Raw genomic sequence first — 57,671 nt, forward strand, 5'->3', positions numbered from 1 at the left:
GCGCCAGGCGCCCGGATGCGTCATGCCGAAATGGCGCGAAGCACGCGGTTGACAAAACTATAGAGACACGTCCCAAATTAGCTACCCTGTCGGGTTGCTGCTGCTAGGCGAGGGCGGCCATGATGGCGCGGGCTACGCCGTCGTGGTCGTTGTCGAACTCGGTGATGGCGGCGGCTGCCTCGCGGTCCTCGGGCTCGGCGTTGATCATGGCCATGCCATGGCCCGCTGCCTGCAGCATGGGGATGTCGTTGATGTTGTCGCCGAAGGCCCAGGCGTCGGCGAGACGCTCGCCCAGGTGCTCGCATAGCCACGTGAGGGCCGTTCCCTTGGTGGCACCCTCGCCCATGATCTCGATATTCATGGCGTACGAACGCGTGACCTCAATGCCTCCGAGCGTGTCGAGCTCGGCCGCGATGGCGTCGCGATCGGCCGGGTCGTGCCAGTACATGGCGATGCGTTCGAGTGTCTCGACCTCGTCGATCTTGCTGTCGATATCCATGTCGATCGGTGTTCGTGTGCGCTTGAGCGAAGCCGCGATGTGGGGGTCGCCGCCGCAGAATTCGTCCAGGCGCGTGTAGAGCGAGCGGGGGAGGAAGCACTGGCCGTCGGCGAAGATATCGAAGGTGACGTCATGGCCGGCGGCAATGCTATGGACGCGGTGGGCGATGGCGCGGTCGAGCGGTCGGCTCAAAATGCACGTAGCACGTGAAGTATCGGTGGGCGTACCGTCGTCGGGCTGCCAGACGCTGGCACCGTTGGCGCAGACGGCATAGTGCACGGCGGGGTGGGCGAGGATGGGCTCAAAGACGCCCGACAGCGGACGTCCCGTGCAGGGCACAAACTCAATACCGCGGCGCGCAAGCTCGTCGAGCATCGCCCAGGTGGCGTCGCTCATCTGCTTATCACTCGTCAGCAGTGTTCCATCCATATCGGAAAACACAATCATTCGTTGCGATCCTTTCTACTGGCATAAAAAGCGTGGCCGAGGGCGGTGATGCCCTGGCCACGTTCGGGTTCTATAACGGTCCGCGTCTTAGCGATTGGCGAGCGGCTTGTACTCCAGCGGATCGATCACCGGACGGTATGCCGGGCGGATGATGCGATGCGCGCAGAAGAGCTCTTCCATGCGGTGCGCCGACCAGCCGGCCATGCGGGCGACGGCGAACAGCGGCGTAAAGAGCGTCTCGGGCACGCCGAGCATCTTGTAGATAAAGCCCGTGTACAGGTCGATGTTGGCGCAGATGGGCTTGGTCATGCCGTGATCGCGCATCACCTGCGGGGCCAGACGCTCGATGCGCTCGATGAGCGCGAACTCCTCGCCCAGGTCCTTCTTGGCGGCAAGCGTGCGCGCGTAACGGCGGCACACCTCGGCGCGCGGGTCGCTCAGCGTGTAGACGGCGTGGCCCATACCGTAGATGAGGCCCGTGCCGTCGAAGGCCTGCTTGTCGAGGATCTTGCCCAGGTAGGCTGCGACCTCGTCCTCGTCCTCCCAATTGGAAACATGCGCACGGATGTCCTCGTGCATGGACACGACCTTGGCGTTGGCGCCGCCGTGGCGCGGGCCCTTGAGCGAGCCGATGGCCGCGGCGTAGGCGGAATACGGGTCGGTGGCCGAAGACGACAGCACGCGGCAAGCGAAGGTGGAGTTGTTGCCGCCGCCGTGCTCGGCATGCAGCATGAGCATAACGTCGAGCAGCATCGCCTCATCGCGGGTGAACGCCATGCCGCCGCGCAGGACCTGTAGGATGGTCTCGGCGGTGGAGAGACCGGGCGTGGGGTGCGGCACGTGAACCTCGGAGCCGCGAAGCTTGGCGACCGAGGCCATGTGTGCGAAGGCGGCAATGCGCGGGAGACGTGCGAGCATGGAAATGGCGACGTCGATTTCGTGCTCGGGCGTGATCACGTCTGGTTCGGCATCGAAGGCGTAGAGCAGCAGTACGGCGCGCTGGAGCACGTTCATGATGCTCGACGACACCGTGGTCATGGGGAACTCTTTGACGTACTCGTCGCTCAGATGTCTAAAGGCACCTAGGCGCTCGCAGAAGCCGTCGAGCTCTTCCTTGTTGGGCAGCGAACCCGTGATAAGCAGATAGGCGACTTCTTCGTAGCCGTAGCGATTCTCGGCCTGGGCATTGTTGACCAGATCCTCGATGCTGTAGCCGCGAAGTGTGAGCTTGCCCTGATCGGGGACTACCTTTCCGTCGACCTTGTTGTAGCCATGCACATCCGAGATACGAGTGAGGCCCGCGACCACGCCCGAGCCGTCGGCATTGCGCAGGCCGCGCTTGACATTGTGCTCGACAAACAGGCCCTCGTCATAAGGGTCGGTCGGTAGGCCGTGGTAGAGGCTTTCGCTCTCAGACGAAATCTGGCGGCTTGCTTCGTAATCCAGAACCAGTCGGCTCAAGTGGTCATCGAAGCGGTAATAGATTTTCTTGGCGTCGTAGGCCATGCGCGCTCCTCTCCGGTCCGCTTGGGGGCCGCGCGCTTGGACGATATGACGTCAAGCTGCCCCGAGCGGCTTGTTCGCTACAGGCGGTACATAAAGTTGAAGACGTCCTCGCGCTGGATGGACACGTTGACGCCCGAAAGCTCGCCGGCCTCGGCCAGGGCCTTCTGCAGCTCGGCGAAGTCGAGCTTGGACTCGGCGGTATCGGCCAGCATGGTCATGGTGAAGATGTCCTCGATAATGGACTGCGTGATGTCGCGGATGTCGACGTTGGCCTCGCCCAGAACGCGGGTGACGCCGGCGACGATGCCGGGGCGGTTCTTGCCAAGGACGGTGATGACGATACGGGAGGACGAGATCTCGGCCATGGGAAACCCTTTCGCGTGATTGCGGCGCGCGCGGGGCGCTCCGCTACGGTACAGTGTTCATCATTGTACCTGTCTGGCGCCAAAAGGGGTGTGCTTACTGCGGCGTTACACGTCTGCAACATGGGTGAAGGTTCGATGGGGTGCGTGCTCGCTGCGGTTGGGCATGTCGCATTGCACAAAGACCGTGAACCTTTTGTGGGACGCGCGGCGCCGTGGTACCATAGCCGAGTTTGTTGTCTTGGTCGGAAACCAAGACGCCTTATGCGCTGATCGGTAACCAGCGCCTGACTAATAAGGAGTCCTACCATGAAGCAGGGTATCCATCCCCAGTATGTCGAGTGCACGGTGACGTGCTCCTGCGGCAACACCTTCAAGACGCACGCTACCGTGTCCGAGATGAAGGTCGAGCTTTGCAACGAGTGCCACCCGTTCTACACCGGCCAGCAGAAGTTCGTCGACACCGGTGGACGCGTCCAGCGCTTCGCCGACAAGTTCGGTGGCGCCGCTGCCGCCCAGCTCAAGAAGGCCGAGGAGGCCAAGGCTGCCAAGGCCGCCAAGGCTGCTGAGGCCGAGGCTGCTCGCAAGGCCGCCGCTGAGGCTAAGGCTGCCGAGAAGGCTAAGCGTGCCGCTAAGTTCGCCGAGGAGGCTGCCAAGCAGGCCGCCGAGGCTCCCGCAGAGGCTCCCGTCGAGGAGGCCGCTGCTGAGGCCGAGACCACCGAGGCTGCTGAGTAAATAACTCGCCGCGGAATCGCTCGCATTCATGGCATAAGGGCCGTGCATCCGTTTGGGTGCGCGGCCCTTTTCTTTTTATTGGTGCAAGCCAACCTGTCCCCATTGCACCAGATTGGTGCGAAGGGGGCAGGTTGGCTTGCACCAAATGGCAGAGAGACAGCGTTTGCCCAGATAAAACCTGCCAAAATAAACCAGTCCCTTTTTGGCAGGTTGGTCGTAGTTATTACGTGGCGGTCGAGGTCGACCGTATAGGCCGCGCCTCGTTTGGCTAAAGTACATTTATCTGTGTTTAACTCGCCCAAGGCTGCATGGCGTGGGCGATGGCCAAAAAGGAAAACCACATGGGATTCATGTCAAAGCTGCTGTCCTTTGGATCCGATAAGGACCTTAAGCGCTACTACAAGATCGTCGACCAGATCAACGGTCTTGAGCCCCAGTTTGAGAAGATGACCGAGGAAGAGCTCCGCGCCCAGACCGATAAGTTCCGCGAGCGTTACGCCAACGGCGAGTCGCTCGACGACATGCTCCCCGAGGCCTTTGCCACCGTGCGTGAGGCTTCCAAGCGCATCACGGGCATGCGTCACTTTGACGTACAGCTCATCGGCGCCATGGCGCTGCACGAGGGGCATATCGCCGAGATGAAGACCGGCGAAGGCAAGACCCTTGTCTCCACTTTGGCCGGCTACCTCAACGCTATCGCCGGCAAGGGCGTGCATGTCGTTACCGTCAACGATTATCTGGCAAAGCGCGACTCCGAGTGGATGGGCCGCATCTACAAGTACCTGGGAATGACCGTCGGTCTGCTCCAGAACAACATGCCGCTCGAACTCAAGCGTCCGGCCTACCAGGCAGACGTCACCTACGGCACCAACTCCGAGTTCGGTTTCGACTACCTGCGCGACAACATGGTCACCCGCCCCGAGCAGCGCGTGCAGCGCGGCCACCATTACGCCATCGTCGACGAGGTCGACTCCATCTTGATTGACGAGGCGCGTACCCCGCTCATCATCTCGGGCGCCGGCACCAAGTCCGCCAGCACCTACAAGGACTTTGCGCGTGCCGTGCGCGGCCTGGAGCGCGGTGAGGACGTCTCGCACGACATGCTCACCGCCACCGAGGACGTCGAGCCCACGGGCGACTACGTCATGGACGAGGCCAAGCACACCATCGCCGCCACCGAGCGCGGCCTTAAGAAGATCGAGCGCCGCCTGGGTATCGATGACATCTATGCCGATCTCTCCGGCCAGCTGGTCAACCACCTGCAGCAGGCGCTGAAGGCCCAGTACATGTTCCACCGCGACAAGCAGTACGTGGTCACCAACGGTGAGGTCAAGATCGTCGACGAGTTTACCGGTCGCATCATGGAAGGCCGCCGCTACTCCGAGGGCCTGCATCAGGCCATCGAGGCCAAAGAGGGCGTGCTCGTGCGCGAGGAGAACCAGACCCTTGCCACCATCACCCTGCAGAACTACTTCCGCCTGTATGACAAGCTCTCCGGCATGACCGGTACGGCACTCACCGAGGACGCCGAGTTCCGCGAGATCTACAAGCTGCCCGTCGAGGTCATCCCCTCCAACAAGCCCGTTCAGCGTGTTGACCACGAGGATCTGGTGTACCGCACCATCCAGGCCAAGTACAACGCCGTTGCCGACGACGTCGAGCGACGTCACGCCAAGGGCCAGCCGGTCCTGGTGGGCACCGTCTCCATCGAAAGCTCCGAGAAGCTGTCGGCCGCCCTTACCAAGCGCGGCATCGCGCACGAGGTCCTCAACGCTAAGCATCACGAGCGCGAGGCTCATATCGTTGCCCAGGCCGGACGCTACGGCGCCGTGACCATCGCTACTAACATGGCCGGTCGTGGTACCGACATTCTGCTGGGTGGCAACCCCGACGAGCTGGTGCGCGAGCGCCTTGAGTACGAGGGCCTGACCATGGAGGACGTGACGCCCGAGCAGCTCGAGCAGTTTAACGCCGAGGCCAAGGAGACCTGCAAGGCCGAGCGCGAGCGCGTGCTTGCCGCCGGCGGCCTGACCGTCATCGGCACCGAGCGCCATGAGTCCCGTCGTATCGACAACCAGCTGCGCGGCCGCTCCGGTCGTCAGGGCGATCCGGGCGAGACTCAGTTCTACCTGTCGCTCGAGGACGACCTCATGCGCCTGTTCGGCGGCGACAAGATGGACCGCGTCTCCAAGATGATGGTCACGGCCGACATGGGCGACGACATGCCCATCCAGCACAAGATCATCTCCAAGGCCGTCGAGAGCGCCCAGCATAAGGTCGAGAGCATCAACTTCTCCATGCGTAAGAGCGTCCTTGAGTACGATGACGTTATGAACAAGCAGCGCCAGGTCATCTACGCCGAGCGCAACAAGATTCTGGACGGCAAGGATCTGACCGACCACATCACCGAGGTCATGCACGACACCGTGTACCGCTGCGTGCAGGAGTTCTGCACCAAGGACAGCCACGATGGTGAGCGCGATCTTGAGGGCTTGCGCAAGTGGGTCGTGGAGCTGACCGGCCATATCGATACGCCCAAGTTCCCCGACGAGGATTACGAGGCCCTGGCCGCCGATGTCCTGGCCTACGTCGAGAAGTGCTACAACATGAAGGCCGAGCGCCTGGGTGAGGACCTCATGCGCGAGCTCAACACCCAGGTCATGCTGCGCGTCATCGATACCCGCTGGATGAACTACCTGCAGGAGATGGACTACCTCAAGACCGGTATCGGACTGCGCGGCTTTGGTCAGCGCGACCCGCTGGTCGAGTACAAGACTGAGGCTTATGGTGCCTTCCAGATGCTCGTCGACACCATGTACGAGGATTACCTGCGCACCGTCCTGCGCATCGAGATCAAGGCCGCCCCGCAGGCCGTGGAGCACAAGGAGGACCCCGCGCTCGAGGGTGCGCGCTTCTCCGGCCCCGCCGATGTCGATGGCGACAACGGCAACTCGGTGCTGCGCAAGCAGGCACAGGTTCAGGCTCGTACGGCTGTCCAGGGAGGCCCGGCTGCTGTCAACAACGGCGGCAAGGTGACCACCTACCGCAAGGACGAGAGCGACGACCCGTACGTCAACGTTGGCCGCAATGACCTTTGCCCCTGCGGCAGCGGCAAGAAGTTCAAGTACTGCCACGGCAGGAATCGTTAATGGCCGAGGCTTTAGAGGTAACGCCCGCCGAGCTGGACGCGTTTGCGGACCGGCTCGGCGAGGTCGAGTCGTATCTTCATTTGGACGAGAAGCGCACGCGTGTGACCGAGCTCGAGGCCAAAAGCGCTGCCCCCGGCTTTTGGGATGACGCCGACGCCGCTCGCACCACCATGGAGGAGATCGCTCGCGCCAAGGAAGATATCGCTGCCGTGGATACCGCGCGCGGCGAGTTATCTGACGCCCGCGCGGCGCTGGAGCTTGCCGAGGAGATGGGCGACGACCCCGATGCCGCCGCATTGCGCGAGGAGGCTGCCACGACGGCAGAACGCCTGGCCCGCGCTATCGACGAGCTCGAGCTTTCGAGCTGGTTTACCGGTAAGTTCGATCACGGCGACGCGATTGTGACCATCAAGCCCGGACAGGGCGGCCTGGAGGCACAGGACTGGACCTTCATGCTCTTTAAGATGTACATGAAGTACTGCCAGCGTCGCGGCTGGAAGGTCACGATTAACGACTGCCCCGCTGCCGAGGTCATCGGCATTGATCGCGCGACCTTTACCGTCGAGGGCAAGGACGCGTTTGGCATGCTGCGTGCCGAGGCCGGTGTGCACCGCTTGGTGCGCATTAGCCCCACCGACGACAAGAAGCGCCGCCAGACCACGTTTGCCGGCGTCGAGGTCATCCCCGTGCTGCCTGACGATATCGACATCGAGATCAATCCCGACGATATCCGCGTGGACGTGTATCACGCGAGCGGCCCGGGCGGCCAGGGCGTCAACACCACCGACTCCGCCGTACGCGTGACGCATTTTCCCAGCGGCATCGTTGTCACGTGCCAAAACGAGCGCAGCCAGATTCAAAACAAGGCCGCGTGCATGCAGATTCTCAAGGCCCGTCTGTACGAGATCGAGCTCGAGAAGCGTGCCGAGGCGCTTGACGAGATTCGCGGACCCAAGACCACGATCGGTTTTGGTAACCAGATTCGCAGCTACGTGCTCTACCCGTATCAGATGGTCAAGGACCTGCGTACGGGCGTGGAGACCAGCAACGTCGAGGCCGTTCTCGACGATGGCGATCTTGATCCGTTTGTGATCGGCTACCATCGCTGGGCAACCGGCAACGCCGATGCGGAAGGCTCGGACGCCTAGGCACATGGTTGGCTCCGGGTCGATGCAAACACTTCGCAGGGGTGGTATTTGCTCGATGAATCGGTAGAATCGAATACAGCAAGAAGTTCAAAGCGCACTCGTTTGGGTGCGCTTTTTTGAGGGAGGCAGCATGGCATATCGTCTGGACATCAAGCGCATTCTTTCGCTGAACTTCTTTCACGATCTGCCCAAGATTATGCTGGGCTGCGCTCTGGCCGCTATCGCGACGGACCTGTTTTTGATCCCCAACGGTCTTGCTGCCGGCGGCGTTACGGGTCTCGCCACGATTATCCAGGCGGTCGGCGCCTCGCATGGCATATCGCTTCCCGTTGGTATCCAGACCATCGTGATGAATGCCTTGCTGCTGCTGGTCGTTATGCGCGAGGGCGGCATGTTCTACGTGGTCCAGACGGCGACGGGCTTTGTGCTGCTGGGCTTCTTCACCGACCTGTTTGCTCCGTTTGTGGCGCCGCTGGCACATGCCGATCTGATGCTGCCCGCTATGTGGGGCGGCATTATCACGGGCATCGGCTATGGCATGGTGCTGCGCGCCGGTGCCAACACTGGCGGCTCCGACACGATCGGCCAGATCATCTCGCGCAATACGTCACTACCGGTGGGCTCCACCGTCATGGCGATCGACGTTGCCGTGTGCGCGCTGTCGGCCCCGGTCTTCTCGGTCGAAAACGCGCTGTATGCGGGCCTTTCGATGGTCATTAGCGGCTACGTGATTGATGCCGTGGTCGACGGCGGCAACAGGCGCCGTATGGTGCTCATCATCTCGGACAAGTTTCCCGATATTGCGGCCGACATCATGTATGGCCTGGGTCGCGGCTGCACCAAGTTTAAGGCGACCGGCATGTACTCGGGTGCCGAGAAGCCGGTGATCATGGTAATCGTGAGTCGTCGCGAGCTCAACACGCTCAAGACCATTGTGCGCGAGCGCGACCCGCGCGCCATCGTGACCGTGGCCGACGTTACGGAAACCTTCGGCGAGGGTTTCAAGGACATTAACGCGTAGGGTCGACTGCGTTCCATCCAAAAGACGTTCACATTGGTAAACCGTTTCATCAGCGATTCTGCCTGCTCAAGTGTTCAAATAATGATAAATACTCTGGTAAAGCTTCCAGTTTCCAGCATAATGAATGACGTACGTGCATCGCGGCTGGGTTGGGACGACCTTCTGTGCCGTGCGCATTTTGTCTAATGAGGATGAAAGGAAGGCACAATGAGCGACGAAGAGCTCAAAAAGGTTGCCAACGAGGTAAGGAAGGGCATCGTCACCGGCGTGCACGCTGCCAAGTCCGGCCATCCGGGCGGTTCGCTCGGCGCTGCCGACATCATGACCTATCTGTACTTTGAGGAAATGAACGTCGACCCGGCCGATCCCCGCAAGGCCGACCGCGATCGCTTTGTGCTTTCCAAGGGCCACTGCGCACCTGGTCTGTACGCCGTGCTCGCCGAGCGCGGGTTCTTCCCCAAGGAGGATCTCGAGACGTTGCGCCACATCGGCAGCCATCTGCAGGGTCATCCCAACATGAACGACACCCCGGGTGTCGACATGTCCACCGGTTCGCTCGGCCAGGGCATCTCCGCCGCCGTCGGGATGGCGCTCGCCGCCAAGCACTGGGGCGACGACTATCGTACCTACGCCCTGCTGGGCGACGGCGAGAGCGAGGAGGGCCAGGTCTGGGAGGCAGCCATGTTTGCCGGCAACCAGCAGCTCGACAACCTCTGCGTAATCGTCGACCACAACGGCCTGCAGATCGATGGCCCCGTCGAGGAGGTCAACGACCCCATGCCGCTCGCCGACAAGTTCCGCGCCTTCAAGTTCCACGTGGTGGAGCTGGCTGACGGCAACGATTTCGACCAGATCCGCGCCGCCTTCGCCGAGGCTCGTGCAACCAAGGGCCAGCCGACCGCGATTATCGCCGAGACCACGAAGGGCAAGGGCGTGTCTTTCATGGAGAACCAGGTGGGCTGGCACGGCAAGGCCCCCAACGATGAACAGTTTGAGCAGGCCATGGCAGAGCTCACGGCCGCCGGAGAGGAGCTCTAGGATGACAGACGTCAAGAAAATCGCCACGCGCGTAAGCTACGGCGAGGCCCTCGTCGAGCTCGCCAACGAGCACGACGACTTTGTGGTCCTCGACGCCGACCTGGCCGCCGCCACGCAGACCGGCAAGTTTAAGGCCGCCTGCCCCGATCGTTTCTTTGATGTGGGCATTGCCGAGAGCAACCTGATGGGTGTCGCCGCCGGTATCGCAACCACCGGCCGCGTCGCCTTCGCGAGCACCTTTGCCATGTTTGCCGCCGGCCGCGCCTTTGAGCAGGTCCGCAACTCTATCGGCTACCCGCACCTCAACGTTAAGATCGGCGCCACGCATGCCGGTATCTCGGTGGGCGAGGACGGCGCTACGCACCAGTGCTGCGAGGATATCGCCCTGATGCGTGTCATCCCCGGCATGACCGTGATCGTTCCCGCCGACGACGTCGAGGCTCGTGCCGTGACGCGTGCCGCCTACGAGTGCGACGGCCCCGTCTACATGCGCTTTGCCCGCCTGGCCTCGCCGGTCATCAACGACCCCGAGACCTACAAGTTCGAGGTTGGCAAGGGCATCGTCATGCGCGAGGGTGCCGACGTCACCATCATCGCCTGCGGCCTGATGGTCGGCGAGGCTCTCGAGGCCGCCGAGCAGCTCGCTGCCGAGGGTATCGATGCCGAGGTCATCAACATGCACACCATCAAGCCCATCGATGCCGACCTGATCGTCAAGAGCGCCACCAAGACCGGCCACGTCGTGACCGTCGAGGAACACTCCGTGATCGGCGGCCTGGGCAGTGCCGTCGCTGACGTCCTGTGCGAGCAGTGCCCGACGCCGTTAAAGAAGATCGGCGTCAATGACACCTTCGGCGAGTCCGGCCCTGGTGCCGAGCTCCTGCACAAGTACGGCCTGGACGCCGCCAACATCGTGGCGACCACCAAGGAGTTCTTGGCGTAAGGCGGTCTGCTTTGGCCTTAACTTGAGAGCCGCTTCCGCATTGGGCAATGAACAAGCCGGGGCGCCTTCCATATGGAGGGCACTCCGGCTTTGTGTTTGGAGACGGCAGGGAAAGAAGCTAGAGAGGTTTTACGGTCGGGGCCAGGGCGCAGTTGCGCAACATTCAGCCCTAAACCCTAACAGCCAGAGGCGAATCGGAGAGGATTTCGCCCTGAAATGCGATGGCATGCATCCACTCGAAGGCTCGCTGATTCACGCATCCTTGGCGGCAACGGCCCTCCTTGACATCATCAGGCAACCTGATGGCGTTTGAACGTCCTTATCGCGAGAGCAATGCCCGTCGCGAAAAGCAGGAGGTAGAAAGCGGCGAGGAACACGGGCAGCTCGACCACGACAGGGCCTATGGCATACGAGACCATGCCGAAGAGGTTGAGGGGGTTCAGTGCGTCGTAGGGGAACAGGTAGATGATGCGGTTCGCGATGCTGCTCGTCATCGTCGGCACGAAGATCGGAATCAAGATGAGAGCGACGCCGACTGCGAGGATTCCCATGGGGCTGTCTATCTTGGCTGACAGTGCGAGCACTATCCCAAGGAGGGCGAGGGTTGCGAGATACCCGACGAGGCAGCATATGAGGGCGGCGGCTGACAGGCTTATGCCGTAGGTGCATGTGATGTTGTAGATCTGGATGGGTAGACCTGCGCCGTCGGCTCCGTAGAAGACGAGCGTTATTGCCAGGAAGACGAGTGTGAAGACCCAGTATATGGCGCTTGCCGCGATCATAGAGGCCGCCGCCTTCGCGCGCCCGAGCCTTGATTTGCCGAACTTGGTGGACAGCAGGATGGCGTCGGTTTTGGCCCGGTACTCCCCGTTGAACACCGATGCGCACGTTATCACGACTGCGAGCATCGCGAATATGAGGAACTGGGCGAGGTTGAGGAAGTCCTCCCATCCTCCTGCGTATCCGTACTCGATGGGCGTTTGCATGCCTTGCGCCCTCTCGCTCCAGAACGCCCTCTCATCGTCGTTGTACGAGAGGGCCCCGTTCGCGTCGAGCCCGGAGGCTATCTTCGAGCGGACTCGCCCGTAGAGGTCGACGGTGCCAGTCGTGTCGATAGCGGCTGCCGCGGACACGGGCATCTGGTAGCCTTGCATCCAAGGGCTTGTCAGCAGCGCCATGAGGGCGCCGTTCTTCGCGCTGAACTCCCAGTACTCGTTCGCCTTCTCCCCGTAGGGCTTCCTGTCCGTCCTGTACTCTTCCTTGACCTCGCCGTCCGGACCGACGAACTCCTTGAACTCGCGGAGCGCCTCGGTGGCCTCCTCGTCGGTGATGGGGCCTGCGAGCGCTTCCGTGTTTGCCTTTATCTGGGCGATGGCGGCAGTGCCTTCGAATTCGGTGCCCATCTCCTTGGGGTCGAGGGCGTACTGGGACGTTATGTTGAAGAAGGCTATGACCGCGACCAGCGCCAGGACGGCCGCTATGGAAACCTGCGAGACGCGCCTTGAGAGCATCTTCTTGAGCTCGTATCTGATGAGGCTACTCACGGCGCGCTCCTTTCCTGCGTGCGATTGCGTCCCGTCCCGCTTCCGCTTTCGTCCGCGAAACCGGCAGGCCCCCGGACTGCTCCTGGAAGAGGTAGAGGTAGACGTCCTCCAGCGTCGGCTCCACGGCGCGCGCGCTCGGATGCGGGCGCTGCTGCGCCACCACGCGAACAATGGCAGAGCCGTCCTGGGCGTAGTGGATGTTGCCCACCGTGAGCGATGCCGACATGGCGTCTGCCTCCCTCGGGGCGACAGTGCACTCCCAGACGCATCCCCTGATGTCCCCTGTGATCTCGTCGACCGTGCCCGTCGTGATGATGCCGCCAGCGCGCATCACGAGGATCTCGTCGGCGATGTACTCCACATCAGAGACGATGTGCGTGGAAAGGATGACGATCTTGTCTTGGGCGAGAGAGGATATGAGGTTGCGGAAGCGGACGCGCTCCTTGGGGTCGAGCCCTGCGGTGGGCTCGTCGAGCACGAGGACAGACGGGTCGTTGAGCACCGCCTGGGCGATGCCGAGCCGCTGCTTCATGCCGCCGGAGAAGGTCTTGACCTTCCGCTTTGCGGCCTCTGCGAGACCGACAACTCCCAGGAGTTCGCGCGTACGCACTTTCGCCTGCTGCGCGGTGAGCCCCTTGAGCGATGCCAGGTACATCATGAAATCGCAGGCCGTGAAGTCCGGGTAGTAGCCGAAGTCCTGGGGCAGGTACCCGAGGCGCGCCCGATAGCCGTCGCCAAGCTGGTCTATGGGGGTGCCCCCGAACAACACGCTTCCCGATGTCGGCCTCATGACGTCGCATATCATGCGCATGAGCGTGGTCTTGCCTGCGCCGTTGGCCCCGAGTAGGCCGTAGACGCCGGGCGTGAAGCTGAAGCTCACGCGGTCGACGGCGATATGGCTGCCGAACTGCTTGGTGAGCCTGTCAAGCCTGAGTTCCATGTTCGTTCCTTGTCCTTCGTTCGATGTTGCAGGCATGCAGGAGGGGAGCTAGAGCGCCGCCTTTGACGGGCGTGGCGAGAGGCCGCCTGAGACGCAGCGTATGAGCCTTGACGCCTCCAGGGCGGCGAGCGCCATGGAGGCCATGAGCGCCGTGACCCATACGGCGAGAGACGCGCCCTCGTACCAGAGGGGGAACGCCGTGCTCAGCAGCCAGAGCGCTACGAGTACGGACATCGCAGGGGCGACGCTGGCGACGAGCGAGTTGCCCGGCAGACGGCGCGCCGCATAGAAGCAGGCGGCACACGAGCAGAAGAACGGCGTGCATGCGTACAGCAGTACGCGAAGCGCGTCGATCCCCGCGAGCGTTGGCACTGCCGCAACGGAGAGCGTAATCCAAAGCACGTCGGCAAGGCCGAAAAGCAAAAGCCTGCTCGCCAACACTTGCACGCAGCTGAACCGGCACGAGTACTCCATCTCGCAGACGCGGGTCTCGAAGCTCTTGAATACCGATGGTGCCGCTATGGCAACCGAGAGGGCCGATGCCGCCATGACGACGACGGGACTTCCCGAGCGCGGGCCGATCACGCCGACGAGAACGAGCATGCATGCCAGAAGCGCGATCTGGAGCATCCATGCCCAGGGACGCACGAACCGGACCTGGCTCACGACGAACCGCCAGAGCGGGATGTAATCCGCCTCCCTCGCGCCTCCGCAGGCGCGAGCCGCCTCTGCTTCCACGAGCAGCAAGGTGCGCTTGCGCGCCGAGGCATCGGGGGATGCCGCGTCGGCGGCGTAGTAGCTCCTCAGCGCATCCTTTAGCTTCGAGTCATCCATTGCCTTCTCCCATCAGTTCCTTGAGCCTGCTGAGCGCGCGCCGCTCGATTCGATAGAGAGCGAACCTCGACTTCCCCGTCACGGCGGAGATATCGGACATAGGCAGGTCCTGGTCGTAGCGAAGCTCGATGACCTCGCGCTCCTCTTCCGTAAGGCGGGCGAGGGCACCCGCCATGGTCAGCCGTCCGTCCATGTCTGCATGCCGCACGTCAGGAATTGTCTGCACATCGTCCTCGTCCAAGGCACCAACCGGTCTCTGACCTCGGTAGAAGTCGGCACAGACATTGCGCGCGCAGGCGTAGAGATACGCAAGGGGCTTTCCATGCTCGGCGTATAGCGCATCGCTCCGCACGAGCCGAAGGAACACCTCCTGCGTCACGTCTTGGGCATCCTCTTTCGAGGGGAGCCTTCGCGCGCAGTAGCGGTATACCTTGTCGTAGTGCTCCTCTGCGAAGCGCCCTACCAAAGAGTCGTTCTCGCGGCCTGGCGCGTCCGCCCTGCCGTTGCTGCCGTATGGAAAGCTATGCATTCTCTTCCCTCACCTCCTATAGGGCATAACGTGGTTTGGCGCCGGGATGTGCGCGGAATTTTGAAATTTACATCCCATTTTGTATCCATGCGGCAGCCCTGTGAGTGGCGGGCATTTCACTGAATTCCAGCATGTCAGGGATGATGGCTGGGATATTAATGGGGTTAGGGTGCATCCAGAGCTTATTGCATCGGGCGGCTTGAGCGTTTTCGGAGAAGAGATTGGGCGGTTTATGCGAGAGTATTTAAGAGGTGGCACCGCTCATTAGAAAACCCTAACGTCAGACGAGTATCAGTCTGAGTGGTCTAGGTACAGAATTAAATTGATCTCAAAAGTCAATATTGACCTCAGAGATCAATTGCAATATCCTTCTATCAAAGGAGGTGGCGATGGATATCGAATATGCAAGCAAGTCGCTGGAGAAGAGCCTCAAGGATCAGAGGGCGATAACGAGGAACTACGGCAAGATAGCCAAGAACCTCATTCATCGTCTTTCCGATCTGCGGGTTGCGAATGACCTTTCGCAGATTACCCATCTGCCGCCGCCGCGCAGGCACAAGCTGACCGGCAACTTTGAGGGCTGTTGGGGAATCGACCTCAGCAAGAACATGAGACTGGTCATCCGTCCCGTCGGGGAGTTTGACCCGGATGACCTTACGACGATCACCAGCGTCTGCATCGTGGATATTCAGGACTACCACTGAGCTAGGAGAGGAGAAGATAGCTATGAGTGATTTCATCGTCGCGCCCGGCGAGATCATCAAGGAATACCTTGATGCGCGCGGTTTGACCCAAAAGGAAGTTTCGAAGCGTACCGGCGTGAGCGAGCGCCACCTCTCCCAGCTTCTGAACGGGAAGACCAGGCTTACCGAGGACATGGCGCTGAAGCTTGAGAAGGTCATGCCCGACGTTCCCGCGAGTTTTTGGCTTAACTATGAGGTCAAGTATCAGGAGTACCTTGCCCGCGAACGCGAGGAGGCGCATCTGGAGGAGCTTGACCTTAAGGAGATCGCCAAGAGGTTTCATTTCAAGGAGGTCTTTCCGCGAACGAGCATGTCTTTGGTTGAGCAAGCTGCGGCTATGCTGAAGATTCTGGGCGTTTCGGATTTTGACCGCTACATGACTGCAATTCCCGGCGGGATGGAGTTCATGCAGGATGGTGGCAATTCGGAGGCTGTTGCCGTTTGGCTCGGGCTCTGCAAAGAGGAGATTGAGACTCAGAATAAGGATTTAAGCGATACTCAATACTCTAGAGAGCTGCTTGAGTCGTCGCTTGGTCGTTTGAAGAAGATTGCCCTGAATCCAGATGTAAACGGTTCTATCAAGAGCGCACGCAAGCTTCTGAACAGGTGTGGAGTTTACCTAGTTGAGCATGAAGCTATCTCGAACGCTAAAGTACGTGGCGTGTTGACAACCTACTTGGGTCATCCTGCTATTTTCATCAGCAAGCGATACAAGACTCATGATCATGTCTGGTTTACGGTCGTGCATGAGCTTGCACACCTCTTGTTTCATTACGACCCCAAGCAGCAAATCGTGTCGATGGAAGAACTTGCAAGCGAAGAGCATAAGGACGAAGAGGCCAATGCGTTCGCAAGGCGTTTCTTCGTAGACCTGGACGAGTATGAGAGCTTTGTTGCAGCCGGTCATTTTACTGAGGGAAGAATCAGGGAATTCTCGTCCAGCCAGAGGGTGGATCCGGGTATTACGGTCGGCTTTCTTCAGCATGATGGATGCATCGGGTTTGACGCTTTCTCTAATCTTAAGTCCGCTTGTTAGTAGGTGACGCCCCATGTATGTCCTCACACTAAAGAATCGCCTAAATGAGTTCAGGGCCGTACAAAGGCTGCGGGAGCTCGGACTTTTAGACGAAGGGCTTCTGCCTTTGGTCGAGGTGGTTAAGAAGGACGTTGCCTTTGATAAGCTGGTCGATCCCTCAACGGGTGAGTACGTCAAGGTCAACAAGCCATATAAAAGTGGAAAGCGCAAAGGTCAGCCCCGTATGTGCACGGTAGATGATCTTGAGACTGAGCGCGATGTCACCTTGGATAACATTAGTGATGCCTTTGCCGGTAAAAAGGTGTTGGTCGACTTCTTCCGCTGCTATATGCCCAAATACAAAGGCGCCGACCCCTCAAAATGCAAGCTTGTTCTTAAAATGAGCAACGACTTGGCGTTTTACGAGGAGGCGGTTAAGCGGCTTGCCGACTATCGAGATCTCATCCCGGTCATCTCGGTGATTGACGAGCTGTCCAACCTCTCACCAAAATCCTTGGAAGCTTTGATTTTGGAGCTAAGGAAGACTTCTTCAAATAAACCAGTCGCCATCCGGATATCGACATATGAGGGGTACGAGCACATCTTGTCTGACCTTTTGGGGCCGGATGACTACTTGATTTACGACATCAACGAGACCCCGCCCGCTTCTCGTATCGAAGAGTTTGACGAGTTGGCTGACCTTCATATTGCGGCGCACTCTGTCCTACTGTGTTCGCCGCGCAAACGCGATGACGGGAACAAGGTGTACGAAGATGGCTGTTTCATCGACAATAGCCACATTCGTGACTTTTCCGAATATGGTTTCGAAGGCGTCGGCGACTATGCCGGGCTTCGTGATTCCTTACCGCCCCGTCCGGGCGCGGGGGCCACTGGACGTGCTCTTGCCCTTTTTTATGACGGTTCATCAAATGCCTTCAAAAGGTATATCAATCCAGACGTGAAGAAAGGCCAATCCGGCTACGACGATGTCGTAAAACAGATACTTGCAGACAGGGGCGAGCTGGAAAGACGTGCTGGCGAATGCGCCGTACTGTCTGAAATAGCTGATCATGCCGCAGCCGGAAACTATGGCGGTTGGCAGACTTGGATTGTGTACACCGTTGTTCGCTACGTGCAGCAGCTCTACCTCGCCCACGGTAACAGCTACAACCTCTAGTACACAATCTCCGGCTCTAGTCTGTTGCGGTAGAACCATTCGTAGTCAATACCGAAGACCTGCGGCTTTACTTTGCAGAAGTGCTCCCAGTAGGCACCGTAGCGTTGCTTGAGATAGGCCTTAAACAGCCGATTGATTTTGGCTTGGCTGTTCTCGGCAAGACACTCTTGAATGATGGCGGGCTTTGACGTGCCCCCGCCGTCGATGCCGAAGGTCTCGCAGAGGGCGCGCTTGGGCATGACCGCGAGCTGCTTTTCGGAGTCCAGGTTGGTGCTTTTGATGGCTTTGCGCTGTGCCTTGAAGTGATAGGAGCCGTCCCTTGCGTCCTGGCTGTAGGAGTAAATCCCACAGGCCTCGGGGACGTAGCTTGGCAGTTCTTGCCAACGCTTGTCGGACGTCACGACGTAGACGGTCTCGAACACGTCGAAGTAGTCGCTCAACTGGCCCTCGAGACGATCGAACGTGTCGAGGTCGGTCTTGATCTCGTAGGCGGCGCTGTGGCCGTTGACCTTACACATGTCCACGCGGCTGTTGCCGATGGGAAGCTCGAAGATGGAGATGTTCGCGGGGCTCAGCGGAAAGAGGACCCTATCGATGAAATTGGCCTTGATGGTGGCTTCGTTCGGGTAATAACCCATCACCAAGTCGTTGACGGTCCTTCGGGCCGCGTATTTGGAGTCGAGCGCGGGGGCGAAGTCGCCGAGGACGTCTTGGATGATGGAGATGAGCTTGGATTCGGAGAGAACAGTCGAGTATGAATCGTAGAGCCGCTTTGCAGTCTCCCTCAACTCTATGTCATCAAGTAGCATGGTCTCCATCGTTACCTCCGATGGGAATTTTACCATGATGGCCCAAAAACGCTTCTTAAGTTCGGTGTGTGTAACCCAGTGGGACGTATTTCTTCGGGCACTGCCGCCTTGCGGCTCCGATGCGCGGTTGACTTTTTGACGCCCGCCTAGGCTGCTCTTGATGAGTAACCAGGCGGGCATCTTGTTGTGCTTGCCGTACGAGCGGAAAGGCGGTTCTCGTGAAGGAGGGATCGAATGGCGGGCAAGCGGACGAGGCGCAGCAGCAAGAGGCGGGCTCGGAAGACGCGCAGGAGCAAGGGGAAGTGACGGCCCTGGGCGGAGCCGGCGACGACTACCAGGCGATGCTTGCGAAGCGGGACGAGCGGATCGCGGAGTTTGAGGCACAGGTGGCCGATGCCTCCGCTTCCAAGGAGGCTGCCGAGGCGCTTCGCGGTGAGATCGAGGCGGTGAAGACCGCCGCTACGGACGAGCGCGTGGAGTACGAGCTGCGCCTCGTGGGCGCTCGCAGCGTAACGGCGGCCAAGGCTCTGCTCGCGGATCACGGCGGCGACGTGGTGGCGCTCAAGGTGTCGCGCCATGTGGGCGACGGCGTGGAGAGCGGGCCAACGCAGGCGGCCCGCGCCGTGCTGGCGGAGCTTAGCGGCGCGGGGATCGCATTCTGCGAGGTGGCGTGATGCCGGGGCGGCGCCGATGCGGCGGTCGCTTCTGCCGGACGCGATGAGCGTGCGGGTGCCGTTGGAGGACGGGTTCATACGGCTCGGCGCGGGTCGTAAGGCGCGTGCGTCCCATGTAATGGGGGAAACCGCAGCCAGCGATGCTTGGTGTGTGGCGGATATGCGAGGGGGTGGCAGGCGGAAAGGGAGCTTATTCACTTTCCCAAACCGCTCTGGTCATTTGAACGAGGCGCGATCTCTTTGAGCTTCTTGGGAGTCGGGGGCGCAGGTTCAGTGCGACAGAGCTGATATGTGCTCACGTTCCGCGCAAAGTTGCCGGATTGTCGATATGAGGAGAATGCCAGACGGGCTTATCGAGGAAACCGGCCTGCTATACGTCGGCGTCACTCGCGCTCGAAAGGCGGTATATGCCTCCGCCTCGATGCAACGCAGGACAAAGTTGGGGGACTATCAGGCCACCTGTCCCTCTTGTCTAATGCCTATTCCGGGTATTGCGCCTGTGAGCTGGGCGGTGATGGATACGGAGAGCTGACTTCTGGTGCTACGAGACGTGTCCGCTATGGCCGTATGGCCGTGAGAGCCGATCGGCCGCCCTGTCTATGACCTCGCTGAGCATGGCCAGACCGTTCTTCAGCTCGCTCTGCTTGGAGAAGTAGTCCCTGTGCGCCATGAATCGTCTGCGCAGGGCTCGGAGCTGCCCGGCGCAGACGATTCATGGCCGTTCCCTTGTTGTCGCGATGCCGGAATCTCCCATATCGGCTCCACAAGATAAGAAAAATGCGGCTGAAGGTACAGGTACCCGCAGCCGCTAAAAGCCCTAGGGCTTTTCACAATGATTGAAGTATGCCCGATTGAGGCGGACGGGGGAAGCGCTTGGAAAGCGCGGACCATCCATCAGAGGAGTTCGGATGAAGTTGATATTCATGGCGGCCGACGGGAATCCAAGGTGCGCCATGCTTCTTATGTGCAGCAAAGGCAATGCTGCTAAAATACAAAGCGCTCATGTAGTTTAAACGCACGACGATAAGGAGCACCAGTGGGTAACCACTTCCGTACCTCCGGTGCGGGCGATGATGCCCCCAAGACGCAGACAGGCGTCCAGGGCAGTCGTTTCGCCACTCCGGATTCAGAGGGCCAGCCTGTTGCTCAGGCCCCCACTCAGCCGGCAGATCAGGCACAGCCGGCATCCGATCCCTTTGCCTACAATCCCACCAGCGATGTCGCGCTTTCCGGCACGGCGGGTTTTGAGCCCGTTCAGGCCGTGACCGCTCGCGTGGAGCAGCCTCAGGCTGGCGCCGCCACGCCGCAGCCTACCATGGCCGGCATTCCCGACCCCATGGCTCCTGCGACGCCGGTTCCTCAGCCTGCGCAGTCCGGTCTCTTTGCCGCCATTCCCGACCCCACGCAGCCTGCTGCCCCGGTGGTCGAGAGCGATCAGGCCGCCGAGGTCGCAAGCCTCGATAACGCGCTCAACAACCCCGATTTTACGTCGGTGTTTGCGCCCATCGATCCGCAGGCCAGCCGCAAGAAGATGGCCAAGCAGGCCGGTGTCGAGCCCGTCATCCTTATGGAGCATGTCACCAAGATCTATCCGGCACAGCCCAACAAGCCTGCACTTGACGACATCAACATTGAGATCTATCCGGGCGAGTTCGTCTTCCTGGTCGGTCATTCCGGCTCGGGTAAGACCACGCTGCTGTCGACGCTCAACCGCGACGTCAAGCCGACGAGCGGCCGCATCTTGGTTGCCGGTCAGGACCTCATGAAGATCAAGAACCGCAAGGTTCCGTTCCTGCGCCGCCAGATTGGCGCCGTGTTCCAGGACTTTAAGCTTCTGCCGCAAAAGACCGCCTACGAAAACGTGGCGTTTGCCCTGCAGTGCATCGGCAAGCCCAAGGGCGTCATTCGCAGCCAGGTGCCCGAGGTGCTGCGTCTGGTCGGTCTGGCCGATCAGATGGACTCGCTGCCCGACCAGCTTTCCGGTGGCGAGCAGCAGCGCGTTGCCGTCGCCCGCGCTATGGTCAACCGTCCGCCGCTGCTGATTTGCGACGAGCCCACGGGTAACCTCGACCCGGCGATCTCGCTGGGCATCATGAAGCTGCTCGAGCGTATTAACCGCACCGGCACCACCGTGATCGTCGCCACGCACGACCGCGAGATGGTCGATAGCATGCACCGTCGCGTGATCGCCCTCGAGGGCGGCCACGTTATTCGCGACCAGGAGAGGGGAGGTTACGGCAACTATGGCACCAACTAACGTGGGCTACTCCTTCAAAGAGGCAATCAGTCACTTCTTCCGTAACTGGACTACCTCGCTCGGCGCCGTCATCACGATCTTCCTTTCGCTGTTTATCATCGGCCTGTTCATCATGGGCTCCGCGATGCTGAACTCCGTGATCGGCACCGTCGAGGATCAGGTTGTCATCAACGCGTTCATTAGCGATGACGCCGATCAGGCCGATGTTCAGGCTTTTGAGGCCGAGCTTAAGACGCGGAATAACGTCAAGTCCGTGACCTATAAGGACAAGGACGACGCGCTGGCCGAGTATACGAGCAAGATGTCGGGCAACGCCGACGCCACCATGAGCGCGCTCGATGGCCAGAACCCGCTGCCGGCTTCGTTTGCAATTGAGATGGACGATCCGTCCAAGGTCGAGAGCACGGCAGAGAAGCTCAAGAAGAACGCCGATTTCCAGAAGATCGCGGATGACGGCGACGTCAACGCGAGCGTGCTGTACGGCCAGGAGGGAGTGAGCCGCCTGTTCCAGGTGACCAACTACATCCGCATCGCCGCCGTGGTGCTCGTTGGCCTTCTGACCTTTATCGCATTCATCTTCATCAACAACACGATTCGCCTGTCCATCACGGCGCGTCGTCGTGAGATTGCGATTATGCGTCTGGTCGGCGCCAGCAACGGCTTCATTCGCGGCCCGTTTATCACCGAGGGCGTACTGCAGGCTATTTTGGGCTCGCTGCTTTCCATCGGCGTTCTGGAGCTGCTGCGCAATCTGATGATTCCGCGTTTGCAGGAGAGCATCGTCTGGATGTCGTTTGCCCTGCCGATGCAGTACTACCTGGTGACCTATGCTGCGCTGATTCTGGTCGGTGTGATTATCGGTCTCTTTGGTTCTGCCATAGCCATGCGCCGCTACCTGCGCGTGTAGGCATGCCTGGAATTCATCCCTTCCAACGGGTCGTCTCTTATGGGGCGGCCCGTTTTTTGATCCCTAGGGGACGGCAGGAAAGCGAATCATTTGGGTAGACTCTTTGGAGTTCGTCATCGATAGCAAGGAGGCGCCATGGGGCGCAATAACAAGCATAAGCGTGGAGCTCGCAATAAGCGCGGGCCGGTGCGCAGCGAACGCCGTCCGAGCCTGACCGGGCGCGTGCAGCTCCATGAGCATGGCGCCTATGTCATAACCGAGAGCGGCGACTACAAGGTTATGGGCCGCGGTAAGCGCGAGATCATGGATGGCGATACCGTTGCCGTGAGCATTAAGAACAGCCCGCACGGTGAGCGGCGCGCCGTGATCGAAGGCGTGGTTGAGCGCGCAGCCATAAGCGTGGTGGGTACGTACCAGACCGCTGGTCCGCTCGGTGTGATCGAGCCGCTCGATTCGTGCCTGAAGGCCGACTTCTTCATTCTGCCCGAGGATACCTCGGCGGATCGTCTGGGCGTCCACCCGGGTGATGCCGTCGTCGCGCGCATTTTGACCTACCCGACGCGCCTGGAATCGGGCACCGTGACGATCGAACGCCGCATTGGCGGAGATGACGCGCCCGATTTGGGCGTTCAATACGTGATGGCGCGTTACGGCTATACCGATAGCTATCCCGAGGCCGCGCTGGACGAGGCCGAGGGACTTTCGCTCGATGTGTCCGCGGCGCTTAAGGACCCGCTCCGCCGCGATCTGCGCGACCGCTTTGTCATCACGATCGACCCGGTCGACGCGCGCGACTTTGACGATGCCATTTCGCTTGAGCGCACGCCCGAGGGTGGCTACAAGCTGGGTGTGCATATCGCTGACGTTTCTCACTATGTGGCTTGGGACGGGCATATCGATCTTGAGGCTCGCCATCGTACGACATCGGTGTATCTGGCCGATCGCGTGCTTCCCATGCTGCCCGAACGCCTGTCCTGTGACCTGTGTTCGCTTCGCCCTGACGAGGACCGTCTTGCGTTTACCGTTGACATTGAACTCGATGCGCAGGGTCGCGTGCGGCATTACGATCCGTACCCCAGCGTGATTCGCTCGCGTGTGCGTATGGACTATGACGGCGCCGAGGCGCTGCTGGTGCGTGCCGGCGCGGTGGAGTATGGGGTGCTGGAGGGTGCGGCCGAGGATGTTGCGGCTGCTGAGGCCTCGCGCGAGGAGGCGCTTGAGCGCGGTCTTGCGTACGAGAAGGCCGCCCGCGGCTGCAACGTCGACCTCGGCAATTTCCTTGTCGCCGCCAACGAACTCGCCGAACTTCGCCGTCGTATTCGTCGCGTCCGCGGCTCAGTCGATTTTGACACGGCCGAGATTCGCGCTCTATTGGATGAGGACGGAGTACCCGTGCAGATTGTGGCGCGCGAGCGTTCGTGTGCCACGTCGCTTATCGAGGAAGCCATGCTGCTCGCCAACGAGTGCGTTGCAGAGTGGCTGGCAGACCGTGATATCGAGGCCTGCTATCGCGTGCATGAGGATCCGAGCCCCGATAGCCTGCACGGTGCCGCCGTTGCGCTGGCGCAGCTGGGCATCATCGACGATCGCCGTGCTGCCGGTATTGCCCTGGGGAGTCCCGATGAGCTGCAGGCTGCAGTTGATGCTGCCGCCGGTACGGCCAACGCACCGCTCGTCAACACGCTGCTTCTGCGCAGCATGCAGCGCGCGCTGTACAAGCCGCGCAACGAGGGCCACTTTGCGCTCGCCGCGCCGTGCTACTGCCACTTTACGAGCCCCATCCGTCGCTACCCCGATCTGGTGGTGCACCGCGTGCTCAAACTGCAGTTGGCCTATGAGCAGCTCGGCGGCAAGGACGCCTTGGTCCGTACGCCGCGGCTGATCGGCAAGGGGCGCGAGTCGCTGCCGCGCATTCTGCCGCAGATTTGCCGTGCGTGCAGCGATGCGGAGCGTGCGGCCGATGCCGCCAGCCATGCGACGCAAAAGATCAAGATTGCCCAGTACTATGAGGATCGCCTGGGCGAGCGCTATGCCGGAACGGTCTCATGGGTCAGCAGCATAGGCCTCTTTGTGCGCTTGGACCTGACGCAGGTCGAAGGCTTGGTTTCGATCAAGAGTCTGGGCAACGAGTGGTTCGAGTTCGACGAGGATGCGCTTACGCTGACGGGCGCCGACACGGGGACTCGCTATGAACTGGGCCAGCGCGTGATTATCGAGGTCTCGCGCGTCAATACCACGCGTGGGCACTTGGACTTTAAGCTTATCCATTAGCCAAATCTCGACTCATGGCGGGAGAGCGGAGGGCGGTCTTTCGGGGCCGCCCTCCGCATTTGGATCATGGCTACCTTGCCGTCTGCTCGGCCGCCCGCTTACCTGCTATTCGAGAGGTAAAACCTACCAAAATAAACCTGTCCCTTTTTGGCAGGTTTACAAGAAAGCGGGGATGAGATGGCGACGGTGTATGGTTATGCGCGGGTGAGTTCGCGCGATCAGAATCTAAATCGGCAGCTGGATGCGCTGGGCGCCTATGGCGTGGGCTCGGCGAATATTTATGCCGACCATGCGAGCGGCAAGGACTTCGATCGCCCGCGGTATCGCGAGCTGCTGCACATCCTGGGAGACGGGGACGTGCTGGTGGTGCTTTCTATCGACCGACTTGGCCGTAATTACTCCGAGATTCTTGAGGAATGGCGACGCATTACCAAGGAGCTCGGGGTTGCCATTGTGGTGTTGGACATGCCATTGCTTGACACGCGCGCCAGGGCCAGCGGCGCGCCGGATGTGACCAATACCCTGATTGCCGATATTGTGCTACAACTGCTGAGCTACGTGGCGCAGGTGGAGCGCGAGAATATTCATCGGCGCCAAGCGGAGGGGATTGCAGCGGCGCGGGCGCGAGGGGTCCGTTTCGGTCGACCTCGCAAGCCGTGCCCTCCTCAGTTTGAGCTGGTACGCGATAGCTATGAGGCAGGCGATATTACCCGCAGCCAGGCAGCAAAGTGCCTGGGCGTGTGCGTGGGGACGTTCGATCGCTGGATGCGCGAGGCGGGGTAGGGGTTTGCGCCGCTTTGGCGCTTCCTGTTGCGATTCAAATTTTGATACGGTGACGATGTCATTTGGGGCTACACTCGCTGATATTCAAAAAAGGAGGTAGGCCCTTGGCGCGCGTAAAACAAATAATCGGATGGACCGCGATCGTTCTGTTCGCTGCAACGCTGGCGGGCATCTGGGTGCTGACGGAGCAAAATGCGGTGGAGACGTCGTTGCTGAGCGAGTCCACCGCGCGTGTGGTGGAGGGTCAGGCTACGGGCGTACAGGCTGCCGATGTCGCGGGTGAAGCTCAGACCGAGAACGGGATGACCGGGGGCACCGATTCGGCTGCTTCGAATGTCCGGTCTGGCCGACTTGCTTCCATTCGCATGTGGGTGGGCACGAACGTCCGTCGCGTTGCCCATACCGTAGAGTTTTTCTTCGTCGGATTGTTCGCCTCGGTGGTCGTGGTTTGCTTTTCCAGGCGTCCGTGGAGCGTATGCTCCCGTTGCGTGCCCGTGTTGCTCTTTTGCGCCGTCTGCTCCGTTGGCGATCAGGTACATAAGATCTTTGTTCCCGGCAGGCATTTCGACGTTATCGATTTAGGATTCGATGCTGCGGGCTATGTCACCGCCATGCTGTTGGTATTGCTGGCAGCGGCGTTGGTGCGCTATGCGACTCGGCCGATCGGCGCCCATGCGAGGCGCTAGCCGGTAACAAACCCGTTTCTGATAATGCGACCTTGTTGAATTATTTTGTGTCGCGCGTATTTCCGAGCGGTCGGATTTGAGGGGCGAGCGGTAGAACGCTCGCCCTTTGTGCGCCACAATGCGGCACAATGTACCGTAAAAGCTGTTTGTATCCGGTACGAATCGTTCGTTGGTCTTTAATTCTTCTCAACGGAGGTGTTTGAGATGGCAAACGGATTGCTTTTGCGGCTTCGCGAGCGTGAGCTCAGCGCGAGCCCGGCGGAACGCAATGTCATCGCATATGTAAGCGCTCATCCGCACGAGGTGGTCGGGCTGTCCGTCCGCGGTCTTGCCGATGCCACGTTCTCCTCGCCCTCGAGCATTTTGCGCTTTTGCAAGCGCTTGGGTTTTGCGGGCTACAAGGAGTTCCAGCGCGAACTGATTGCCGAGCTGGCGCTCTTGGGTGACAAGAAAGACGTTGCCCTCGAGGACATCTCCATGGATGACAGCGTCGAACGTATCGTGGGGAAGGTGATGAAAAGCAACGTGCGCACGATCGAGGCGACGGCGCGAACGCTCGATTACACCGTCTTGGAGCGATGTGCGGCCTATCTTAAGCGGGCACGTGCGGTCAATCTGTTCGGTATCGGTGCCTCTCGTTTGGTCGCGCACGATCTGGCGCAAAAGCTCATGCGTGTCGACAAGGAGTGCCATCTGTACGACGACTGGCATGATCAGCTCTTGTGTGCCAAGAACATGCATGAGGGCGATATGGCAATCGCCTTTAGCTACTCGGGCTTGACGCAAGAGGTGCTGGACTGCACCGCCGAGGCTCAACGTCACAACTGTCCCGTTGTGGCCGTTACCAAAGTAGATGGATCATCCAAGCTTGCCACCGTGGCCGATGCCGTGCTCGGCGTCGCTGCGAGTGAACCCTTGGTCCCCAGCGGTGCCATGGCTTCGCGTATGGCCCAGCTTATGGTTGTCGATGCCCTGTACGCTGCTTACGTTGCCAGCGACTACGAACGGGCGACGCATGTCATTAAGCAAAACTACATCGAGAAACAGGAAAGATGAGGTGAATGAAATGCTCGATTTAACAAAATTCACGACCGAACAGCGTAATCAAAGTTCAATGGACCTCGATACGATGACATCGCTGCAGATCGTCACGACGATGAATGATGAGGATCTTCGTGCCGTCCAGTCGGTCACGAAGGTGTTGCCCCAGGTTGCCACAGCAATCGACTGGGCTGCTGAGGCACTCGAGCGCGGCGGGCGCGTCTTTTACATGGGCGCAGGCACCAGCGGTCGTCTGGGCGTACTCGACGCTTCGGAGTGTCCGCCCACGTTTGGCGTGTCACCCGATCTGATTGTCGGGCTCATTGCCGGAGGCGAGACGGCGTTTATCAAGGCTGTCGAAGGTGCCGAAGACAGCGAGGAACTTGGCGCGAGCGACCTGCGGGAGCGTGGACTCTCGGACAAGGATCTTGTCGTTGGCCTGGCGGCAAGCGGCCGTACTCCCTATGTGGTGGGCGGCCTTGTGTACGCCAAGGCAACTGGGTGCAAGACCATTGCAATTGCCTGCAACCAAGGGTCGAAGATCGGGGAGAGCGCAGATCTTGCCATTGAACCCGTGCCCGGTCCCGAGGTGCTGACCGGCTCAACGAGGCTCAAGGCGGGAACGGTTCAAAAGCTCATTCTCAACATGATTTCGACCGGTGCCATGGTCAAGATCGGCAAGGTATACCAAAACCTGATGGTCGATGTGCAGCAGACGAACGAGAAGTTGGTGGTGCGCGGCCAGAACATCGTGATGGAGGCGACCGGCTGCACGCGCGAGCGCGCTATTCAGGCGCTTGCAGATGCCGGCGGCCACGTAAAAACCGCTATTGTCTCGGTACTGCTGGACTGCGATGTCGAGCAGGCTGCGGTAGCTCTTGAGCGAGCGCGAGGCCATGTCCGCGCTGCGGTGAGTGGCCATGAGAAGAGCAATGCCGATGCCCAATAGGTGCGCGGCGTGAGCTGATATGACATCCAAACGAGATACCCAATACAAGGAGGAGTTATGACGAACAAAGAGCTGGCTCAAAAGCTGCTGGACCTTTTGGGCGGTAAAGACAACGTGCTCGCAAACGCGGCGTGCATGACGCGCCTGCGCGTGACCGTCAAAGACACGGGCAGCGTCGACACGGAGGGTATTAAGGCACTCGACGGCGTGATGGGCTTGGTCGAGGACGACACGATGCAGATCGTGCTGGGGCCGGGCAAGGTGAATAAGGTGCTCGAGGAGTTCTCCAAGCTCACCGGCCTTGCGAAAGGCGTTGCTGACGAGAGCGTGGTCGACGCTGCGGCCACAAACAAGGCCGCGCAGAAGGCCAAGTACGAGTCCAAGCCGGTTCAGGCCTTCCTCAAGAAGATTTCCAATGTCTTCGTCGCCCTGCTTCCCGGCATCATTGCGGCTGGCCTCATCAACGGTATCTGCAACGTCATTAACGTCTCGACGGCAGGCGCGCTTGCAGGCGAGTGGTGGTACCAGGGCATTCGTTCCATGGGCTGGGCCCTGTTTGCCTATCTGCCCATCTTGGTGGGCTATAACGCGGCGCGCGAGTTTGGTGGCTCCGCTGCACTGGGTGGTATCGCCGGCATGATGTGCATCGCCAACAGTGCCATGCCCCTGCTTGCGCCTGGCGCGGCCGATCCTGCCACTGCCATTCTGCTGCCGCTCACCAATGCGCAGTACAACCCCGCAGCGGGCGGCATGATCGCGGCTCTTATCGCTGGCGCATTTTTTGCCTGGATGGAGCGTCAGATTCGCAAGGTTATGCCCAACGCACTCGACACGTTCTTGTCCCCGCTGCTGGTGCTCATCATCGGCGCCTTTGCTCTGATGCTCGTCATCCAGCCGGTTGGCGCATGGCTGACGACGGCGATCTTTAGCGTCCTTACCTTTATCTTCGAGAAGATGGGCGTCCTGGGCGGCTATATCCTGTCGGCAGGCTTCTTGCCGCTGGTTTCCGTCGGCCTGCATCAGGCGCTCACGCCGATCCACGCTATGCTCAACGATCCCGACGGTGCTACCAAGGGCATCAATTACCTGCTTCCCATCCTTATGATGGCTGGCGGCGGCCAGGTCGGTGCCGGTCTGGCGCTGTACTTTAAGACCAAGAACGCCAAGCTCAAGAAGTACGTCGCAGAGTCCATTCCCGTTGGAATCCTCGGTGTGGGCGAGCCTCTGATGTATGCCGTTACGCTGCCGCTCGTTCGTCCGTTTGTGACGGCCTGCCTGGGTGCCGGATTTGGCGGCGCGCTCGCGGCGCTGCTTCACATCGGCACGGTTTCTCAGGGCGTTTCCGGTCTGTTTGGCCTGCTGATCGTCGTTCCTGGCCAGCAGCTCGGCTACGTTGCCGCTATGCTGCTTGCCTATGCCGCCGGCTTTGTCCTGACGTGGTTCTTTGGCGTCGACGAGCAGAAGATCAACGAGTTCTTTGGCGAATAGTTTGATATCGCGAGCCGTGTTGCTCAGGGCTCGCAGCGCGCGGCAGATTTCTTGATGCTATGGTTGTGCCGGCGGGGCTAACTGCTCCGCCGGCCTTTTTTAAAGGAGCGTTGAAACGTGAAAACGGGTATTTCGATTTATCTTTCCAGCCCTCTGCAGGATATTGAGCGGACGATTGAGCACGGTGCCGCGGCGGGTGCGCGCTATGCGTTTACCTCACTGCATATTCCCGAGGATGGGGGAGCGGCGTATGCCGATAAGGTCCGTCATGTGCTGTCGCTGCTTTCCGCCCGCGGCATTGCGCTCATCGCCGATGTGGGGCCGCGCACGTGCGATTTGCTCGGGCTTGAGCGCATCGAGGACCTGCGCGATCTGGGGTTGGAATACCTTCGTTTGGACTATGGCTTTAGCGCCCAGCGGGTCGCGGAGCTGTCTGGTGTATTTCGCATTGTGGTCAATGCATCGACGGTGAGTTCTGATGAAATCGCATCGTGGCGTGAGGCCGGTGCCGATGTGACTCGTTTTGCCGCCTGCCACAATTTTTACCCCAAGCCTTATACCGGTTTAGCTCTGGAGGACATTGCTCGGGTGAATCTTCGTCTTGCGGCGCTTGGATTCGAAATCATGGCTTTTGTGCCGGGTGATGCCAACGTTCGCGGGCCGGTATTCGAGGGACTGCCGACGGTCGAGGCGCAGCGCGGTCGCGCGTCAAAGGTTGCTCTCAATATGCTTGAGCTTGCACATGGCGCTGATTGCGACATTGTGTTGGTCGGCGACCCCGATCTTTCCGATGCGGGCTGGGCGCAGTTTGCTCAAGTTTCCGCCGGATACGTGGACCTGCAATGCGAGCTTGAGCCCGGTTATGCCTATGTGCGCGGGCAGATTCATCACGACCGGCCCGACTCGAGTGTCCTCATCTTTAGGTCTCAGGAGTCACGTACGACGCATAAGCCGGATTCCGTGCCGACGGATGCCGGAGCCGGCCTGCCGCGAAAGGCGGGGTCGATCGCTGTGAGCAATAGCGGATATGGGCGCTACGAAGGCGAGCTTGAGATTGCGCGGGTCGATCTTCCCGGTGACGAGCGCATGAACGTTGCGGGCCATATCACGCCCGAGGCAATGGAGCTGCTGCCGTTCATCAAACGCGGATTCGGGGTACGGTTCGTTTAGCGTGTGACCCGTGGGCTACAATTGGCCCATCATACGAAGGCGCCTCGTGTGGCGTGTGCCTGCGTTGGCCGATCTATATTCGGAGGATTCCCATGACCGTACTGTTTGTTGAATATCCCAAGTGCTCGACCTGTAAGAAGGCCAAGGCATGGCTGGACGAACACGGGGTAGAGTATATCGACCGCGATATCGTTTTGGACAATCCCACGGCTGATGAGCTTGCGACCTGGATTGCTCGTTCGGGACTGCCGGTGCGGCGCTTCTTTAATTCGTCGGGCATGAAATATCGAGAGCTGGGCCTGAAGGCGCGTCTGGATGCGGGCATGACGGATCAGGAGTGCTACGAGCTGCTGGCGACCGACGGCATGCTGGTCAAGCGTCCGCTGCTGGTGGGCGACGACTTTGCGATTCCCGGCTTTAGGGAAGCGGCTTGGGCCGAGGCGTTGCTGTAGCGGCTGCGGAAAGTGCGACCCGTTTTGAGCTCGGATTCCGGGACGCAGTTTCCGGTTGAAGGGGCTAGCGGAAACCGTATCCCAGTTTGAGCGCGAAATCTGGGATACGGTTTCCGTTTGGGGCCTCTAGGGGAAAGCGCGTCCCGTTCTGGACGTAAATTCCGGGATGAGCTTTCCGGTTGGCGGGCATGCGCACTATCCCGGCTGGCGGGCATATGCGCTAATCCTCAAGCTGTGCCCATTCGTGCGGATCGTAGACCTTTACGTGCTTGTTGGGCTTGCCGCTCCAGTACTCCTCGTCCATAAAGGGCAGATATGCCTGAACGCCGGGGCAGATAAAGGGAATCCGCTGCTGTTGCAGTCGCTCGCGCTGGCGCTGCTCCAGGTGCGCCTCGGATATGACGGTCGGCATACCGGACAGCTCGACGAGGCTTGCCTGGATTCGCTTAAGGTCGGGGAGTCCCGCGTGCCATGACACCCGCATGATCAAAAAGGATGCACGGCGGTATTTTGCCTGCATCACCGTGATGGCGGGGCGCAGTGTGGGATGGATTTTGTCCCGTTCGGGCCAAAGGTCAGCAGTGATCTCGAGGCCCAGGGTCTCCCATAGGTAATCAAGCTCTTCGTCCATGGTGCCTCGATATCCGTGCAATGATGACGGTTCGATTGTGCCATCAGCCGTGAGTGCTGCATTGTTGTAATCTACCAGCGGTAGATGTGGGATGTTTTACGGGCTTTGGCGCCGTACGTGTCGCTGGTGCTTCACAGGTCCTTCACGTGTTGGCCGTATTTGACTGAATTTCAAAAAAGTCAAAATTAGGGCTTGCGTCACGGCGGGACTTCCCGTATATTTCTTTCTTGCGCAAAGGCACAGCCGAGCGCAGCGATGCAGTCATTGGGATGTCGTCTAATGGCAGGACAGCGGATTCTGGTTCCGTCAATGGGGGTTCGACTCCCTCCATCCCAGCCATTGCATTTGCTACATATGGCCCGTTCGTCTAGCGGTTTAGGACGCCGCCCTCTCAAGGCGGAGATCACCAGTTCGAATCTGGTACGGGCTACCAAAATTGAACGCCCGGGCCTCGTAAGAGACCCGGGTTTTGTGTATTGACCGTATATACGGCGCCTGCCGTGTTTCGCTCAGATCGAGGAGTAGCCATGGATCTGCCCATCAGCTTGCAAGACATCACGTATGCCGAGAACTATCTGGCGCAGGGCGACCTGGCTACGGCGACGCCGCTGCTGGAGCGTCTGGTGGAGCTCGCCGAGGAGTATATCGACGCTGAGTGCAAGACGGAGGAGAAGCGCCAATACTTTAGCTTCGATAGCAAGTTTGAGCGCTTGGCCTATCGCCGCGTGGAGAAGGATCCGCGCGAGCTCGTGCAGGTCGAGGTGCCGTTTGACCGCCTGTACTCTGATATGGCGTTTGCCTACATTCGCCAGCAGGATTATGTGAGCGCTCGTAATGCCCTGATGCAGGCTGTGCGTTGGGACCCCATGAACTGCAACTATCGCTTGGATTTGGCCGAGCTGTTCCGCGCACTCGAGGACAAGCAGGAATGGGCATCGCTCTCGTTCTCGGTGCTGGAGCGTGCAAGCGATGGCAAGTGCGCCGCCCGCGCTTACGCCAATCTAGGTCAGTACTTCTTGGAGCCCGAGACCGAGAACGTTTCGGCTGCCGTGGGCTGCGCGCGTCTGGCGCTGCGCCTGGCGCCCAACGATGCGCATACGACGCGCCTGCTCAACAAGATCCATACCACCTATCCGGATGCCGCCGAGGAGAGCGACGAGCACGTGATGGGCGAGCTGGCGTTGCAGGGCGTTCCGACCTCACCTTCGGCCGAGATTGCCATCTGCCTGATTATGTGCGCGACCGATGCTGCAAGCGACGGCGACAAGCAGGAGGCGACGCGCCTGACGGTGCGTGCTCGCGACTTGGTGGGCGAGGAAGCCTGCGCGGCGATTATCAAACTGGTGCGCGAGAGCGACGCCGAGCTCAATGCCGAGCGCAAGGCAAAGCGCGAGACTGCGGGCTCAAACGCCGATGGAGCCAAGGAGGCCGGCGATGCCCAGTAAGCGTGAACGCAAGCTCATTTCTAAGAATCGCTCGGCGCATCACGAGTACTTTATCGATGAGACGTTTGAATGCGGTATTGAGCTGAGCGGCACCGAGGTCAAGTCGATTCGCGAGCGCGCCTGTCAGATCACTGACACTTTTGCGCTGATTCGTGGCGGCGAGTGCTGGCTCGTCGGACTGCATATCCACCCTTATAGCCATGGTGGCGTGTGGAATCGCGATCCCGACCGTCGGCGTCGTCTGCTGCTGCACCGCAAGGAGATCGACTTTCTTGACGGCAAACTTCGCAACCGTGGTTATGCGCTGGTTCCGTTGGAGCTCTACTTTAATACCGACGGCCGCGTAAAGCTGCTGCTGGGTCTGGGTCGCGGCAAGAAGCTCTACGACAAGCGCGAGGACATGGCCAAGCGTGATGTCCAACGCGAGATCGACCGCGCCCTTAAGGAACGCAACCGCTAGGCACTCTGTATAAGTTGCGGTGGAATACGGACAGTTTTGCCTGTTTGAGGGACTATTCAGTCCCTATTTCACCGCAACTGCGGGCGTCTCATCTTTCTTACTGTTCTGACACATATGTCTCAAAGGCGGCGTCCGTTATGGGTGCCGCCTTTTTTGTGGGTACATACATTCATGAGGTTCCAACCCGAGCTAGGGGAGTGATCGTTATGGACAAAACTGCGTTCTTTACGATGCCGAGCGGCCTGTATGTGGTGAGTGCCGCGGCCGACGGGCTGCGTGCCGGCTGCGTTATCAACACAGCGGTGCAGGTGACATCCGCCCCGCCACGCATCTCGGTTGCCGTGAACAAGGAAAATGTCACGTCCGGCGTAATCGCATCGGCTAAGGCCTTTGCGCTGACCGTGATCGATCAGACGGCCGATATGCTCTATATCGGCAACTTTGGCTTCCGCACCAGCAGTGGCTACGACAAGTTTGCCAAGTACGAGACCCACGAGACCGCGCTGGGCATGCCCTATGTGCCCGAGCACGCGGCGGCGCTGTTTAGCTGCCGTCTGATTGATACCGTGGATGTGGGCACGCACCTGCTCTTTATCGGCGAGGTGGAGGATGCCGAGCGCTTGAGCGGCGAGGCCCCGCTGACCTATGACTACTACCACAAGGTGTTAAAGGGCAAGACGCCGCCCAAGGCTTCGTCGTATCAAGGCTAGAAATGTTCTAAAAATACTTGCATTATATTATTGAGAATATATACTAATAAGCAAGTACACCAGCAGTCACGTTCGAGAGGAGAACATCATGGCTGAGGAAAAGAAGACGTATAAGTTCGTGTGCACCGTTTGCGGTTACGAGGTTGAGGTCGACACGCCCGAGCTGCCCGAGGATTACGTATGCCCGGTCTGCGGCGTCGGCCCCGATGAGTTTGAGCTCGTCGAGGAGTAACTCGTAGACACACGGCGAAAGCCGAACATAGCTCTGTCCAAGGGTCCCGGTCGAATTCTCGGCCGGGACCCTTTTGATTTATCTGACGGTTTAAAACGGTCTCACGTGTTACAGATTAAGACGTTATATCTGGACAGTCACACCATCCCAATTACATCCCCGTTAGCAGCACGATGTCGAGAACCGTTACGATGACGCCGATTCCTACGAGCAACGCGTTGAGCGGGCGCGAGTTGGCGTATTTGCCCATGACGCGGGGCGAACTGGTGAGTCGTATGAGCACAAAGACCGTAATCGGCAACTGAAGCGACAGCAGCGCCTGACTCCAAATGAGACCCTCAAAAGGATTTGGGACGACCAGGCACGCCGCCACTGCGCCGGCGAAACATGCCGCCACCCCAATCGAGGAATGTCGGTCGCGGATGTCGTATTCCTCGTCGAACATGCCCGCGGTGATGGTGCCTGCCGCCATGCCTGCCGTCACACTACTCGAGAGGCCCGCAAACAGCAGCGCCACCGCAAAGATTGTCGAGCTTGCTGGGCCCAGAATGGGGGAGAGCGTGTCCGCTGCGACGGCGAGGTCGTCTACGACAATGCCGTGCGCAAAGAAGGTCGTTGCGGCCAGGATGACCATGGCCGAGTTGATTGCCCAGCCCACGCCCATCGAAAAGAGCGTGTCGAAGAGCTCATAGCGCAGGCGCTCTTCGATAACCTGCTCGCCTTGGCCTTCGAAGTGCATGGATTGGATGACCTCGGAGTGTAGAAAGAGGTTGTGGGGCATAACGACCGCACCCAGGACACTCACGATAATCGCGGCAGAGCCAGTGGACATACTGGGCGTGATCCAGCTTGCGGCGGCTTGCGGCCAGTCGACCTTGACTAGTGCAAGCTCGGCCAAAAACGAGAGTCCTACCACGCCTACGAAGGCGATGATCCAGCGTTCGGCACGCTTGTAGGAGTTCGTCATGAGCATCGCCATCGATACTGCCGCCACGATGACGCAGCCCGCGCGCACGGGCAGCCCAAAGAGCATTTGAAGGGCAATCGCGCCGCCCAGAACCTCGGCCATGGCGGTGGCGATGGTCGCGAGATAGGCACTGGCGAGCACCGTGCGTCCAACGAAGCGGGGGAGGTAACGTGTCGTGGCCTCGGCAAGACAGGCGCCCGTGGCGATACCCAGGTGCGCCGCATTGTGCTGCAGCACAATGAGCATAATCGTGGACAGTGTGACGATCCACAGCAGCGCGTAGCCAAACTGCGAGCCCGCGGCCATATTGGAGGCCCAGTTGCCCGGGTCGATAAAGCCGACGGTCACGAGCAGCCCGGGGCCGATGTGCCGCGCAATGTCTAGGCCTCCGTGACCACCGGTGCGTCGGCAGCCAAAGTGTTGTTTGAGATGGTTGAGCATGGCTGGTTCCTACGTTGGGGTGGCGTGGCGCTGCACTTGGGTTGCGCGGCGCCACGCCCTGAGTTTAGGTTTGGGCTACTTGTGCGCCTTGCCCTGATTGGCAACGGCATCGATCTTAGCGGCGATGGTTGCCGGGTCGCCGATGTAGCGCTTGTCGAGGACATTGAAATCGGTGTCGAAGGTGTAAACGAGCGGCACGCCGGTAGGGATGTTGACCTTGAGGATTTCCTCGGGCGTGAGGTGCTCGAACTTCATGACGAGTGAGCGTAGGGAGTTGCCGTGTGCGGCGATGAACACGCGCTTGCCGGCGAGCATCTGGGGGCGAATCTCGTCTTCGAAATAAGGCCAGGCGCGGGCTATCGTGTCCTTGAGGCACTCGGTATAGGGCAGATGATCGGGCGCGACGTCACGGTATTGCTCCTGGGTGTGGGGGTCGCGACTGTCGCCCGGCTCGAGCGCCGGCGGGCAGACATCGAAGGAACGGCGCCAGATGAGCACCTGCTCGTCGCCGTGCTCCGCCGCGGCATCGTCCTTGTTGAGACCCTGCAACGCACCGTAGTGGCGCTCGTTGAGCTTCCAGGATTTGATGACGGGCAACCACTCGCGATCCATTTGGCCGAGCGCGATGTCGAGGGTGTGAATTGCGCGCTTGAGACGCGAGGTGTAGCAGACGTCAAAGTCGAAACCGGCTTCTTTGAGGGCTCGACCGCCTGCTGCGGCTTCTTCGCGGCCCGTGTCGGTGAGTTCTACGTCGGTCCAGCCGGTGAACAGGTTGAGTTTGTTCCACTCGGATTCTCCGTGACGGATAAGGACAAGTTGCATTGTCTGTCGGTCTGCTCGGTGCGCCATAGGGGCCTCCTTGATCTGGCACGGTGTGCGTGCCGTTTGCTTGACGCCGCAAAGGATACCCGTTTTAAGCTTAAAAGTTAACCAAGACTAACAAAATTGTTCTATTTGAATGGGATGGTGAAGGGGGGCTGCCGAAATGTCTCGATCTGTAACAACGAGGGATGGAAATTGGGCCTAGGTGTTACAGATCGAGACAGGAAGAAATGGTCCTATGGAATGTCTCTCGAAAACATCTCAATCTGTAACAGTTAGTCGTCGTAATTGGGCCTTCCTGTTACAGATTGAGATGTTTGAAGTGGTGAGCTAACAGGCCGAACTTGGGGCCTATGTTGTCGCCCTTGAGGTCGGCGGTGTCCACTCGTGGGGCGTGCGTTACGCGATTGTTTCGAAACGGGCGGGAAACACAACGGGCCGGCGATGCTCCTAGTATGCCTATTCAACTGACTGTCTAATATCTAGGGGAGGATCGCGATGCAGGCAGATTCCGCTCAGCAGCAGGGCCTTTATCGCCCCGAATTCGACCACGATGCATGTGGCATCGGCGCGCTTGCCGATATCAACGGTGAGCGCCATCACCAGATCCTGGACGATGCGCTGTCCATTCTGGTCAACTTGGAGCACCGCGGCGGCACGGGACTCGAGAAGAACACCGGCGACGGCGCTGGCATCCTGTTCCAGGTTCCGCATCACTTTTTCCGTAAAGAGGCTCAAAAGTGCGGTCAGATTCTGCCGGCAGAGGGCGACTATGGCGTGGCCATGCTGTTCTTCCCGCAGGACGACAAGGGCGTAGAGGATGCCCGCCGCGTGTTTGAGGAGGGCTGCGCCGAGGCCGGCGTGCCGCTGCTCTTTTGGCGCGAGGTGCCGGTCGACCCGCACGACCTGGGCGAGACGGCCCGCGCCTGCATGCCTACCATCCTGCAGGCCTTTCTGGGTCGCCCCGACGACACGCCGGCGGGCGACGCCTTCGAGCGCCGTCTGTATGTGTGCCGCCGCGCCATCGAGAAGAAGGCCGACGCCGAGTTTGCCCTGCGCGACAAGATCTTCTATGTGTGCTCCATGAGCTCGCGCACTATCGTGTACAAGGGCATGCTGGTCGCCACGCAGATGCGTCGCTTCTTCATCGACCTCAACGACGCCGCCGTCAAGACGGCCGTGGCGCTCGTCCACTCGCGCTACTCCACCAACACCACGCCCAGCTGGGAGCGCGCGCACCCCAACCGCTTTATCATCCACAACGGCGAGATCAACACCCTCAAGGGCAACGTCAACTGGATCCGCGCCCGCGAGCCCAACCTGTACAGCCCCGTGCTGCAGCACGATCTTGAGCGCGTGATGCCCATCATCAACCGCGAGGGCTCCGACTCCGCGATTCTGGACAATGTGCTCGAGTTTTTGGTTATGAACGGTCGCCCGCTTACACGTGCCGCGTCCATGCTGCTGCCCGAGCCGTGGGACCACAACGACAATCTGAGCGAGGAACGCCGCGCCTACGACGCCTACCAGTCCATGCTCATGGAGCCCTGGGACGGCCCGGCCGCCATCGCCTTTACCGACGGTCGCACGCTGGGTGCCGCCCTCGACCGTAACGGCCTGCGTCCCGCCCGCTACTATGTGACGCGCGACGGTCGCTTTATGCTGGCAAGCGAGGTGGGCACCATCGAGGTGAGCCCCGAGAACATCCTGACGAGCGGCTGCCTAGGACCGGGCCAGATGCTCGAGGTCGACTTTGCCCGCGGGCGCGTCATCTACAACGATGAGCTGCGTGCCCGTTACGCCAAGGAAAAGCCCTATCGCGACTGGATCGCCGAAGAGACGCTGACCGTCGACGCGCTCGACAAGCCCGTCGCGCCCACGCCCGCCGAGGACGCCGAGGTGCCCGCCGCCGTGCGCATGGCCAAGCTCGGGTATCACTGGGATGATGTTGACGAAGTCGTGCGTCCCATGGCCCAGCAGGGCAAGGCGCCGCTCGCCTCGATGGGTATCGATGCGCCGCTGGCCTGCCTGTCCAAGAAGACGCGTTCGTTCTTCGACTACTTCTATCAGCTGTTCGCCCAGGTCACGAACCCGCCGATCGATGCCCTGCGCGAGCACATGGTGACTTCGACCACGCTCTACCTGGGCAACCACGGCAACCTGCTCGAGGATTCCCGCACGGCCTGCCAGCTGGTGCGCTTGGAGCGTCCGCTGCTGAGCGAGGAGGAGTTCGAGCGTATCTGCGCCATCGACCGCGTGGGCTTTAAGACCCGCCGTTTCCGTGCCGTCTACCGCCGCGACGCCGGCGAGGGCGCGCTGCAGGCTGCGCTCAAGCAGCTTGCAGAGGATGTTGAGGCTGCGGTCCGCGACGGCGTGAACATCGTGGTGTTGAGCGATCGCGCCGCTGCGGGTGAGGTGCCCGTGCCGTCGCTGCTCGCCGTGGGCTGCGTGCACAACCACCTGATCCGCGCCGGCGTGCGTACCTTTGCCGACATCGTGGTGGAGTGCGGCGACGCCGTGTCTCCGCACGACTTTGCGGCACTGGTGGGCTACTCCGCGAGCGGCATCTATCCGTACAACGCACATGCGTGCATCCGCGATCTGGCGGCACGCAGCGACCTGGGCGTGACGGCCGAGCAGGGCATCGCCAACTACAACAAGGCTGCGACCGCCGGCATCGTCTCCATCATGTCCAAGATGGGCATCTCCACGGTGCAGAGCTACCACTCCGCGCAGATCTTCGAGGCCGTGGGCTTTACGCCGGAGTTTGTCAACGCGTACTTCGCCGGCACGGTGAGCCGTGTGGGCGGTATGGGTGTCGAGGACGTCGAGCGCGAGCAGAATGAGCGCTACGACGCCGCGCTCGCTATCCTTAAGAGCCCGGCTCCCGATCAGCTGCCCACGTTGGGTCTGACCAAGTGGCGCCCGCTCGGCGGCGAGGATCACCTCATCGATCCGCAGACTGTCTACTTGCTGCGGACCGCCTGCCGTGAGGACAGCTACGACACCTTTAAGGAGTACAGCGCCCGCCTGCACCGCACCGGCCGTGCCGTGCGCCTGCGCGACCTGCTGGACTTTGATGCCGGCGGCCGCACCCCGGTGGCACTCGACGAGGTCGAGCCCGCGCTCAACATCGTTCGCCGCTTTAACACCGGCGCCATGTCGTACGGTTCCATCAGCAAGGAAGCACACGAGTGCATGGCCATCGCCATGAACCGCCTGCACGGCCGTTCCAACTCGGGCGAGGGCGGCGAGGATCCGCGCCGTGAGACCCCGCTGGCTAACGGTGACTCCAAGAATTCCGCCATCAAGCAGGTGGCAAGCGCGCGCTTTGGCGTGACGAGCCGCTACCTGTGCAGCGCCTTTGAGATTCAGATCAAGATGGCCCAGGGCGCCAAGCCCGGCGAGGGCGGCCACCTGCCCGGCAAGAAGGTCTACCCCTGGATCGCCGAGGTCCGTCAGTCCACGCCCGGCATCGGCCTGATCTCGCCTCCGCCGCACCACGACATCTACTCCATCGAGGACCTGGCGGAGCTTATCTTCGATCTTAAGAACGCCAACCCCGGCGCACGCGTGTCGGTCAAGCTGGTCAGCGAGGCCGGCGTCGGCACCATCGCCACCGGTGTGGCCAAGGGTGCCGCCGACAAGATCTTGATCAGCGGCCACAACGGCGGCTCCGGTGCTGCGGCGCGCGATTCGATCTGGCACGCCGGTCTGCCGCTGGAGCTTGGCCTTGCCGAGGCCCAGCAGACGCTGCTGCAAAACGGCCTGCGCTCACGCGTGGTGCTCGAAGCCGATGGCAAGCTCATGGACGGCACCGATGTCGCCGTCGCCTGCCTGCTGGGTGCCGAGGAGTTTGGCTTTGCGACCATGCCGCTCATCTCCATGGGCTGCCTTATGCAGCGCGACTGCCAGCAGGATACCTGCCCGGCCGGCATCGCCACGCAAAACTGTCGCCTGCGTCGCGGCTTCCGCGGCAAGCCCGAGCACGTCGAGCACTTTATGCTCTTTGTTGCCGAGCAGCTGCGCGAGGTCATGGCGAGCCTGGGCTTCCGCACCGTCGACGAGATGGTCGGCCATCCCGAGTGCTTGCGCCAGATTGAGGTCCCGGGCAACCGCAAGGCCAACCTGCTCGATCTGTCGCCCGTGCTGGCGAGCGCGACCTGCGAGTTCGGTGCCCACATCCCGGGTGCCGACGGTCGTCACTTCCTGCCGCAGATGGCTGCGGACAGCGAGCTCGAAAAGACGCTCGACTCCACGTTGTTTGTGCCCTATACGGCCGATGCCCGTGCGCACCTGCGTCCGATTCGCTTCCGCGCCGATATCGCCAACGTCAACCGCTGCGTGGGCACCATCTTGGGCAACGCGGTGACCAAGGCGCATCCCGAGGGCCTGCCCGCCGGCTCCATCACCATCGATTGCGATGGTTCGGCCGGTCAGAGCTTTGGCGCCTTCCTGCCGCGCGGCATTACGCTCAACGTGTGCGGCGACGCCAACGACTACTTTGGCAAGGGCCTTTCGGGCGGCGAGGTGTCGGTGCGCCCCAACCCGCATGCGACCTACAAGTTCGACGAGAACATCATCGTGGGCAACGTTGCGTTCTTTGGCGCTACGAGTGGCCGCGGCTTCATTAACGGCCTGGCCGGCCAGCGCTTTGGCGTACGCAACTCCGGTGCCACGGTGGTGGTCGAGGGCTGCGGCAACCATGGCTGCGAGTACATGACGGGAGGTCTGGCGCTCATCCTGGGCGAGGTCGGGCAGAACTTCGCCGCCGGCATGACGGGCGGCGTGGCTTACGTCTTTGACCAGTACGGCACGCTCGATGCCCGTGTGAACCACGAGAGCGTTGAGCTTAAAGCCCCGACGGCCGGTGAGCTGGCGCAGATTCGTGCGCTCGTCCAGGAGCACGTGGACGCGACGCAGAGCCCGCGCGGCATTAAGTTGCTCTACAGCTTTGAGACGATGAGCAAGCACTTTGTGAAGGTCATTCCGACCGAGTACGAGCGCGTGCTGGCGATTGTCGCCGCCGCCGAGGCCGTCGGCAAGACGCATGAGCAGGCCGAGGAGCTGGCGTTTGACATTGTGACCGGTCGCGCCGACGCCGCCGATGTCGCTCGCTTTGATGTGGCGGGTGGTGTCGCTGGCGCTGTGCCCGCCGCCGCCAGCTCTGTTGCTTCGACCAAGAAGGAGGCGTAAGTGCCATGGGTAAGCCCGGTGCTTTTCTTGATATCGATCGCGTGACCCACGAGCTGCGCCCCGTGGAGGAGCGCAGCCGCGATTTCGATCCGCTGTACGTGGAGCTCGACGACGATGCGCGCCGTGCCCAGGCGAGCCGCTGCATGATGTGCGGTGTGGCGTTTTGTCAGATGGGCGCGAGCTTTGGCAAGGCACGTCCGAGCGGCTGTCCGCTGCACAACCTGATTCCCGAGTTGAACGAGCTGGTGTACCGCGGCCGTTGGGACGAGGCTGCCGAGCGCCTGTCACTCACCTCGCCCATGCCCGAGTTCACGAGCCGCGTGTGCCCGGCGCTGTGCGAGGCCGCATGCAACCTGGGCTCGGTCGATGGCCAGCCCACGACGATTCATGACAACGAGCGCGCGATCAGCGACCATGAGTGGGCCAACGGCGGTCCGCACCGCTTTGAGCCGGCAGGGGAGGGTGCACCCACGGTTGCCGTGGTGGGTTCCGGTCCCGCTGGTCTGGTGGCAGCATGGGAGCTTGCGCGTCGTGGCGCCCGCGTGACGGTGTTTGAGCGCGACGACCGCCCGGGCGGTCTGCTCATGTACGGCATTCCCAACATGAAGCTCGAGAAGTCCGTGGTCGAGCGTCGCGTGGCGCTCATGCGCGAGCTGGGCATTGTGTTCGAGCTGAGTGCCGACGTGAGCGATTCCAAGGTTACCGCCAAGCTCGACGACTTTGACGCCGTCGTGGTGGCTGCCGGCGCCCGTGCTCCGCGTGGGCTTTCGGCTGCGAACATTGATGCCCCGGGCGTGGTGTATGCCGTGGACTACCTGGCGGCTTCGATCGTCTCGGTGCTCGATGGCGGCGAGCCCGCGGTGAACGCGCGCGGCCTGGACGTTGTGGTCATTGGCGGCGGCGATACCGGTAACGACTGCGTGGGCACCGCGGTACGTCAGGGTGCGCGCAGCGTGCGCCAGTTTGAGTTCTTGCCGGCGGCGCCTGATGCGCGCGCGGCGAGCAACCCCTGGCCGCAGTGGCCCAACGTGAAGAAGACCGATTACGGCCAGCAGGAGGCCATCGCTACCATGGGCGGCGAGATGCGCGCCTGGGGTGTGGATACGCTCGAGGTGCTGTTGGACAAGAAGGGCGCGGCCGCGGGCCTGCGCGTGGTCGATCTGGATTGGTCGGCTGGCAAGCCCGAGCGCATCGCGGGTTCCGAGCACGAGGTGCCGGCCCAGCTGGTGCTCATCGCCTGCGGTTTTACAGGTCCCGAGCATGGCGTGTTCGACGCCGTTGGCGTGCCTGTTGACACCGCTGGTCGTCCGCTGCCGGTGATGGCTGCCGAGGGCTCGCACCTTGCGGCGCGTGTCGACGGCGTCGCCGCGGATGCCGCGCCGGTGTATGTTGCCGGTGACGCTCGCAACGGCAGCTCGCTCGTGGTGAACGCCATGGCCGACGCCCTGGCCTGCGCTGCCGAAGTCGCCGACGCGCTGGAGCTGTAAAGTAGTCATTTAAGAACGTCCCCAATGACTAGTCATTTTTTGTCTAGTCGTTGGGGACACTCTTTGCGACCGATTTGTTCGTTTGTCGACGTACGGGTGTTCATTTGTCGACTTCTTGGGCTGTGGTCACCTGTTGTTTCTGTGGTGGCTGCGGGCATCTGGCTCAAAATGGCGGGTCGGCTGTCTATGTCTACCTGCGGTTTCTTTGCGGTGCGCTCATTCGGTCAAGTGTCCCGTCAAGTGTTTGGTTAGCATCTGGTTTGCAGTCGGAGGTCTATTTTGCCCGCGCTTGCCTCGGTTGCTCGCCCTCCTCGTAAGCTCAAATTGAGGTCCATCAGTTTGAGGAGGATGCCATGACTGACCAAGTTTTTGACCGAGCACAGCTGGCCGAAGCCGTCGGCAACGATATTGCCGACATGGCTCACTTTTGGATGCTGCGGAAGTTTCAATTCCTGGAGCCGGCGCGCGAGCAGTTCGAGATTATCGTCGATCCGTGGCTCAGCTATTGCGAGGAACCTTCTCAAAACGAAATCATGGCCTACAACATGGCGTTTACCGATTGGCTGCTGTTTGAGCGCCCCTATTACCACGGCAAGACGCTGTTGGAACTGTATGTGGACGAGCCGCCAGCGTCAATTTCTCCAGCTTCGCTCGGGCGACTTAAGCGGGTGCGTGACACGCAGTATTTCTCGCGCTTTGGCATTTTGGACAAGGATCCCGCGACTGGCATGGTCGTGCTGAAGGATACGCGCACCGACCGTCGCTTTGACGTCTACGACCCACATATCGTGCAAAAGGAGCACTGGAACGATGGCGCGATTGCGGTGCGACTCGCGTGCGTCGACGATGTATGGCTGACGGCGGGACAGCTCTACCTGTATGACATCGCGCGCCTGAGCGACACGGCGGTTGACGGGCCGGGCGCGGTGCATCCCGAGGACCTAGAGGACGGTTTCGACACCTCGTGCATCAGCTTCTTTTTACGCCTGGTCCGCGACATCATGGGCGCCCAGGGGCGGTACGTGAAGTCGCTCAATATTTACGAGCAGGAATGGGAGTAGGGGATGGGCTGTCGCAGCGCCGCCGCGTGTCTATTTGTCTCGATCTGTAACGTTTAGGGACAAAAAACCGGTCTACCTGTTACAGATCGAGACGAACGCTTGGGTGCCGCTGGTTTGTCTAAATCTGTAACGTTTGGGGGCCTGGAGAACGTCTAACTGTTACAGACCGAGACGTTTGGCACCTGGTTGGGGGAATGTCTCAATCTGTAACATCTACAGGCCCAAATTCGACCTACCTGTTACAGATTGAGACGGAGGGTTGGCGGCTGCCGAAAGATCTCAATCTGTAACAACTAGAGGTTCAAAGACTGTCTTCCTGTTACAGATCAAGACATTTGTCAGCGGAGGCAACGGTGACGATGGTCCATTTGTCCGATGTGGTGGTGATGGAAGTGTCTAATACCGTTCTCAAACACAAGCATACGACTCGCAACACGTTGGCGCGGAACAGGATGCTCGCGCGGCTCACGGAGGCGACCGAGCAAGGTGCGCTGCTCGCAACGCATGACAATACCGAGCTCATGTGGTTGCGACGCCATGTTGGAACCGACGATATCGCGGAGCCCGAGCCGTACCTGTTCTGTTTTAAGCATGATTGGGATGCATTGACGCTGACGGAGCGAGCACTGAGGACTATCAAAGGGCTTGCGGAATTTCATCCCGATTGGGCGTTTTGGGGCTATGACGCGGCGCTTTTGTGGGGTTTGGAGGTGCCGAATGATCTGCTTGGGCCACGATATCTTGTTAAGACGGGTTGCTCGGTGACGTTGAGCGGCGGGTGCAGGTTGTTGCGTCCGCAGATGGCGGGCGCGCTCGAGCGTGTTGATGGCGTGCGGGTGACGTCGTTTTGGCGCACGGTGGAGGATTGCTTACTGCGTGCGCCGTTCTCCTACGGGTTGGCGATTGCCGATTCTGCACTGCGGGCGAAAGGCGTATCACGTTGGGATTTGTGCGAGCGCCTCCGCGCCGATTGCGAGGGCAGGCGAGGGTATCGCAGGGCACAGGTGATTGCGTCGTATGCGGACGGGCTGTCCGAAAACGGCGGCAAGTCTCGGTTCCGAGCGTTCTTTATTGCGTACGGCTTTCCAGTTCCGGAGCTGCAGGTGGAGTTTCGCGACCCGCTCGATTCGAGCCAGGTGTTTCGCGTCGACTATTTTTGGCGGCTCGAGAACGGGACATGTGTCATCGGCGAGCTCGACGGGAAGGGAAAGTATACCCTGCAGGATGGTGGGGATCGGGGGTCGGTCGACCCATTCGTGGCAGAACGTCAACGGGAGTCCCATCTGACAATGCTCGGGCACAAGGTGCTTCGGTTTACGTTTGATGAGCTCAAGAATCCGGGGAAGCTGGTTGAGAAGATGAGGTTGGCGGGTATTCCGCGACGGCCCGATTTGGCTGAGGAGTGGAGACGTCAGTGGTATGGGCGCTGAGAGGTTTTGTCTCGATCTGTAACATCAGGGGGCCCAATAACCCAGTACCTGTTACAGATTGAGACATTTCCCTGGTTTCGCTGGGGTGGGACTGCAACGTATTCCGTCCCCCACATCCCCTCTTCCCTCCGTTAACCGATATGCTCGACTTTAGGTCGCTGCATTAGGTGATAATGGACAAATGTTCATGTTAATCGTGAGGGAGGAGCTCGATATGGCGTCTGCCGATCGTCCCACGTTGTTTATCAATGCGACCGTCTTGGATGGCTCGGAGCATATGGAGCCGCAGCCCGATATGGCCGTGGCCGTCGAGCGTGGCATCATCACCTGGATTGGTCCGAGCGCCGTGGCGCAGGCGCCGGCGGGCGCCGAGGTCATCGACCTGGCAGGGGCGTATCTCATGCCGGGTCTCATCAATATGCATGTGCATCTGTGCGGTTCGGGCAAACCGGTTTCGGCGGGCGATGCGGGCGCGCTGATGAAGAAGCTCGATAATCCCGTGGGGCGCGCCATCGTGCGCCATATCCTCAAGGGCAGCGCTCAGCAGCAGCTGGCAAGCGGCGTGACCACGGTGCGCGGCGCGGGCGACCCGCTGTTTGCCGATCTGGCCGTGCGCGATGCTATCGATGCCGGCAAGTATCAAGGTCCTCGCCTGGTGGCGCCGGGAACGGGCGTCACGGTGCCGGGCGGCCATGGCGCGGGCCTGTTCGCCCAGGTGGCCAACAGTCCCGCCGAGGCAGCCGAACAGGTGCGCGACCTGTATGCGCGCGGTGCCGACGTCATTAAGCTGTTCGTGACGGGCGGCGTGTTCGATGCGACCGAGGTGGGCGAGCCGGGCGTGCTGCGTATGCCGGTGGAGGTTGCCGCGGCGGCATGCAAGGCGGCGCACGATATGGGCCTTCCGGTTATGGCCCATGTCGAGAGTACCGAGGGCGTGAAGGCCGCGCTTGAGGCCGGCGTTGACACGATTGAGCACGGCGCTCCGTTGACGCCCGAAATCTTGGAGCTGTATCGTGGCGCCGCGGGCACACAGCTCGAGGGGCGTGCGCCGAGTGTGACCTGCACTATCAGCCCGGCGCTGCCGTTTGTATTGCTCGACCCGGAAAAGACCCATTCTACCGATACGCAAAAGAAGAACGGCGACATCGTGTGCTCGGGCATCATCGAGAGCGCCCGTGCCGCACTGGAAGCTGGCGTTAAGGTGGGCCTTGGCACGGACTCGAGCTGCCCGTTCGTGACGCAGTACGACATGTGGCGTGAGGTGGCCTATTTTGCCAAGTATGTCGGCGTGGGCAACGCCTTCGCGCTGCATACGGCCACGCAGGTCAATGCCGAGCTACTGGGGTTGGGCGGCGAGACCGGCACAATCGAGTGCGGCAAGGCCGCCGATATCCTGGTGACGCGCAAGAATCCGCTCGATGACCTGCGCGCACTGTGTGAGCCGACGCACGTGATGTGTCGCGGTGATCTGGTGCGCAAGCTCAAGGTGAAGCGTATTCCCGAGGTGGACGCCGAGCTCGACGCGATTATGGCCATGCCTGCCGAGGCGTTGGCCGAGGAGCTTGCCCGCGATGGCGTGGCGTAAGCGCGCGATATGGCGATGCGACAAAGGGACAATCCTTTTGTCATAATCAGAAAAAGCCGAGGTCCCAGTGCGAGGCCTCGGCTTTTATTTGTCCCATGGTATGGCGGCTATGAGCGCGTCTCCATCTTGGCATGGCACTTGGGGCAGGTGACGCGGATCTTGCCTTTGCCCTTGGGAACGGAGAGCATCTGGCCGCAGTTGGGGCACTTGAGATAGGCCGTGGTCTTGCGGCCCTTCCACATCTTCTTGGCTGTGCGCTTGGCACGTTCAAAGTCTTCCTTGCTAGTACCGGCTGCGCGCGAGGCGTTGGCCGCTGCAGCTCCGCCGCCCAAGCTAGCTACAAACTTGCCCAAGCCGGGTACGTTTGCAGTCGCGGCGACAAAGGCCTCGTTCTCCTTGCGACGTGCATCGATATTTTTGGACAGGCCGCGCAGCACGCCAATCACGATTACGGCGATGGCAATCCAGCTGAGCCACTGGATACGAGCCATCGAACCGATCATGGCGATGATAATGCCTGCGAAGCCCATCACGATGGTGAGTTCGTCAGCGCCATTGCGGCCCTTCATAAAGTCATTCATGCAAATTGCCTTTCATTCGATATGCCGCACGCCTTTATACCCGATTTAGAGCAAGGGGGACAGGTTAATCTGCACCAATGTGGTGCAAACGTACCTGTCCCCGGAATACCAAGACGGTGCAAAGAAGTCTGTCCCCAATGCCCCAATTACTTGGAGAGTTTGTCGACGACGCGTTCGATTTCGGCGAGCTTGGCGGCTTTGAGGTCTTCGTCGCCCGATTCGATTGCCGAAGTCACGCAGCCCTCGATATGCGCCTTGAGCACGTCGGCGTTAATGCGCGCGAGGAGCGCCTGTGTGGCCATGAGCTGCGTGGAAATATCGACGCAGTAGCGGTCCTCATCGACCATCCGCAGGATGCCGTCGATCTGACCGCGTGCCGTCTTGAGCATGCGGGTCACCGATTTATGGTCTGCCATCATAGCGGGTCCTCGTTTCTGGTCGATGGGGTCGAATGCTTCTGGTAGCTGCTACGCGGCGGCCACGGACAGGGCGTGGAACTTCTCGCCCGCGGCCTCGACAGCGGCGGCGAGCTGCTCGGCGGTCACGGTGTCGGCGCACTCCACCTGGACGGTCTGGGTCTCGTGATCGGCGTCGGCGTCGGTCACGCCGGCTACGTTGAGCAGCGCCGTCTCGACGGTGGCGTCGCAGTGGCCGCACATGAGGCCGGAAGTCTTGATTGTGAAACGCATGGGTATTCCTCTCTGTTGTGTCGGCTTTCCCAGGCACCCGACCTTGACCTTCAAGCCGTCGCTCGCGTACCAAAGTACGCGTCGCTCCTCTTTCAGGTCAATCTCGGGCACCTGGAAAACCCGTTCTAAATGGACTTAATGGTGATCCTATTTTGCCACTTTGGGCTTAAAGGATTTTAGGCGCAGAGCGTTGCTTACGACACATACGCTCGACAGGCTCATGGCCGCGGCGCCAAACATCGGCGAGAGCTGCCACCCGGTGAGCGGGAAGAACACGCCCGCCGCCAGTGGAATGCCGATGCCGTTGTAGAACAACGCCCAGAACAGGTCCTGCTTGATGTTGCGGATCGTGGCGCGCGAAAGCTCGATGGCGCGGGCGACGTCCATGAGGTCGCTGCGCATGAGTACCACGTCGGCGCCCTCCTTGGCGATGTCGGCGCCGGTGCCGATAGCAAGGCCCACGTCGGCGCGCGCCAGGGCGGGGGAGTCGTTGATGCCGTCGCCCACCATGGCGACCTTACTGCCCGCATCCTGCAGCTCGCGCACGTGGCGCTCCTTGTCGGCGGGAAGCACGTCGGCGATGACCTGCTTGCTGGTCAGTCCCACGCGGCGGGCGATGGCCTCGGCCGTCACGTGGTTGTCGCCGGTGAGCATGCGCACGTCGACGCCAAGCGAGCGCAGTGCGGCGATGGCCCCGGCGCTCGTCTCCTTGACCTCGTCAGCCACGGCAATGGTGCCGGCAAGCTCGCCGTTCTTGGCAAAGAACAGCGGCGTCTTGCCCTCGGCGGCAAATTGTTCGGCAAGACCCGCGGGCACGGTAACGCCCAGCTCGTCCATCAGGCGTACGTTGCCGGCTGCAATGGCGTTTTGCCCCTCGCGCGCCGTAACGCCTCGCCCGGGCACGGCAGTAAAGTCCTCGACCATGCGCGCGACGATCCCGCGTGTCTCACACTCGGCCATAATCGCCTCGGCCAGCGGGTGCTCGCTCGAGCGCTCCAACGCGGCGGCCAACTTGAGCAGCGCCTTTTCGCTCATGGCGGGCGAGCCGTCAGCGCGCGTGGCTACCACGATATCGGTCACGGCAGGCTTGCCGCGGGTGACCGTGCCCGTCTTATCGAGCACCACGGTGCCCACGCTGCGCAGGTTCTCCAGCGCCTCGGCGCTCTTAAACAGAATGCCCATCTCGGCGCCCTTGCCGGTGCCGACCATAATGGCGACGGGCGTGGCCAGGCCCAGCGCGCACGGGCAGCTGATCACCAGCACAGCGACGGCGGAGGTGAGCGCCTCATTCACGTCGCTGGTCAGTGCCATCCACACCACAAAGGTCACGGCCGAGATCACGAATACCACAGGCACGAACACGCCGGCGACCTTGTCGGCCAGTCGAGCAATGGGTGCCTTGGTGGCGTTGGCGTCCTCGACGAGCTGGATAATCTTGGCGAGCGACGTGTCAGCGCCCACACGCGTAGCGCGGAAGGTAAACGATCCGGTGCGGTTGACGGTGGCGGCGTTGACGGTGGCGCCGGCGGTCTTCTCCACGGGGATGGACTCGCCGGTCAGTGCGCTTTCGTCCACGGCCGAAGCGCCCTCGAGTACCACGCCGTCGACAGGGATGGACTCGCCGGGGCGCACACGCAGCACCTGGCCGGGCAGAATGGCATCGACATCGACGGTGGTCTCGGTACCGTCGACGGCCACGACGGTCGCGGTCTTGGGCGCCAGGTCAATGAGCGCCTCGATGGCGCCGCCAGTCTTGGATTTGCTGCGTGTCTCGAGATATTTGCCTACGGTGACGAGCGACAAGATCGTGCCGGCGCTCTCAAAATACAGGTTGTCCATGCTCGTCATCATGGCCTCGTGGACCTGACCCGCGGCTAGCTGGTCGGCCATGATGAACATGGCGTAGAGCGACCAGGCGATGGACGCGGTGGCGCCGACGGCGATGAGAGCGTCCATGGTGGGTGCGCCGTGCGCGAGCGATTTAAACCCGTTGATAAAGTAGGCGTCGTTGACGTAGACGATGGGGATGAGCAGGACGAGCTCGGTGAGCGCGAGCGTCATGCTGTGGGTGTGGTCGGTGAAGATGCCGGGCAGCGGCCAGCCGAGCATGTGCCCCATGCCTATGTAAAACAGCGGGATGAGGAAGATAATCGAGATGATGAGGCGGGTGCGCATGGCGGAGGCGGCGGCCTCCAGCTTTTTGGTGGGCGACTCCATATGGGCGGCGTCGGACCTGGCTTGCGCACTTCCGCTTTGGACAGCGTCGGTGCCCGTGCTGATGGGCGAGGCCGAGTAGCCCGCGCGGTCGACAGCGGTGCAGATGTCGTCGGGGGAGACCTGCGCAGGGTCGTAGTCCACCAGCATAGAGCCGGCGAGCAGATTGACCGCGACGCTTTGGACGCCGTCGAGCTTGCTCACGGCACGGTCCACGTGCGCCTGGCAGGCGGCGCATGTCATGCCGCCCACATCGAACTTATCTTGAGCCATGGCTTCTCCTTTCTGTGGTTCGCTGTTGGAATTGTTAACCTGATGATACTATACACCCATACCCCCTGGGGGTGTCTAGTAGTAGTTGGAATGTATGACTTTTCATTACAGATGAGGGTGGCTGCCCAATCGGCGGTCGTCTTTGCCAAACATCTCAATCTGTAACGTCTGGACCGGTTTTTGAACCATAGCTGTTACAGATTTAGACAAACATTTCAGCCGAAAACTAACGTCTCGATCTGTAACAACTAGACCCCGTTTTACCGAGTATTTGTTACAGATCGAGACAATCTCGGAGCAGATGCCCCGGGCATACAACGTAAAACGCCGGGGCGCCCGCGTGATGGGCGCCCCGGCGCATGCTGGGCAGGGTTTGCGAAGCGGTGGGAGGGAGGAGAAGCCGTCCTCCTGAAATCCTTACTCCTGACGACGCTTCTTGTCGGTCAGGAAGACGCCAGCGGCTACGAGCACGACACCTCCGATGACAAACGTCTCACCGGTGAGCGCAGCATTGTCGCCTGTGGTGGGAAGTGCCGAGTTGGCGGCCGTCTTGGCGTTGCCGGTAGACGGCTTTCCAGCAGCCGGCTTAGCGGCAGCCTGCGTGATCTTGGCCTGCTCGGCCTTCGCTGCCTCTTGCTCCTGGCGGGCGATCTCGTCCTTCAGGGCTTGCTCGGCGGCTACGCGTTTTGCCTTCGCCTCGTTGTAGGCATTGAGCGCTGCGGTGTAGGCGGGCGTCGCAGCATCAAGGTCTGCCTGAGCGGCATCAAGTGCGGCCTTTGCGTTATGTTCTGCCTGCTTGGCGGCGACGCACTTGGCAAAGAGGGCATTGAGCGTATCATTCGCGTTTGCATCAGAGCCAGTAGCAATGCCGTTTTCGACGTTGATGGACTTTAGCTTTCCGAGGGTAGCGACAGCGGCATCCGATGCGGCCTGAGAATTCTCGATCGCCTGTTCGGCGTTCGCGATGGCATCATTTGCCGCACCAAGGGCGACTCCGGCCTCAGTCACTGCTGCGTCGGCGTCCTTCTTGGCCGCCTTGGCCGCGGTAAGATTGTTGGCCGCGTTGCTCAGGGCGTCGGCATGGGCCTTCTTTGAAGCAAAGTCGTTTTTCGCCGTGGTCAGATCGCTCGCAGCGTGCTCCGCGGTCGCCGCCTTGGCCTCGGCGTTGTCCTTCGCGGTGTCGAGGGCCTGCTTCTTGGCAGCCGCGTCGCGCTCCGCCTTTTCGAGAGCACTCTGGGCAGACGTCTGGGCTGCCGTGGCTTCATCAAGCGTTTGATGGGCCTTGTCAGCCTTTTCCTGAGCCGCAGCAACATCGGCAGAATACTTGGCAAGTTCCTTCTTTGCATCTTGCAGAGCCTGCTGCTTTACGAGAGTTTCTGCCTTGGCGTCATCAACCTTCTTCTGACTCTGAGCGGCTTGCTCTTGCGATGCCTTAAGCTCGGCGCGCTTCTGGTTGACGACCTGCTCTGCGGTCGCCACGTTACTTTGGGCGGCTTTGACCTGGTCTTCGGCTTCGGTAACTTTTCCGTTTGCCTTGGCGAGATTCTGCTCTGCTAGGGCAACAGCGGCGGCGGCACTTGCTACGCTGTCGTTCTTGGCGGCAAGGTTGCTGTTCGCGGTATCAACGCCTTCCTGCTTTTGAGCGACGAGGGTCTCAGCTACCTTTACGGCATTGGCTTTCGATGCTGCTGTGCTGCGCTTTTGTTCAAGGTCCGTCTTTGCGGCGGCGAGCTTTTCGCTGGCTTTGGAGAGGCTCAGCTGATACTGATCAAAGAGATTCTCGAGTTCATCGATCGAGTATTCTTTCTCGTACAAACCGTAATTATTGTCGATCTCCAAGACGAACACATACGGCCAAAGGGTTCCGCGCGAGTTGATGCCGTATCCCATGGTTTTGGCGTTAGGTTGTACGATATTCAAATAATGGCCGACGGTGCCAAAACCCACGCCTTGGGCTCCGAATTCGGTACCGTGACTCCAGAAAGTCTTCCAAGCATCTTTGGGGGCAACGTTGCCAAGGCCGGCTTTCGCTGCAGCATCGTCAAATATTTTCTTTTCGCCATCAACCCATTGGTGCGCGATGTTTTCTTTCGTGCTGAAGTTCCAAGCGGCATTTTCAAATCCGGCATAGTCTGAGTGCCCCTTCGTTGCGTCGGAGTAATTGGAATCAGACTGAGCGATTGCCATTTGCTCTGCCGTTACCTTAAGCTCGCTAAGGCCGACGCTTTTGCGATATTCATTAATTTCGCGCAGCTTGCCAAACGAAAGCTTGGCGTTGTCGAGTGACGTGCCGTCTTTTTTATCGCCAATGGTCGTCGGGTTTTTATCGCTCTGCCTATAGATGATGTTTGCAGCGTCGTTGGCACCGATGAACTGGTAGAAGCCGATGACGCTCTGCGCCTCCGCCGTCGTTGCCTTATCGGTTGCCGCCTTGCACGTATCGTATGCTTTCTGTGCATCGATAACGGCTTGATCGGCGGCCGCCTGGTTTGCCTTGGCAGTTTTGAGCGCCTTGTCTGCCTGCTCCTTCTCGGCTTTTGCCTGATCGACTTGTTTCTGAGCGGCCTTTGCTTTCTCCAGTTCGGTAGCATGTGCCTGCTTTGCCGAGGTCAACTCCGATTGCGCCGCATCGGCTTTCGTCTGGGCTGCCGTTACATCATTTTCGGCTGCTGCGACTGTCTGCTTCTTGGCTTCGAGCTCGCTTTCGGCACCGGTGAGGGCGTCCTGCTTGGATGCAACGTCGCTATTTGCCTGAGAAAGGCCTGCTTCGGCAGCCGCCTGCTGCTGCTTCGCCTGGTCGAGTGCGCTTTGGGCAGCATCGACCTTTGCCTGGGCGGCGTCATACTCCGGGCCCTCGGCGCCTGCCTTTGCGGCCGCCAAATCGGCTTGTGCGCTGTCGTACGCTGTCTGTGCCGCAACTAGCTTACCATCCGCGGCGGTCTTTTCCTGCTGAGCGGAAGCCAGCGTGCCTGCCGCCTCGTCGTAAGCGCTCTGCGCGGCGCTCTGAGCCTGCTGGGCATCGGCGAGCGCGGAATCGGCAGCGGCCTTTGCAGCCTTTGCTTGGTCCAGAGCGGCCTGCGCATCTGCGGCAGCCTGCTCGGCGACCTTGATTTCCTCCGGCGTTGCGTTGGCGGCTGCCTTCTGGGCTGCCTCGAGCTTGGCCTGCGCATCAGCTGCCGCCTGCTTTGCGGCATCAAGGACCTTCGACTTGTCCTCGGCGTCGGTCTTGGCTGCATCGAGCTTTCCTTGGGCATCCTTCAGCGTGGCACTGGCGCTGTCGGCCGCCTTGACGCTTTCATCGAGCTGGCGAGCATATTCGGCGCGCGCGGCGGCCTCTGCCTGCGAATTATCGGAGACGGAGGCGTCATAGGTGCTTTGTGCGTTGTCGCGGGCCGCCTGCTTTTCGGTATAGGGGGCAGCCACCGTGTCGTAGTCGGATTTGGCGTCTGCCTCGGCAGCCTTTGCGGCATCGATCGCAGCCTGCAGGTCGGCAATCTTCTGGGCGTTTGCCTTTACTGCGGAGCCTGCCGCCTCGCCGGCGTGGATAGCAAGCGGCGACATGATCGCGTCCTGTGCCGTGGTATCACTTGCATCGTTGGCAAATGCCGAGAACGGCGCGAGCAGCGTCGAGCCAGTCATAGCGATGGTGGTTGCCGCGGTGACGGCGAGTCGTGTTGCCTTGTGGCCCGAGAATGTGGGGCGAGGCTCGGCGCCGCCTGAGACTTTCAAGTGTTTAGGTGCGTACTTTGCCATTTCTTCTCCCAATCGTTGAAGGGGTACCTATGACAATTCGTACGTTACGACCGCCGAAAGGGTTCCTGTTGCGCAACATTGGCAAGGAAATATCGACACACTTGAATCACATTTACGAGGCGAAGTTCTCGGCAAGCTAATGTCTCGTTCTGTAACATCTAGAGAGGTTTTTTGACCCTTTACTGTTACTGATTGAGACGTTGTCTCGCGGGGTTGGGGTTTGTCTCGATCTGTAACATCTAGACCTGTATCTGCCGAGCTAGTGTTACAGATCGAGACATTTGCCGGGGAGGGGTCCCGTCACGGCAAGACGCCCGCTCTCTAGATACAGAATCCGGGGATCACACAGGTTCGTTTGTTTGGCTTGTCCGCAGGCGTTGCGTACGTAAAGACGTCGCCGTCGTGGCCCACGCGGTTTATGTAGAGCGTGCCTTCGGTCTCCGACGTATCGGGGCTCACCGTGCGCTCCCACCAGCAGGTGTCCTTGCCCTTCCACTGGCGAACCAGCATCTCGTTCGTGGTATACGGACTTACCTTGAGCTCGCGGAAGAGCTGATACTCCTTGCCCTCGCCGTTGTAGATGTCTGCCAGGTAGTGATAGTCCTCGGCAAACGAATCGGACGGTTGCGTACCGCACAGCTCGACCATGGCGGGCAGCCAAAGGGTTGCGGGCAACTCGCTCAGGCACGATGCGCTGTTGGCGGCGCCCACATTGTTCGAGACCTTCTTGACCCCTTTAATGAGTGCGCGCAACTCGTTGGGCAGCAGCTTAAGGCCGTCGCCGTTGAGCCATTTCCGCAACTCGCAATCTGCCCAGCCGGCGCTCGGCGGTTCAGCTGCAGCGTTGCGCTCGGCAATACCCGCGTCGAACATAAACGTCAGCCCGGCCTTGCCCGTACCGTCCAGAAGCTCATCGTGACGGATGCCCACAAGCTGCGCGCCGACCTCCAGCCCGTTGGTGAGCGTGACACGCTTGGTGCACGGATAGGGGATATGCCCATCAGCGTCGAGCAGGTGGTAACGCTTGGCAATCTCGCGTGCCTCGCTACGGGTCTCGGCGGCCTTAATCTTGAGCGAAATCTCCTGCAGCTGATCCCAGGTGTAGTCGTCAAGTGAACCGCGGATGCCGTCAAGGTAGTCGGGGATGCCAAAGCCATGGGTTGCCGCCCCGATAACGCTGAGCCCCGCAACGGCTGCGCTAGCGCCGCCGATAATAAAGCGGCGGCGGGTCATGGCATCGTGACGGGCCTGATTCAGGATCTCTCGTGCGCGCTCGCCGGCGACGTCGACCTTAAGGTGCGTGCCAGAATCGATATCAATCGCGGCCTCGTCTCCTGTGCCTTCGCGGCCCTCGGATTCGGCATCGGTGAGGTATGCCGAGAGCACCTCGAGCATCTGCTGCTCGGTGGGACGATCGCACTGCTCGACTGAGAGACCCTTCATGATGATTTGGACGAGCGCTTCATCGCCCTCGCAGCGCGGCTCGAGCGGTGCCGGCTTGGTCTTGGTCTTTACGAGATAGAACGAGCCGGTTGCAGCGGCGTCCGTCGACTCAAAGTCAAACGGTTTGCGACCGCTGTAGAGCTGGTACAAAATGCTCGAAAGCGCATAGACGTCGATTGCCGGCGAACGGCGAAGGGCCGCGATGCCTTCGATATCCTGCGTGAGCATCTCGGGCGCGGCGTATGCGGGCGTGGCAAAGCGCCAGATGTCGGCGCGCCGGGTGATCGTGTCGTCGCCGAGAGCCATGGTCGCGGAGCCCATGTCGATGAGGCAGGGGTCAAAGGAACAATCAGCAATCTGCTGCTCGAGCGTTCGGCTGGTGGTGCGGAACATGATATTGGCAGGCGACAGGTCGCGATGGATGACCGGATTCACGAGGCCTTGGGTCATCAAGAGCGCACGAAGCACGGCGTTTCCGACGGCGGCGACCATCTGGGTGGTCAGCCCGCCCGAGGCGTCGTGCGGAAGCAGGGGCAGCGCCTGCTTGAGTGAGGTGCCCTCGACCCACTCCATGAGGATGAGCGGGTCATCCTCACACGAGCCGTAGCCATAGACGCGCGGAAATCCGCGCAGGTGCGAGACGGTACACAGATGACGGTACTCCTCGAACAGCGCAGCGGTGTTGGCCAGGTGCGCTGCCGATTGCTCGGCGGAGCGGTCGGGGGCTTGGCCGGAAAGGATGGCGTTGTCCTTGAGTAGCTTGACGGCAAAGACCTCGCCGCTCGTGTTGGTCGCGCGCAGCACGTGCCCGATGTTGCCGTTGTTGCGGTGGGCCGTCTGGAGAATAAGCGTCATAAACCGACGCTTGGCGTCGTCCTCGGCGCTGGGGTCGACCGCCACGGCGGTATCGAAAGTATCGAGACGGATGAGTTTGTCGCCATAGGCGCTATCGGTAGTATCCATGGCGTTCCTTTGTCTGGCATGGGTTGCCGCACGTATACGTGAGCAGTGCGGATATCGGTAAAGTACCATGATAGCCGCACTGCCCACGTATACCGCTGTGCATTGTCGTTTACGACGCAGAAGGTAGAAGACGAAAGACGGACGGCGACCGTCTTTCGATCGCCGTCCGCG

General features: G+C 60.6%; 46 protein-coding genes and 2 tRNA genes. 31 read left to right on the top strand and 17 right to left on the bottom strand.

Annotated elements, in window-relative coordinates; translation table 11 throughout:
- Positions 1-103 precede the first annotated feature (103 nt).
- The 3 genes from ABHT90_RS05310 to ABHT90_RS05320 all read right to left on the bottom strand — a co-directional run bounded on the left by ABHT90_RS05310 (position 104) and on the right by ABHT90_RS05320 (position 2,817).
- Positions 104-946: a Cof-type HAD-IIB family hydrolase gene (locus ABHT90_RS05310; RefSeq protein WP_346981853.1), complete on the bottom strand. Its 843-nt coding sequence runs from the start codon at positions 944-946 to the stop codon at positions 104-106.
- An 87-nt stretch (positions 947-1,033) separates the two neighbouring features.
- Positions 1,034-2,452: a citrate synthase gene (locus tag ABHT90_RS05315; protein ID WP_346981854.1), complete on the bottom strand. Its 1,419-nt coding sequence runs from the start codon at positions 2,450-2,452 to the stop codon at positions 1,034-1,036.
- Positions 2,453-2,529: 77 nt separating this feature from the next.
- The gene (locus ABHT90_RS05320) at positions 2,530-2,817 is read right to left on the bottom strand and encodes an ACT domain-containing protein (protein ID WP_006235289.1); all 288 of its coding nucleotides are present in this window, start codon (positions 2,815-2,817) and stop codon (positions 2,530-2,532) included.
- 306 nt (positions 2,818-3,123) lie between these two features.
- Between ABHT90_RS05320 and rpmE the strand changes: the two genes are divergently transcribed.
- The 6 genes from rpmE (at position 3,124) to ABHT90_RS05350 (ending at position 10,848) form a co-directional block, all read left to right on the top strand.
- The gene (gene rpmE / locus ABHT90_RS05325) at positions 3,124-3,549 is read left to right on the top strand and encodes a 50S ribosomal protein L31 (protein ID WP_006235303.1); all 426 of its coding nucleotides are present in this window, start codon (positions 3,124-3,126) and stop codon (positions 3,547-3,549) included.
- 341 nt (positions 3,550-3,890) lie between these two features.
- Positions 3,891-6,698, top strand: a complete 2,808-nt coding sequence (secA, locus tag ABHT90_RS05330; protein WP_346981855.1) for a preprotein translocase subunit SecA — start codon at positions 3,891-3,893, stop codon at positions 6,696-6,698.
- Positions 6,698-7,846, top strand: a complete 1,149-nt coding sequence (gene prfB / locus ABHT90_RS05335) for a peptide chain release factor 2 (RefSeq protein ID WP_346981856.1) — start codon at positions 6,698-6,700, stop codon at positions 7,844-7,846. Before secA ends, prfB begins: the two co-directional genes overlap by 1 nt.
- A 130-nt stretch (positions 7,847-7,976) precedes the next feature.
- A complete protein-coding gene (locus tag ABHT90_RS05340) occupies positions 7,977-8,867 on the top strand; it encodes a YitT family protein (protein ID WP_346981857.1) in 891 nt (296 codons plus the stop codon).
- A gap of 207 nt (positions 8,868-9,074) precedes the next feature.
- Positions 9,075-9,905, top strand: a complete 831-nt coding sequence (locus ABHT90_RS05345; RefSeq protein ID WP_346981858.1) for a transketolase — start codon at positions 9,075-9,077, stop codon at positions 9,903-9,905.
- A 1-nt stretch (position 9,906) separates the two neighbouring features.
- Positions 9,907-10,848, top strand: coding sequence for a transketolase family protein (locus ABHT90_RS05350; RefSeq protein WP_346981859.1), 942 nt, complete (start codon positions 9,907-9,909; stop codon positions 10,846-10,848).
- 290 nt (positions 10,849-11,138) lie between these two features.
- Here the strand turns inward: ABHT90_RS05350 and ABHT90_RS05355 are convergent, their stop codons facing one another.
- From ABHT90_RS05355 to ABHT90_RS05370, 4 genes are read right to left on the bottom strand one after another with little or no spacing between them, the layout of a single operon-like run.
- Complete coding sequence (locus ABHT90_RS05355; RefSeq protein WP_346981860.1) at positions 11,139-12,392, bottom strand: hypothetical protein; 1,254 nt, start codon at positions 12,390-12,392, stop codon at positions 11,139-11,141.
- Positions 12,385-13,332, bottom strand: a complete 948-nt coding sequence (locus tag ABHT90_RS05360) for an ABC transporter ATP-binding protein (protein ID WP_346981861.1) — start codon at positions 13,330-13,332, stop codon at positions 12,385-12,387. The genes ABHT90_RS05355 and ABHT90_RS05360 overlap by 8 nt, the downstream gene beginning before the upstream one ends.
- A 48-nt stretch (positions 13,333-13,380) precedes the next feature.
- Complete coding sequence (locus tag ABHT90_RS05365) at positions 13,381-14,166, bottom strand: hypothetical protein (RefSeq protein WP_346981862.1); 786 nt, start codon at positions 14,164-14,166, stop codon at positions 13,381-13,383.
- The gene (locus ABHT90_RS05370; protein WP_346981863.1) at positions 14,159-14,695 is read right to left on the bottom strand and encodes an RNA polymerase sigma factor; all 537 of its coding nucleotides are present in this window, start codon (positions 14,693-14,695) and stop codon (positions 14,159-14,161) included. The genes ABHT90_RS05365 and ABHT90_RS05370 overlap by 8 nt, the downstream gene beginning before the upstream one ends.
- A 389-nt stretch (positions 14,696-15,084) precedes the next feature.
- On the opposite strand from ABHT90_RS05370, the gene ABHT90_RS05375 reads away from it, so the two are divergent.
- Genes ABHT90_RS05375 through ABHT90_RS05385 form a run of 3 tightly spaced genes read left to right on the top strand, consistent with a single transcriptional unit; the run spans position 15,085 to position 17,630 of the window.
- Positions 15,085-15,399: a type II toxin-antitoxin system RelE/ParE family toxin gene (locus tag ABHT90_RS05375; RefSeq protein ID WP_195621022.1), complete on the top strand. Its 315-nt coding sequence runs from the start codon at positions 15,085-15,087 to the stop codon at positions 15,397-15,399.
- A gap of 22 nt (positions 15,400-15,421) precedes the next feature.
- A complete protein-coding gene (locus ABHT90_RS05380) occupies positions 15,422-16,474 on the top strand; it encodes a helix-turn-helix domain-containing protein (RefSeq protein ID WP_346981864.1) in 1,053 nt (350 codons plus the stop codon).
- 13 nt (positions 16,475-16,487) lie between these two features.
- Positions 16,488-17,630, top strand: coding sequence for a hypothetical protein (locus ABHT90_RS05385; protein WP_346981865.1), 1,143 nt, complete (start codon positions 16,488-16,490; stop codon positions 17,628-17,630).
- On the opposite strand, the gene ABHT90_RS05390 is transcribed toward ABHT90_RS05385, so the two are convergent.
- Complete coding sequence (locus ABHT90_RS05390) at positions 17,627-18,448, bottom strand: sce7726 family protein (protein ID WP_346981866.1); 822 nt, start codon at positions 18,446-18,448, stop codon at positions 17,627-17,629. The genes ABHT90_RS05385 and ABHT90_RS05390 overlap by 4 nt on opposite strands.
- Positions 18,449-18,657: 209 nt before the next feature.
- Between ABHT90_RS05390 and ABHT90_RS05395 the strand changes: the two genes are divergently transcribed.
- The 11 genes from ABHT90_RS05395 (at position 18,658) to ABHT90_RS05445 (ending at position 31,117) form a co-directional block, all read left to right on the top strand.
- Positions 18,658-19,113 carry a hypothetical protein gene (locus ABHT90_RS05395; RefSeq protein WP_346981867.1) on the top strand — a complete coding sequence of 152 codons (456 nt, stop codon included), beginning with the start codon at positions 18,658-18,660 and terminating at the stop codon, positions 19,111-19,113.
- A 1,036-nt stretch (positions 19,114-20,149) separates the two neighbouring features.
- A complete protein-coding gene (ftsE, locus tag ABHT90_RS05400) occupies positions 20,150-21,370 on the top strand; it encodes a cell division ATP-binding protein FtsE (protein ID WP_117759469.1) in 1,221 nt (406 codons plus the stop codon).
- Positions 21,357-22,277, top strand: coding sequence for a permease-like cell division protein FtsX (gene ftsX, locus ABHT90_RS05405; RefSeq protein WP_346981868.1), 921 nt, complete (start codon positions 21,357-21,359; stop codon positions 22,275-22,277). The genes ftsE and ftsX overlap by 14 nt, the downstream gene beginning before the upstream one ends.
- Positions 22,278-22,412: 135 nt before the next feature.
- Positions 22,413-24,548 (top strand): ribonuclease R family protein, encoded by a 2,136-nt coding sequence (locus ABHT90_RS05410; RefSeq protein WP_346981869.1) that lies wholly within the window; start codon positions 22,413-22,415, stop codon positions 24,546-24,548.
- Between the two features lie 177 nt (positions 24,549-24,725).
- Entirely contained in the window at positions 24,726-25,331 is a 606-nt protein-coding gene (locus ABHT90_RS05415; protein ID WP_117629497.1) for a recombinase family protein, read from the top strand.
- Between the two features lie 104 nt (positions 25,332-25,435).
- Positions 25,436-26,017, top strand: a complete 582-nt coding sequence (locus ABHT90_RS05420) for a VanZ family protein (RefSeq protein WP_158556474.1) — start codon at positions 25,436-25,438, stop codon at positions 26,015-26,017.
- 204 nt (positions 26,018-26,221) lie between these two features.
- Positions 26,222-27,073 carry a MurR/RpiR family transcriptional regulator gene (locus ABHT90_RS05425; RefSeq protein WP_346981870.1) on the top strand — a complete coding sequence of 284 codons (852 nt, stop codon included), beginning with the start codon at positions 26,222-26,224 and terminating at the stop codon, positions 27,071-27,073.
- A gap of 10 nt (positions 27,074-27,083) precedes the next feature.
- Positions 27,084-28,007: an N-acetylmuramic acid 6-phosphate etherase gene (gene murQ / locus ABHT90_RS05430; RefSeq protein WP_346981871.1), complete on the top strand. Its 924-nt coding sequence runs from the start codon at positions 27,084-27,086 to the stop codon at positions 28,005-28,007.
- A 57-nt stretch (positions 28,008-28,064) separates the two neighbouring features.
- A complete protein-coding gene (locus ABHT90_RS05435; protein ID WP_346981872.1) occupies positions 28,065-29,495 on the top strand; it encodes a PTS transporter subunit EIIC in 1,431 nt (476 codons plus the stop codon).
- 117 nt (positions 29,496-29,612) lie between these two features.
- A complete protein-coding gene (locus ABHT90_RS05440; protein ID WP_346981873.1) occupies positions 29,613-30,665 on the top strand; it encodes a MupG family TIM beta-alpha barrel fold protein in 1,053 nt (350 codons plus the stop codon).
- A gap of 92 nt (positions 30,666-30,757) precedes the next feature.
- Entirely contained in the window at positions 30,758-31,117 is a 360-nt protein-coding gene (locus ABHT90_RS05445) for an arsenate reductase family protein (RefSeq protein ID WP_117773333.1), read from the top strand.
- Positions 31,118-31,337: 220 nt separating this feature from the next.
- On the opposite strand, the gene ABHT90_RS05450 is transcribed toward ABHT90_RS05445, so the two are convergent.
- Positions 31,338-31,748: a hypothetical protein gene (locus ABHT90_RS05450; RefSeq protein WP_117769465.1), complete on the bottom strand. Its 411-nt coding sequence runs from the start codon at positions 31,746-31,748 to the stop codon at positions 31,338-31,340.
- 265 nt (positions 31,749-32,013) lie between these two features.
- Here ABHT90_RS05450 and ABHT90_RS05455 point away from each other — a divergent pair.
- From ABHT90_RS05455 to ABHT90_RS05480, 6 genes are all read left to right on the top strand, one after another.
- Positions 32,014-32,087: transfer RNA gene (locus tag ABHT90_RS05455), tRNA-Gln, on the top strand.
- A 17-nt stretch (positions 32,088-32,104) separates the two neighbouring features.
- Positions 32,105-32,181: transfer RNA gene (locus ABHT90_RS05460), tRNA-Glu, on the top strand.
- 94 nt (positions 32,182-32,275) lie between these two features.
- Entirely contained in the window at positions 32,276-33,193 is a 918-nt protein-coding gene (locus tag ABHT90_RS05465; RefSeq protein ID WP_346981874.1) for a tetratricopeptide repeat protein, read from the top strand.
- The gene (smpB, locus tag ABHT90_RS05470) at positions 33,183-33,653 is read left to right on the top strand and encodes an SsrA-binding protein SmpB (protein WP_006235325.1); all 471 of its coding nucleotides are present in this window, start codon (positions 33,183-33,185) and stop codon (positions 33,651-33,653) included. The genes ABHT90_RS05465 and smpB overlap by 11 nt, the downstream gene beginning before the upstream one ends.
- A 206-nt stretch (positions 33,654-33,859) precedes the next feature.
- Positions 33,860-34,363 (top strand): flavin reductase family protein, encoded by a 504-nt coding sequence (locus ABHT90_RS05475; protein ID WP_346981875.1) that lies wholly within the window; start codon positions 33,860-33,862, stop codon positions 34,361-34,363.
- Positions 34,364-34,451: 88 nt separating this feature from the next.
- Positions 34,452-34,595, top strand: a complete 144-nt coding sequence (locus ABHT90_RS05480) for a rubredoxin-like domain-containing protein (protein ID WP_006235327.1) — start codon at positions 34,452-34,454, stop codon at positions 34,593-34,595.
- A gap of 151 nt (positions 34,596-34,746) precedes the next feature.
- Here ABHT90_RS05480 and ABHT90_RS05485 read toward each other — a convergent pair whose 3' ends face one another.
- Both ABHT90_RS05485 and gpmA read right to left on the bottom strand, forming a co-directional pair.
- A complete protein-coding gene (locus ABHT90_RS05485) occupies positions 34,747-36,003 on the bottom strand; it encodes an Nramp family divalent metal transporter (RefSeq protein ID WP_346981876.1) in 1,257 nt (418 codons plus the stop codon).
- 75 nt (positions 36,004-36,078) lie between these two features.
- Positions 36,079-36,852 carry a 2,3-diphosphoglycerate-dependent phosphoglycerate mutase gene (gpmA, locus tag ABHT90_RS05490; RefSeq protein WP_346981877.1) on the bottom strand — a complete coding sequence of 258 codons (774 nt, stop codon included), beginning with the start codon at positions 36,850-36,852 and terminating at the stop codon, positions 36,079-36,081.
- Between the two features lie 471 nt (positions 36,853-37,323).
- On the opposite strand from gpmA, the gene gltB reads away from it, so the two are divergent.
- The 5 genes from gltB to ABHT90_RS05515 all read left to right on the top strand — a co-directional run bounded on the left by gltB (position 37,324) and on the right by ABHT90_RS05515 (position 47,584).
- Positions 37,324-42,021, top strand: a complete 4,698-nt coding sequence (gltB, locus tag ABHT90_RS05495) for a glutamate synthase large subunit (protein ID WP_346981878.1) — start codon at positions 37,324-37,326, stop codon at positions 42,019-42,021.
- A gap of 5 nt (positions 42,022-42,026) precedes the next feature.
- The gene (locus ABHT90_RS05500; protein WP_346981879.1) at positions 42,027-43,508 is read left to right on the top strand and encodes a glutamate synthase subunit beta; all 1,482 of its coding nucleotides are present in this window, start codon (positions 42,027-42,029) and stop codon (positions 43,506-43,508) included.
- Between the two features lie 353 nt (positions 43,509-43,861).
- Complete coding sequence (locus tag ABHT90_RS05505; RefSeq protein ID WP_346981880.1) at positions 43,862-44,569, top strand: hypothetical protein; 708 nt, start codon at positions 43,862-43,864, stop codon at positions 44,567-44,569.
- 353 nt (positions 44,570-44,922) lie between these two features.
- Complete coding sequence (locus ABHT90_RS05510) at positions 44,923-45,999, top strand: hypothetical protein (RefSeq protein WP_346981881.1); 1,077 nt, start codon at positions 44,923-44,925, stop codon at positions 45,997-45,999.
- A gap of 187 nt (positions 46,000-46,186) precedes the next feature.
- Positions 46,187-47,584 (top strand): amidohydrolase family protein, encoded by a 1,398-nt coding sequence (locus tag ABHT90_RS05515; protein ID WP_346981882.1) that lies wholly within the window; start codon positions 46,187-46,189, stop codon positions 47,582-47,584.
- A gap of 107 nt (positions 47,585-47,691) precedes the next feature.
- Here ABHT90_RS05515 and ABHT90_RS05520 read toward each other — a convergent pair whose 3' ends face one another.
- The 6 genes from ABHT90_RS05520 to ABHT90_RS05545 form a co-directional block, all read right to left on the bottom strand.
- Positions 47,692-48,165, bottom strand: a complete 474-nt coding sequence (locus tag ABHT90_RS05520) for a hypothetical protein (protein ID WP_035137389.1) — start codon at positions 48,163-48,165, stop codon at positions 47,692-47,694.
- Positions 48,166-48,311: 146 nt separating this feature from the next.
- Entirely contained in the window at positions 48,312-48,581 is a 270-nt protein-coding gene (locus tag ABHT90_RS05525; protein ID WP_229066831.1) for a metal-sensing transcriptional repressor, read from the bottom strand.
- A 51-nt stretch (positions 48,582-48,632) separates the two neighbouring features.
- A complete protein-coding gene (locus tag ABHT90_RS05530; protein WP_035137387.1) occupies positions 48,633-48,854 on the bottom strand; it encodes a heavy-metal-associated domain-containing protein in 222 nt (73 codons plus the stop codon).
- Between the two features lie 147 nt (positions 48,855-49,001).
- Positions 49,002-51,341: a heavy metal translocating P-type ATPase gene (locus tag ABHT90_RS05535; protein WP_346981883.1), complete on the bottom strand. Its 2,340-nt coding sequence runs from the start codon at positions 51,339-51,341 to the stop codon at positions 49,002-49,004.
- 417 nt (positions 51,342-51,758) lie between these two features.
- Positions 51,759-55,094 carry a CAP domain-containing protein gene (locus ABHT90_RS05540; protein WP_346981884.1) on the bottom strand — a complete coding sequence of 1,112 codons (3,336 nt, stop codon included), beginning with the start codon at positions 55,092-55,094 and terminating at the stop codon, positions 51,759-51,761.
- Positions 55,095-55,415: 321 nt separating this feature from the next.
- Complete coding sequence (locus tag ABHT90_RS05545) at positions 55,416-57,500, bottom strand: protein kinase domain-containing protein (RefSeq protein ID WP_346981885.1); 2,085 nt, start codon at positions 57,498-57,500, stop codon at positions 55,416-55,418.
- Between the last annotated feature and the right edge of the window lie 171 nt (positions 57,501-57,671).

Source organism: Collinsella aerofaciens, assembly GCF_039758815.1.
In the GTDB taxonomy this organism is placed as follows: domain Bacteria; phylum Actinomycetota; class Coriobacteriia; order Coriobacteriales; family Coriobacteriaceae; genus Collinsella; species Collinsella aerofaciens_BP.

Excerpts from the sequence above, each read along its gene's own strand:
- ABHT90_RS05310 (WP_346981853.1), bottom strand. The coding sequence starts at position 946 with ATGATTGTGTTTTCCGATATGGATGGAACACTGCTGACGAGTGATAAG.
- ABHT90_RS05315 (WP_346981854.1), bottom strand. The coding sequence starts at position 2,452 with ATGGCCTACGACGCCAAGAAAATCTATTACCGCTTCGATGACCACTTG.
- ABHT90_RS05320 (WP_006235289.1), bottom strand. The coding sequence starts at position 2,817 with ATGGCCGAGATCTCGTCCTCCCGTATCGTCATCACCGTCCTTGGCAAG.
- rpmE (WP_006235303.1), top strand. The coding sequence starts at position 3,124 with ATGAAGCAGGGTATCCATCCCCAGTATGTCGAGTGCACGGTGACGTGC.
- secA (WP_346981855.1), top strand. The coding sequence starts at position 3,891 with ATGGGATTCATGTCAAAGCTGCTGTCCTTTGGATCCGATAAGGACCTT.
- prfB (WP_346981856.1), top strand. The coding sequence starts at position 6,698 with ATGGCCGAGGCTTTAGAGGTAACGCCCGCCGAGCTGGACGCGTTTGCG.
- ABHT90_RS05340 (WP_346981857.1), top strand. The coding sequence starts at position 7,977 with ATGGCATATCGTCTGGACATCAAGCGCATTCTTTCGCTGAACTTCTTT.
- ABHT90_RS05345 (WP_346981858.1), top strand. The coding sequence starts at position 9,075 with ATGAGCGACGAAGAGCTCAAAAAGGTTGCCAACGAGGTAAGGAAGGGC.
- ABHT90_RS05350 (WP_346981859.1), top strand. The coding sequence starts at position 9,907 with ATGACAGACGTCAAGAAAATCGCCACGCGCGTAAGCTACGGCGAGGCC.
- ABHT90_RS05360 (WP_346981861.1), bottom strand. The coding sequence starts at position 13,332 with ATGGAACTCAGGCTTGACAGGCTCACCAAGCAGTTCGGCAGCCATATC.
- ABHT90_RS05365 (WP_346981862.1), bottom strand. The coding sequence starts at position 14,166 with ATGGATGACTCGAAGCTAAAGGATGCGCTGAGGAGCTACTACGCCGCC.
- ABHT90_RS05370 (WP_346981863.1), bottom strand. The coding sequence starts at position 14,695 with ATGCATAGCTTTCCATACGGCAGCAACGGCAGGGCGGACGCGCCAGGC.
- ABHT90_RS05375 (WP_195621022.1), top strand. The coding sequence starts at position 15,085 with ATGGATATCGAATATGCAAGCAAGTCGCTGGAGAAGAGCCTCAAGGAT.
- ABHT90_RS05380 (WP_346981864.1), top strand. The coding sequence starts at position 15,422 with ATGAGTGATTTCATCGTCGCGCCCGGCGAGATCATCAAGGAATACCTT.
- ABHT90_RS05385 (WP_346981865.1), top strand. The coding sequence starts at position 16,488 with ATGTATGTCCTCACACTAAAGAATCGCCTAAATGAGTTCAGGGCCGTA.
- ABHT90_RS05390 (WP_346981866.1), bottom strand. The coding sequence starts at position 18,448 with ATGGAGACCATGCTACTTGATGACATAGAGTTGAGGGAGACTGCAAAG.
- ftsX (WP_346981868.1), top strand. The coding sequence starts at position 21,357 with ATGGCACCAACTAACGTGGGCTACTCCTTCAAAGAGGCAATCAGTCAC.
- ABHT90_RS05410 (WP_346981869.1), top strand. The coding sequence starts at position 22,413 with ATGGGGCGCAATAACAAGCATAAGCGTGGAGCTCGCAATAAGCGCGGG.
- ABHT90_RS05415 (WP_117629497.1), top strand. The coding sequence starts at position 24,726 with ATGGCGACGGTGTATGGTTATGCGCGGGTGAGTTCGCGCGATCAGAAT.
- ABHT90_RS05425 (WP_346981870.1), top strand. The coding sequence starts at position 26,222 with ATGGCAAACGGATTGCTTTTGCGGCTTCGCGAGCGTGAGCTCAGCGCG.
- murQ (WP_346981871.1), top strand. The coding sequence starts at position 27,084 with ATGCTCGATTTAACAAAATTCACGACCGAACAGCGTAATCAAAGTTCA.
- ABHT90_RS05435 (WP_346981872.1), top strand. The coding sequence starts at position 28,065 with ATGACGAACAAAGAGCTGGCTCAAAAGCTGCTGGACCTTTTGGGCGGT.
- ABHT90_RS05445 (WP_117773333.1), top strand. The coding sequence starts at position 30,758 with ATGACCGTACTGTTTGTTGAATATCCCAAGTGCTCGACCTGTAAGAAG.
- ABHT90_RS05450 (WP_117769465.1), bottom strand. The coding sequence starts at position 31,748 with ATGGACGAAGAGCTTGATTACCTATGGGAGACCCTGGGCCTCGAGATC.
- ABHT90_RS05465 (WP_346981874.1), top strand. The coding sequence starts at position 32,276 with ATGGATCTGCCCATCAGCTTGCAAGACATCACGTATGCCGAGAACTAT.
- smpB (WP_006235325.1), top strand. The coding sequence starts at position 33,183 with ATGCCCAGTAAGCGTGAACGCAAGCTCATTTCTAAGAATCGCTCGGCG.
- ABHT90_RS05475 (WP_346981875.1), top strand. The coding sequence starts at position 33,860 with ATGGACAAAACTGCGTTCTTTACGATGCCGAGCGGCCTGTATGTGGTG.
- ABHT90_RS05480 (WP_006235327.1), top strand. The coding sequence starts at position 34,452 with ATGGCTGAGGAAAAGAAGACGTATAAGTTCGTGTGCACCGTTTGCGGT.
- ABHT90_RS05485 (WP_346981876.1), bottom strand. The coding sequence starts at position 36,003 with ATGCTCAACCATCTCAAACAACACTTTGGCTGCCGACGCACCGGTGGT.
- gpmA (WP_346981877.1), bottom strand. The coding sequence starts at position 36,852 with ATGGCGCACCGAGCAGACCGACAGACAATGCAACTTGTCCTTATCCGT.
- gltB (WP_346981878.1), top strand. The coding sequence starts at position 37,324 with ATGCAGGCAGATTCCGCTCAGCAGCAGGGCCTTTATCGCCCCGAATTC.
- ABHT90_RS05500 (WP_346981879.1), top strand. The coding sequence starts at position 42,027 with ATGGGTAAGCCCGGTGCTTTTCTTGATATCGATCGCGTGACCCACGAG.
- ABHT90_RS05505 (WP_346981880.1), top strand. The coding sequence starts at position 43,862 with ATGACTGACCAAGTTTTTGACCGAGCACAGCTGGCCGAAGCCGTCGGC.
- ABHT90_RS05515 (WP_346981882.1), top strand. The coding sequence starts at position 46,187 with ATGTTAATCGTGAGGGAGGAGCTCGATATGGCGTCTGCCGATCGTCCC.
- ABHT90_RS05520 (WP_035137389.1), bottom strand. The coding sequence starts at position 48,165 with ATGAATGACTTTATGAAGGGCCGCAATGGCGCTGACGAACTCACCATC.
- ABHT90_RS05525 (WP_229066831.1), bottom strand. The coding sequence starts at position 48,581 with ATGGCAGACCATAAATCGGTGACCCGCATGCTCAAGACGGCACGCGGT.
- ABHT90_RS05530 (WP_035137387.1), bottom strand. The coding sequence starts at position 48,854 with ATGCGTTTCACAATCAAGACTTCCGGCCTCATGTGCGGCCACTGCGAC.
- ABHT90_RS05535 (WP_346981883.1), bottom strand. The coding sequence starts at position 51,341 with ATGGCTCAAGATAAGTTCGATGTGGGCGGCATGACATGCGCCGCCTGC.
- ABHT90_RS05540 (WP_346981884.1), bottom strand. The coding sequence starts at position 55,094 with ATGGCAAAGTACGCACCTAAACACTTGAAAGTCTCAGGCGGCGCCGAG.
- ABHT90_RS05545 (WP_346981885.1), bottom strand. The coding sequence starts at position 57,500 with ATGGATACTACCGATAGCGCCTATGGCGACAAACTCATCCGTCTCGAT.